The sequence below is a fragment of the Lutimonas sp. genome, from assembly GCF_051011215.1.
GTDB lineage: Bacteria > Bacteroidota > Bacteroidia > Flavobacteriales > Flavobacteriaceae > Lutimonas.
The window spans coordinates 1-57,671 of sequence record NZ_JBPCUJ010000014.1 but is presented as its reverse complement, the minus strand read 5'-3'; the positions used below and the strand labels follow the sequence as shown (position 1 = coordinate 57,671).

50 protein-coding genes and 1 tRNA gene (1 of these 51 running past the window's edge) are annotated in these 57,671 nt (G+C 37.6%); 37 read left to right on the top strand and 14 right to left on the bottom strand.

The features are described 5' to 3' along the window. From ACR2MV_RS01695 to ACR2MV_RS01605, 19 genes are all read left to right on the top strand, one after another. Window positions 1-498 carry the 3' portion of an NADH-quinone oxidoreductase subunit B gene (locus ACR2MV_RS01695; protein ID WP_434020143.1) on the top strand. Its footprint begins 84 nt before the window's first position, so 498 of the gene's 582 nt are visible here — the last part of the coding sequence; its start codon lies beyond the left edge, outside the window; it ends in the stop codon at window positions 496-498. 10 nt (window positions 499-508) lie between these two features. Next, on the top strand, window positions 509-970 hold the full coding sequence (locus tag ACR2MV_RS01690) for an NADH-quinone oxidoreductase subunit C (protein WP_434020141.1): 462 nt from the start codon (window positions 509-511) through the stop codon (window positions 968-970). Window positions 971-977: 7 nt separating this feature from the next. Beyond that, window positions 978-2,096: an NADH-quinone oxidoreductase subunit D gene (locus tag ACR2MV_RS01685; protein WP_434020140.1), complete on the top strand. Its 1,119-nt coding sequence runs from the start codon at window positions 978-980 to the stop codon at window positions 2,094-2,096. A 27-nt stretch (window positions 2,097-2,123) separates the two neighbouring features. Continuing rightward, entirely contained in the window at window positions 2,124-3,185 is a 1,062-nt protein-coding gene (nuoH, locus tag ACR2MV_RS01680) for an NADH-quinone oxidoreductase subunit NuoH (RefSeq protein WP_434020139.1), read from the top strand. A gap of 11 nt (window positions 3,186-3,196) precedes the next feature. Then, the gene (locus ACR2MV_RS01675; RefSeq protein ID WP_434020138.1) at window positions 3,197-3,673 is read left to right on the top strand and encodes a 4Fe-4S binding protein; all 477 of its coding nucleotides are present in this window, start codon (window positions 3,197-3,199) and stop codon (window positions 3,671-3,673) included. Window positions 3,674-3,677: 4 nt separating this feature from the next. Beyond that, window positions 3,678-4,184 carry an NADH-quinone oxidoreductase subunit J family protein gene (locus ACR2MV_RS01670; protein ID WP_434020137.1) on the top strand — a complete coding sequence of 169 codons (507 nt, stop codon included), beginning with the start codon at window positions 3,678-3,680 and terminating at the stop codon, window positions 4,182-4,184. A gap of 10 nt (window positions 4,185-4,194) precedes the next feature. Next, complete coding sequence (gene nuoK, locus ACR2MV_RS01665; protein ID WP_434020136.1) at window positions 4,195-4,512, top strand: NADH-quinone oxidoreductase subunit NuoK; 318 nt, start codon at window positions 4,195-4,197, stop codon at window positions 4,510-4,512. A 20-nt stretch (window positions 4,513-4,532) separates the two neighbouring features. Continuing rightward, a complete protein-coding gene (gene nuoL, locus ACR2MV_RS01660; protein ID WP_434020135.1) occupies window positions 4,533-6,452 on the top strand; it encodes an NADH-quinone oxidoreductase subunit L in 1,920 nt (639 codons plus the stop codon). A gap of 7 nt (window positions 6,453-6,459) precedes the next feature. Beyond that, window positions 6,460-7,947: a complex I subunit 4 family protein gene (locus ACR2MV_RS01655; protein WP_434020134.1), complete on the top strand. Its 1,488-nt coding sequence runs from the start codon at window positions 6,460-6,462 to the stop codon at window positions 7,945-7,947. A gap of 42 nt (window positions 7,948-7,989) precedes the next feature. Then, window positions 7,990-9,405 carry an NADH-quinone oxidoreductase subunit N gene (locus ACR2MV_RS01650; protein WP_434020133.1) on the top strand — a complete coding sequence of 472 codons (1,416 nt, stop codon included), beginning with the start codon at window positions 7,990-7,992 and terminating at the stop codon, window positions 9,403-9,405. A 4-nt stretch (window positions 9,406-9,409) separates the two neighbouring features. Further along, on the top strand, window positions 9,410-9,736 hold the full coding sequence (locus ACR2MV_RS01645; RefSeq protein WP_434020132.1) for a hypothetical protein: 327 nt from the start codon (window positions 9,410-9,412) through the stop codon (window positions 9,734-9,736). A 224-nt stretch (window positions 9,737-9,960) separates the two neighbouring features. Beyond that, window positions 9,961-10,764 (top strand): glycogen synthase, encoded by an 804-nt coding sequence (locus ACR2MV_RS01640; RefSeq protein ID WP_434020131.1) that lies wholly within the window; start codon window positions 9,961-9,963, stop codon window positions 10,762-10,764. Next, window positions 10,765-11,967, top strand: a complete 1,203-nt coding sequence (glgA, locus tag ACR2MV_RS01635; RefSeq protein WP_434020130.1) for a glycogen synthase — start codon at window positions 10,765-10,767, stop codon at window positions 11,965-11,967. It abuts the gene before it with no gap. Continuing rightward, window positions 11,967-12,620: a glycogen synthase gene (locus ACR2MV_RS01630; protein WP_434020129.1), complete on the top strand. Its 654-nt coding sequence runs from the start codon at window positions 11,967-11,969 to the stop codon at window positions 12,618-12,620. Before glgA ends, ACR2MV_RS01630 begins: the two co-directional genes overlap by 1 nt. Window positions 12,621-12,622: 2 nt before the next feature. Continuing rightward, window positions 12,623-13,888, top strand: coding sequence for a glucose-1-phosphate adenylyltransferase (locus ACR2MV_RS01625; protein ID WP_434020128.1), 1,266 nt, complete (start codon window positions 12,623-12,625; stop codon window positions 13,886-13,888). A 16-nt stretch (window positions 13,889-13,904) separates the two neighbouring features. Continuing rightward, window positions 13,905-15,842, top strand: coding sequence for an alpha-1,4-glucan--maltose-1-phosphate maltosyltransferase (locus ACR2MV_RS01620; protein ID WP_434020127.1), 1,938 nt, complete (start codon window positions 13,905-13,907; stop codon window positions 15,840-15,842). 3 nt (window positions 15,843-15,845) lie between these two features. Then, a complete protein-coding gene (locus ACR2MV_RS01615; protein WP_434020126.1) occupies window positions 15,846-17,474 on the top strand; it encodes a trehalose synthase in 1,629 nt (542 codons plus the stop codon). A gap of 4 nt (window positions 17,475-17,478) precedes the next feature. Then, the gene (gene glgB, locus ACR2MV_RS01610) at window positions 17,479-19,389 is read left to right on the top strand and encodes a 1,4-alpha-glucan branching protein GlgB (RefSeq protein WP_434020125.1); all 1,911 of its coding nucleotides are present in this window, start codon (window positions 17,479-17,481) and stop codon (window positions 19,387-19,389) included. 161 nt (window positions 19,390-19,550) lie between these two features. Further along, entirely contained in the window at window positions 19,551-21,956 is a 2,406-nt protein-coding gene (locus ACR2MV_RS01605) for a glycoside hydrolase family 31 protein (RefSeq protein ID WP_434020124.1), read from the top strand. A 209-nt stretch (window positions 21,957-22,165) separates the two neighbouring features. Here ACR2MV_RS01605 and ACR2MV_RS01600 read toward each other — a convergent pair whose 3' ends face one another. Then, the gene (locus ACR2MV_RS01600) at window positions 22,166-22,504 is read right to left on the bottom strand and encodes a DUF6249 domain-containing protein (protein WP_434020123.1); all 339 of its coding nucleotides are present in this window, start codon (window positions 22,502-22,504) and stop codon (window positions 22,166-22,168) included. Between the two features lie 135 nt (window positions 22,505-22,639). Between ACR2MV_RS01600 and ACR2MV_RS01595 the strand changes: the two genes are divergently transcribed. The 6 genes from ACR2MV_RS01595 (at window position 22,640) to ACR2MV_RS01570 (ending at window position 28,067) form a co-directional block, all read left to right on the top strand. Further along, entirely contained in the window at window positions 22,640-23,215 is a 576-nt protein-coding gene (locus tag ACR2MV_RS01595) for an RNA polymerase sigma factor (RefSeq protein ID WP_434020122.1), read from the top strand. Beyond that, window positions 23,212-23,703: a hypothetical protein gene (locus ACR2MV_RS01590; RefSeq protein WP_434020121.1), complete on the top strand. Its 492-nt coding sequence runs from the start codon at window positions 23,212-23,214 to the stop codon at window positions 23,701-23,703. Before ACR2MV_RS01595 ends, ACR2MV_RS01590 begins: the two co-directional genes overlap by 4 nt. A gap of 148 nt (window positions 23,704-23,851) precedes the next feature. Continuing rightward, window positions 23,852-23,925: transfer RNA gene (locus tag ACR2MV_RS01585), tRNA-Asn, on the top strand. A 509-nt stretch (window positions 23,926-24,434) separates the two neighbouring features. After that, window positions 24,435-25,886: an MBOAT family O-acyltransferase gene (locus tag ACR2MV_RS01580; protein ID WP_434020120.1), complete on the top strand. Its 1,452-nt coding sequence runs from the start codon at window positions 24,435-24,437 to the stop codon at window positions 25,884-25,886. Between the two features lie 3 nt (window positions 25,887-25,889). After that, a complete protein-coding gene (locus ACR2MV_RS01575; protein WP_434020119.1) occupies window positions 25,890-26,729 on the top strand; it encodes a hypothetical protein in 840 nt (279 codons plus the stop codon). A gap of 327 nt (window positions 26,730-27,056) precedes the next feature. Continuing rightward, window positions 27,057-28,067, top strand: coding sequence for a sugar phosphate isomerase/epimerase family protein (locus tag ACR2MV_RS01570; protein WP_434020118.1), 1,011 nt, complete (start codon window positions 27,057-27,059; stop codon window positions 28,065-28,067). 78 nt (window positions 28,068-28,145) lie between these two features. Here ACR2MV_RS01570 and ACR2MV_RS01565 read toward each other — a convergent pair whose 3' ends face one another. Together ACR2MV_RS01565 and katG are read right to left on the bottom strand one after the other, a co-directional pair. Then, on the bottom strand, window positions 28,146-28,610 hold the full coding sequence (locus tag ACR2MV_RS01565) for a hypothetical protein (RefSeq protein ID WP_434020117.1): 465 nt from the start codon (window positions 28,608-28,610) through the stop codon (window positions 28,146-28,148). A gap of 136 nt (window positions 28,611-28,746) precedes the next feature. Then, on the bottom strand, window positions 28,747-30,930 hold the full coding sequence (gene katG / locus ACR2MV_RS01560; RefSeq protein ID WP_434020116.1) for a catalase/peroxidase HPI: 2,184 nt from the start codon (window positions 30,928-30,930) through the stop codon (window positions 28,747-28,749). 201 nt (window positions 30,931-31,131) lie between these two features. Between katG and ACR2MV_RS01555 the strand changes: the two genes are divergently transcribed. The 3 genes from ACR2MV_RS01555 to ACR2MV_RS01545 are packed head-to-tail and all read left to right on the top strand — an operon-like array spanning window position 31,132 to window position 32,681. After that, on the top strand, window positions 31,132-31,569 hold the full coding sequence (locus ACR2MV_RS01555) for a DoxX family protein (protein ID WP_434020115.1): 438 nt from the start codon (window positions 31,132-31,134) through the stop codon (window positions 31,567-31,569). Then, window positions 31,562-32,023, top strand: a complete 462-nt coding sequence (locus ACR2MV_RS01550) for a MarR family winged helix-turn-helix transcriptional regulator (protein ID WP_434020114.1) — start codon at window positions 31,562-31,564, stop codon at window positions 32,021-32,023. Before ACR2MV_RS01555 ends, ACR2MV_RS01550 begins: the two co-directional genes overlap by 8 nt. Window positions 32,024-32,048: 25 nt before the next feature. After that, the gene (locus ACR2MV_RS01545) at window positions 32,049-32,681 is read left to right on the top strand and encodes a nitroreductase family protein (RefSeq protein ID WP_434020113.1); all 633 of its coding nucleotides are present in this window, start codon (window positions 32,049-32,051) and stop codon (window positions 32,679-32,681) included. A gap of 108 nt (window positions 32,682-32,789) precedes the next feature. Here ACR2MV_RS01545 and ACR2MV_RS01540 read toward each other — a convergent pair whose 3' ends face one another. From ACR2MV_RS01540 to ACR2MV_RS01530, 3 genes are read right to left on the bottom strand one after another with little or no spacing between them, the layout of a single operon-like run. Next, a complete protein-coding gene (locus ACR2MV_RS01540) occupies window positions 32,790-33,128 on the bottom strand; it encodes an STAS domain-containing protein (RefSeq protein ID WP_434020112.1) in 339 nt (112 codons plus the stop codon). 2 nt (window positions 33,129-33,130) lie between these two features. Further along, window positions 33,131-37,213, bottom strand: a complete 4,083-nt coding sequence (locus ACR2MV_RS01535) for a SpoIIE family protein phosphatase (protein ID WP_434020111.1) — start codon at window positions 37,211-37,213, stop codon at window positions 33,131-33,133. A gap of 28 nt (window positions 37,214-37,241) precedes the next feature. Beyond that, window positions 37,242-38,483, bottom strand: coding sequence for a hypothetical protein (locus ACR2MV_RS01530; RefSeq protein ID WP_434020110.1), 1,242 nt, complete (start codon window positions 38,481-38,483; stop codon window positions 37,242-37,244). A 512-nt stretch (window positions 38,484-38,995) separates the two neighbouring features. Between ACR2MV_RS01530 and ACR2MV_RS01525 the strand changes: the two genes are divergently transcribed. The 7 genes from ACR2MV_RS01525 (at window position 38,996) to ACR2MV_RS01495 (ending at window position 47,694) form a co-directional block, all read left to right on the top strand. Beyond that, window positions 38,996-41,731, top strand: a complete 2,736-nt coding sequence (locus ACR2MV_RS01525; RefSeq protein WP_434020109.1) for an OmpA family protein — start codon at window positions 38,996-38,998, stop codon at window positions 41,729-41,731. A gap of 42 nt (window positions 41,732-41,773) precedes the next feature. After that, window positions 41,774-42,919 carry an MFS transporter gene (locus ACR2MV_RS01520; RefSeq protein ID WP_434020108.1) on the top strand — a complete coding sequence of 382 codons (1,146 nt, stop codon included), beginning with the start codon at window positions 41,774-41,776 and terminating at the stop codon, window positions 42,917-42,919. A gap of 63 nt (window positions 42,920-42,982) precedes the next feature. After that, window positions 42,983-43,888, top strand: coding sequence for a dienelactone hydrolase family protein (locus ACR2MV_RS01515; RefSeq protein ID WP_434020107.1), 906 nt, complete (start codon window positions 42,983-42,985; stop codon window positions 43,886-43,888). A 15-nt stretch (window positions 43,889-43,903) separates the two neighbouring features. Continuing rightward, window positions 43,904-44,455, top strand: coding sequence for a gluconate 2-dehydrogenase subunit 3 family protein (locus ACR2MV_RS01510; RefSeq protein WP_434020106.1), 552 nt, complete (start codon window positions 43,904-43,906; stop codon window positions 44,453-44,455). Window positions 44,456-44,466: 11 nt separating this feature from the next. After that, a complete protein-coding gene (locus ACR2MV_RS01505; protein WP_434020105.1) occupies window positions 44,467-46,149 on the top strand; it encodes a GMC oxidoreductase in 1,683 nt (560 codons plus the stop codon). A 57-nt stretch (window positions 46,150-46,206) separates the two neighbouring features. Beyond that, window positions 46,207-47,001, top strand: a complete 795-nt coding sequence (locus ACR2MV_RS01500; protein WP_434020104.1) for a hypothetical protein — start codon at window positions 46,207-46,209, stop codon at window positions 46,999-47,001. Window positions 47,002-47,046: 45 nt separating this feature from the next. Beyond that, window positions 47,047-47,694, top strand: a complete 648-nt coding sequence (locus ACR2MV_RS01495) for a DinB family protein (RefSeq protein WP_434020103.1) — start codon at window positions 47,047-47,049, stop codon at window positions 47,692-47,694. Here ACR2MV_RS01495 and ACR2MV_RS01490 read toward each other — a convergent pair. From ACR2MV_RS01490 to ACR2MV_RS01455, 8 genes are read right to left on the bottom strand one after another with little or no spacing between them, the layout of a single operon-like run. Continuing rightward, the gene (locus tag ACR2MV_RS01490; protein WP_434020102.1) at window positions 47,691-48,590 is read right to left on the bottom strand and encodes a diacylglycerol/lipid kinase family protein; all 900 of its coding nucleotides are present in this window, start codon (window positions 48,588-48,590) and stop codon (window positions 47,691-47,693) included. The genes ACR2MV_RS01495 and ACR2MV_RS01490 overlap by 4 nt on opposite strands. Further along, complete coding sequence (locus ACR2MV_RS01485) at window positions 48,587-49,489, bottom strand: phosphatidate phosphatase App1 family protein (protein WP_434020101.1); 903 nt, start codon at window positions 49,487-49,489, stop codon at window positions 48,587-48,589. The genes ACR2MV_RS01490 and ACR2MV_RS01485 overlap by 4 nt, the downstream gene beginning before the upstream one ends. A gap of 3 nt (window positions 49,490-49,492) precedes the next feature. Then, window positions 49,493-50,854 (bottom strand): BatD family protein, encoded by a 1,362-nt coding sequence (locus ACR2MV_RS01480; protein ID WP_434020100.1) that lies wholly within the window; start codon window positions 50,852-50,854, stop codon window positions 49,493-49,495. Beyond that, complete coding sequence (locus ACR2MV_RS01475; protein WP_434020099.1) at window positions 50,848-52,569, bottom strand: VWA domain-containing protein; 1,722 nt, start codon at window positions 52,567-52,569, stop codon at window positions 50,848-50,850. The genes ACR2MV_RS01480 and ACR2MV_RS01475 overlap by 7 nt, the downstream gene beginning before the upstream one ends. Then, window positions 52,562-53,554: a VWA domain-containing protein gene (locus ACR2MV_RS01470; RefSeq protein ID WP_434020098.1), complete on the bottom strand. Its 993-nt coding sequence runs from the start codon at window positions 53,552-53,554 to the stop codon at window positions 52,562-52,564. Before ACR2MV_RS01470 ends, ACR2MV_RS01475 begins: the two co-directional genes overlap by 8 nt. Further along, window positions 53,547-54,077 carry a DUF4381 domain-containing protein gene (locus tag ACR2MV_RS01465; RefSeq protein ID WP_434020097.1) on the bottom strand — a complete coding sequence of 177 codons (531 nt, stop codon included), beginning with the start codon at window positions 54,075-54,077 and terminating at the stop codon, window positions 53,547-53,549. The genes ACR2MV_RS01470 and ACR2MV_RS01465 overlap by 8 nt, the downstream gene beginning before the upstream one ends. Beyond that, a complete protein-coding gene (locus ACR2MV_RS01460) occupies window positions 54,077-55,006 on the bottom strand; it encodes a DUF58 domain-containing protein (protein ID WP_434020096.1) in 930 nt (309 codons plus the stop codon). Before ACR2MV_RS01460 ends, ACR2MV_RS01465 begins: the two co-directional genes overlap by 1 nt. A gap of 4 nt (window positions 55,007-55,010) precedes the next feature. After that, a complete protein-coding gene (locus ACR2MV_RS01455) occupies window positions 55,011-55,934 on the bottom strand; it encodes an AAA family ATPase (RefSeq protein WP_434020095.1) in 924 nt (307 codons plus the stop codon). A gap of 228 nt (window positions 55,935-56,162) precedes the next feature. On the opposite strand from ACR2MV_RS01455, the gene ACR2MV_RS01450 reads away from it, so the two are divergent. Further along, complete coding sequence (locus ACR2MV_RS01450; RefSeq protein WP_290288952.1) at window positions 56,163-56,357, top strand: cold-shock protein; 195 nt, start codon at window positions 56,163-56,165, stop codon at window positions 56,355-56,357. Between the two features lie 108 nt (window positions 56,358-56,465). Then, window positions 56,466-57,623, top strand: a complete 1,158-nt coding sequence (locus ACR2MV_RS01445) for a glycoside hydrolase family 53 protein (protein WP_434020094.1) — start codon at window positions 56,466-56,468, stop codon at window positions 57,621-57,623. Window positions 57,624-57,671 lie beyond the last annotated feature (48 nt).

Genomic DNA, 57,671 nt, shown 5'->3' with positions numbered 1-57,671 from the left:
GGAGCGAATATAGTAATCACCTCTTTGGATAAAGTAATTAATTGGGGGCGTTCAAATTCTTTGTGGCCCTTGTATTTTGGAACAAGTTGCTGCGCGATTGAAATGATGCAGACCGGTGCTGCCAGACATGATTGGTCCCGGTTCGGATTTGAAGTCGCCAGACCCTCACCCAGACAGGCAGATCTTATTATAATTGCCGGAACTATTGTCAATAAAATGGCACCTGTGCTCAGACGATTATACGATCAAATGGCGGAACCTAAATATGTAATCGCCATGGGAGCCTGTGCTATCTCCGGCGGACCTTTTTATTATAATTCTTATTCGGTAGTAAAGGGCGCTGATCACGTGATACCTGTTGATGTTTATGTACCAGGATGTCCGCCCAGGCCGGAGGCTTTGCTGGATGGAATGTTTATCCTTCAGGATAAAATAAGAAAGGAGAATCGATTAGAAAAAACCAACCCTATAGAAGGGTTTGATGAAGGAAAGCTGTAATATGAGTATGATGACACATCAAGAAATACAAGAATTAGTTTCAAGCTGGAGTGAGCAATTGGAATTTACAGAAGAAGCCTCAGCGTTTTTAAATGTTACGGTTCCCAAAGAACTTTTATTTGAAATATGCACGAAACTAAGAGAAACGCCTGCATTGGATTTTGATTATTTGTTCTGTTTAACAGGCATTGATTACGGTGAAAAGTTAGGTGTAATTTACCACCTGGAGTCCATCGAAAATAAACATAGTATCGTGCTAAAGGTGAGCACCGAAGACAGAGAAACACCTGAATTGGATACAGTAAGCAGTATTTGGCGTACGGCAGAGTTTCATGAAATGGAAGTATATGATTTTTTAGGGATCACTTTTAAGAATCATCCAAATATGAAGCGCTTGTTTCTGCCTCCTGAATGGGATGGATTCCCGTTGAGGAAAGATTATATCGATGAGGCAAATATGGTGATCAAATAATATTGAAATGGAGCAAGTAGTGAACGACAGTTTCAAGACGCAGGAGTATTTTATAAATATGGGGCCTCAGCATCCTGCAACCCATGGTGTTTTACGTTTGATTTTAACGATAGATGGTGAAATCATTAAACATGTAGAACCTGATCTCGGATACATTCACAGGTCCATTGAAAAGATGTGTGAAAGAGATAGTTATCAGCAGATTGTTCACCTGACCGACAGGATGGATTATTTATCTTCTCATATCAATAATGAGGCAGTTTGCCTGACAGTGGAAAAAGCACTTGAATTAGAAGTCACCGAAAGGGTCAAAGTTGTAAGAACTATTTTAGGAGAGTTGACCAGAATGGCCTCTCATATGCTTTGGTGGGGTGTTATGGGAATGGATTTAGGAGCCCTGACCTCGTATTTTTATGCTTTCCGTGATCGTGAAATGATCAACGATATTTTTGAAGAAACCTGCGGTGCCAGACTTACCATGAATTATAATATTCCGGGTGGTCTGATGTTTGATATCCATCCGAATTTCGTAAAAAGAACCAAAGAATTTATTACCCATTTCAGAACCAAATTGCCTGAATACGATAAATTGCTTACGGGCAATGTAATCTTTCAGAAAAGAACAAAAGGAATCGGAGTACTGAGCAGGGAGAAGGCGATTTCTTATGGGGCTTCCGGACCGGTAGCAAGAGGTTCAGGATTTGCAAGTGATGTAAGAAAAAGACATCCCTACAGCGCCTATGACCGGGTCGATTTTCAGCAGTCTCTGGAAACAGCAGGAGACAATCTTGCCAGATATCAGGTGAGAATTAAGGAAATGTGGGAGTCCATGAATATCATTGAGCAATTGATCGATAATATTCCGGAAGGAGAATACCAAACCGCTACCAAGGCCGTCATTAAACTTCCAAAAGGGGAGTATTATCAACGTGTAGAAACTGCCCGAGGTGAATTAGGGGTGTATATTAATAGTACAGGTTTGAAAAATCCGTACAGGATGAAATTCAGGTCACCTGGTTTTTCCAATTTATCCTTATTAAACGATATCACCGTGGGAGGCAAAATAGGCGATCTGGTTGCAACGATGGCAACCATTGATATTGTTGTACCGGATATAGACAGATAAAACAAACTATGATCTTAAAAGATTGGCATGATTAAAACATTATCTCTGACAGGCGCAATTCACGAATGGCTTCAAAGTTCATTTTCGGCTGGTTGGGCAAACTTTATAGAATGGATCTTGATCGCTGTGGCTTACCTCACTTTTTTTGCCGTAGCCGGTTTGTTATTGGTGTGGATGGAAAGAAGGATCGCGGCATTTTTTCAGCTGAGACTTGGGCCCAACAGGGTAGGGCCATCGGGGTTGTTTCAAACCATTGCGGATGCACTTAAATTACTAACTAAAGAATTGACAGGAACCGAGAATGCGGATAAATTTCTTTACAACCTGGCTCCTTATTTTGTAATTGTTGCAGCCTTGGTTTCATTATCCGTATTACCATTTTCTGCAGAATTACAGGCTTTTGATATCAATATAGGCGTCTTTTTTATCATGGGAGTATCTTCTATTGGTGTGATTGGCGTATTGTTAGGTGGATGGGCGAGTAACAATAAATACTCACTGATTGGCGCTATGAGAAGCGGACTTCAGACGGTTAGTTATGAATTGTCTGTAGGACTTTCAATTTTGACAATGGTACTCTTATCCGGATCCTTGCGAATCTCAGAGATCGTTGAGATACAAAGAACAGGGGGCTGGTTTATTTTACAAGGGCATATTCCTGCCATCATCGCATTTATGATTTTTATGATCGCAGGTACGGCCGAAACCAATCGAGCACCCTTTGATATGGTAGAGGCAGAATCAGAACTGGGTGCAGGATTTCATACCGAGTATTCAGGGATGAAATTTGCCTACTTTTTTCTGGCAGAATTTATTAACATGTTTATCATCGCAGCGGTTGCGGTTACCATATTTTTCGGGGCCTACCTTTCTCCTTTTGGTATCACCGAATCATTGCCTTGGATGGGTGTTTTCTGGTTTATGATCAAGGTCCTGATCATAATATTTTTGATGATGTGGTTTAGATGGACATTTCCAAGACTTCGTGTAGATCAGTTGTTGACCTTGGAATGGAAGTATTTGTTGCCCCTTAATTTGATGAACATTGTTTTGATGGCAGTGGTCATTTGGTTAAACTGGACATTTTAAAAAAAAAAGAGATGAGTTATTTTTCAGATATATATCATGGAATAAAAACCTTGCTCAAAGGTATGAGTGTTACGGGTAAGTATTTCATTACAGCCAGAAAGGAGATAATTACCCAGCAATACCCCGATAATAGAGATACCTTAAAAATGTTCGACAGATTTCGCGGGGAGGTCGTTATGCCACATGATGAAAATAATGAGCACAGATGTACGGGCTGTCAAAAATGTGAAATTGCCTGTCCGAACGGTACCATTGAAATTGTATGGGATAGAGGTATCGATCCGCATACACAGAAAAAGAAAAAGAAAATAGACACCTTTGTTTACCATTTATCCATGTGTACCATGTGTGGTTTATGTATTGAAGCATGTCCTACAGATGCCATAAAATGGGCTCAGAACTTTGAAAACTCGGTGTACGACAGGTCTCAATTGACAAAAGTGTTAAACAAACCAGGATCTTTACTTAAAGCTGGCGTAGAAGATTAATAATATGGAAAGAATTGTTTTTTATCTCATCGCTGTAGTCATGATCGTTTTTGCAATCAAGGCAGTTACCAGTAGAAAAATGCTTCGAGCTGTAATTTACCTGTTGTTCGTATTAATGGGGGTTGCAGGCTTGTATTTTATGGTGGATTATACCTTTATGGCAGCGATTCAACTTGCCGTATACGCAGGAGGCGTGATCGTATTGATTATTTTTTCGGTGTTACTGGTGCATCATATTGAATTAAGGCTGGAAGTGTCGAAAATGTCTCAACGCATTATGGCGGCCTTACTGAGCCTTGCCGGTTTTACAGTAACGGTATACGCGCTATTTACCTATGATTTTAAGGTTGCAGAGAATTACAAGCCTATTGAAGTAAGTGATATTGGACATGGCATGCTGAGTTATAAGGCAGGCGGATTTATCCTGCCCTTTGAAGTAATCAGTGTTTTGTTGGTTGCAGTGATGATAGGCGCCATTGTTATTGCGAAAGGAAAAAGATTAGAACAATAAAGAACGTAAAATGATACAAGGAATAAGTATTTATGAAATTTTGACTATTACTTCCGCCATTTTTTTTATTGGCGTTTACGGCTTTCTTACCAGAAAGAACCTGATCACCATGTTGCTGTCCATCGAATTGATTTTAAATGCTGCAGCCGTCAACTTCGTTGTGATCAATACCTATTTGTATCCAGATAAGTTACAAGGCGTATTTTTTTCCGTTTTTATTGTTGCAGTGGCAGCAGCGGAAACGGCTTTAGCTGTGGCTATTGTCATTAATTTATACAAACAGATCGCTTCCGTGGAAGTTAAGGATACAGAAATAATGAAATATTGATCTCTTGAATTTAGATAATTATGGATTTTAGTTATACCATTTTAATTCCGCTGATTCCGCTGGCAGTATTTTTGTTATTAGGGATCAACTATAATAGGATCAAGCCTGCTGTTTCCGGTTGGATCGGATCTGCGGGGCTCTTAATTACCCTGATTTTATCATACTATACGGCATACCAGTATTTCTTTGAAGTTGGTAAGGTTGGAGAGACTTATCAGTCATTTGTCACTCAATGGCGTTGGATGAATTTTACAGATACCTTGTTTATTGATATGGGTGTATTGATAGATCAGATATCTGTGATGATGCTTGTTGTTGTATCAACGATTTCTTTTATGGTTCATTTGTATAGCAGAGGTTATATGAAAGGAGATCCGGGAACTACTAAGTTTTTCGCCTTTTTGTCGCTGTTTACTTTTTCGATGATGGGCTTGGTGCTGGCTGTGAATTTATTTCAGATTTATATTTTTTGGGAGTTGGTAGGTGTTTCTTCTTTTCTTCTCATCGGATATTACTATACAAAACCATCTGCCGTTGCGGCAGCAAAAAAAGCATTTATTGTAACCAGGTTTGCGGACCTTGGATTTCTCATTGGAATATTAATTATAGGTTATTATGGAGGTTCTTTTGACTTTGCAGTGTTGACAGATGTTGAGGGAAGCGTCATTGCCAACTGGGCATCAACTAGTTTTATGGGGCTCTCTGTGATCACCTGGGGTCTGATATTGATTTTTATGGGTGGTGCCGGAAAATCCGCCATGTTCCCCTTACATATTTGGCTTCCTGATGCGATGGAAGGGCCGACGCCTGTATCAGCCTTGATACACGCGGCAACTATGGTTGTGGCAGGTGTTTATCTCGTAGCTCGTCTCTTTCCCTTGTACTATTTTGTCGAAGAGGGATATGCCTTGAATATAGTGGCCTGGGTAGGTGCTTTTTCAGCCTTGTTTGCTGCCATCATTGCCTTGACACAGAATGATATTAAACGTGTCCTGGCCTTTTCGACCATGTCGCAAATAGGGTATATGATGCTGGCTTTGGGTGTTTCAGGATATTCTGGTCATGATGGATTGGGGTATATGGCATCTATGTTTCATTTGTTCACCCATGCCATGTTTAAAGGCTTGTTATTTTTAGGGGCAGGATCCATAATCCATGCGATTCACAGCAACAATCTTCAGGATATGGGAGGGTTGAGAAAATATATGCCTATCACCCACATAACCTTCCTTATCGCAGCCTTATCGATTGCGGGATTTCCAGGTTTTGCAGGATTCTTTAGCAAGGATGAGATTCTTGTAGCTGCCTTTGAACACAATAAATTACTCTATGGTATCGGTGTTCTTGTAGCAGGACTCACCGCATTTTATATGTTCAGATTGTATTTTGGAATATTTTGGGGCAAGGAAACGGCTTATAAAGAGCTGCCTCATGAGTCACCAGCATCTATGACACTTCCAATGATATTTCTGGCCTTTATGAGTGTTGTAGCCGGATATATACATTTTAGCGAATATGTTACTGCAGATCACGCTGCATTTGAGGTTCACTTAAATTATCCATTGGCCGCAGTAGCCGTGAGCGTTGGTTTGCTGGGAATTCTACTGGCCTATGTTTTTTATAAAAAACCCAGTGAGATGCCTGATAAGGTTTCCAATGGCTTTGGTGCATTCTACCAATGGGCCTATGATAAGTTTTATTTTGATGAATTATACCTCTTTGTTACCAAAGAAATTATTTTTAAAAGAATCGCTGCACCTTTTGCCTGGTTTGATAAAAAAATAGTGGATGGTACCATGGATCTGATAGGTGATTCAACCGTTTCAGGATCAGAAAAAATTAAGAAAATTCAATCGGGTCGTTTACAGGACTATGCCTTTGCTTTTATTGCAGGAGCAGTTGTGTTGGCCATGATTTTTATTTATAAATGGATTATTTAGTTACAGAATGGATATACTGAGTTTATTTATTGTCGTTCCTGTTATAACAATTGTAGCTTTGATTTTTGCCAAAGAATTAAAACAATCGAGACTTATAGCCGCTGTAGGTATGTTTTTGCAGTTTGCCATGTCATTGAATTTGATTTATGCCTATTTTCAGGAGAAACAGGTCAATGATGCTATCATGGTTTTTACCAAAGACTATACCTGGTTTGAGAGGTTTAATATACATTATGCGATAGGAGTCGACGGAATTTCGGTAGCCATGATTGTTTTGGCCTCTATTGTGGTTCTTGCCGGAGTTTTTGTCTCATGGAAGATGGAGGATTTACACAAGGAATTTTTTATTTCCCTAATTGTTCTGGCAACCGGCGTATTTGGCTTTTTTATTTCCCTCGATCTTTTTACTATGTTTTTGTTTTACGAGATCGCGGTAATTCCCATGTTTCTTTTGATAGGTATTTGGGGTTCAGGACCAAAGGAGTATTCTGCCATGAAACTGACACTTATGTTGATGGGTGCTTCTGCACTATTATTGGTAGGTATTTTGGGAATTTATTTCAATTCAAACCCTACAGGCGGGCCACTGACATATCATATTTTAGAAATAGCGCAGGTATCGATTCCAACCGCTGCGCAAAACTTGTTTTTCCCTTTGACTTTTATAGGATTTGCAGTTCTTGGAGCTTTGTTTCCTTTTCATACCTGGTCACCTGACGGACATGCCTCGGCACCTACTGCTGTCTCCATGCTGCATGCCGGAGTATTAATGAAACTGGGTGGATATGGTGTTTTCAGGGTAGCCATGTATCTGTTGCCGGAAGGAGCCATGACCTGGTCGAACTTCTTTATCGTACTATCAGTAATAGGAGTGTTTTATGGGGCATTGGCAGCGATCAAGCAAACCGATTTAAAATATATTAATGCCTATTCATCGGTAAGTCATTTGGGGATGGTATTATTCGCATTGTTAATGTTGAACAAAACAGCGTGGAACGGTGCTATTTTGCAATCCCTTTCTCACGGATTTATGACAGCTTTGTTCTTTGCCTTAATCGGAATGATCTATGGACGTACCCATACACGGGATGTTCGAAAAATGAGTGGTTTGCTCAAAGTGATTCCATTTATATCTGTGATGTATGTAATAGCAGGATTGGCCTCTCTTGGTTTGCCCGGCTTTAGTGGGTTTATGGCCGAAATGCAGATTTTTGTAGGTGCGTTTGAGCATCCGGATATGTTTCATAGGGTGGCCACCATTATTACAATTTCTGCCATAGTGGTGACTGCAGTATATATTCTGCGTGTGGTTGGAATGATGTTGATGGGTCCGATCCGAAATAATGAATTTATGGAGTTGGAGGAGGCTACCTGGTACGAAAGAGTTGGAGTGATTTTGTTGTTGATACCCATTGTTTTTATGGGTGTAACTCCCCTTTGGTTAAGCGATATGATCAGAGAGAGTCTGACACCTTTCATTGAACGAATGTTATAGGGTTGATAAAGAAATAGAGAAAGATTATTAAAATAAAATAACATGGATTTAGGCGGATTTTTACTAATGAGACAGGAGTTGTTCTTGCTGGCTGCAATATTGCTACTTGTTATTTTAGAAATTTTCATTGATAATAAGAAAAATCTGGTCAATTGGGCTCTGATTATATTTGCGATTCACACAGTTATCGGATTTATTCCTGTGGAAGAAGGCAGCTTATTTGGTGGCATGTTTCAGACAAGTTCATTGATTCATTTATTTAAAAATGTATTGAATGTGGGCGTTTTAATTATTTTGCTTCAATCGGCGGATTGGATTAAAAAAGAAATCGTCGCTCAGCATAAATCTACCGAATTCTTTATTTTGATGTTGTCCTCGTTATTAGGGATGTATTACATGATTTCATCCGGTGACTTCCTGATGTTTTACCTTGGGCTGGAATTATCGGCACTGCCTATTGCGGCCTTGGTTGCTTTTGATACAACGAAACGCGTTTCAGCGGAGGCTGGCATCAAATTTATCTTGTCTTCTGCACTTGCGTCAGGAACGTCCGTATTCGGTGTTTCTTTGCTCTATGCGAGTACTGGAAGTATTTATTTTGAAGAGGTTGCACAGGTATTGACCTATTCAAATTTAAGCCTGGTCGGTTTTGTATTTTTCTTTTCAGGACTTGCCTTTAAAATATCCTTGGTTCCCTTTCATTTTTGGACAGCGGATGTGTATCAAGGTGCACCCATCGGAGTAACATCCTATCTGTCGGTGATCTCAAAAGGTTCAGCAGTCATGATTTTACTGATCATATTGTTTACAGTGATGAAGCCCTTCGAGATTGTGACAAGCTATATGCTATACATGGTTTCAATTGCTACGATGTTTGTAGGGAACTTATTTGCCCTCAGACAACAAAATATGAAACGTTTTTTGGCCTTTTCTTCAATAGCACAGGCTGGATTTATTTTGTTAGGGGTATTGTCCAATGATCAATTAGGGGTATCTACTGTTGTTTACTTTGTATCGATCTATGTGTTTACAAATCTCGCTGCTTTTGGGGTTATACAATCGATATCAACACAGACAGGTAAAGAAAACATGGATGATTATAACGGTCTGTACAGAACCAATCCGAAATTGAGTCTGGTAATGATGCTGGCCTTGTTTTCATTGGCAGGTATTCCTCCTGTGGCAGGATTTTTCGGAAAATTCTTTCTTTTTACAGCTGCGGCGAGTCAAGGTCTGTATTTGCTTGTTTTTCTAGCTGTAGTAAATGTGACAATATCATTGTATTATTATTTGCTGGTAGTCAGGGCTATGTTTCTTCGTAAAAGTGATACTGCCATTCCTTATTTTAATAGCAGCGTCACTATGAAAATAGGCTTGATCATTGCGGTGCTGGGAGTGTTGATTATTGGAGTTTATAGCCCGATTTATGAATATATTTACCAATTAAGTAGTTTATAAGAATATGGGTTTACAAGGAAAACATATGTTTGGTGCCATAGGTGAGCAAAGGGTTACTTTTGTTGAGAAAAAGATAGGCAGTGACAGGATGGAGTTTTTAAAGAAATTACTCGAATGTAACGGCTTTGAGGTGATTGTTCAGGAGGAGAAACGAAAAAGTGAAGAGGAGCCTCAATTGTATACCGTGGGGGTCACAGATATGGTGTTTAATCCGACGGTCTACGTTTTTCAAAGAAGGTTAAAAACTATAGATGGCAAACACATCGTAAATCAGGAATACTGGAATCAAATATCTGAAGATTCTAAACCACAATATTGGAAGAATTCCTAGAATTTTTTCTCAGAATTATTGGTGAGATCTGTTTATGGATATCGGAATAATTAGGGCATATTAGGATGTGTTTGTTAAAAAATTATTTTGTTTTTTATGCGGAATTAATATTAATATTTAAATTTTTTCGAATAACATAATTATTTTATATATTAAAAAATTCAAATCGAAAATATTACACAACTGATTATCAGAGGTATGTGTTTTAATTGAAGGAAATAATCATGGAGATATTGAATGTCAGTGCAGAGTGTTTTCCGGTAGCAAAGGTAGGAGGATTGGCCGATGTGGTTGGTGCGCTGCCTAAATACCAAAAAGAACTGGGTGTTGATTCAAAGGTAATCATGCCCTTTTACGACAATGATTTCAAGAAAGAAAACAAGTTTAAAGTAGTAAATACCGGTAATCTGAAACTGGGAAGATTAAGGTATGAATACGAGATTTTAAGACCGATTGAACCTTTGGAATTTACGATCTTACTTGTTGATATACCGGGATTGTTTGATCGTTCTGATGTCTATTCGTATGAAGATGATGTTGAGCGATTTTTAGCTTTTCAACTGGCTGTGTTGGACTGGCTTTCCAGAAAGAATAAAAAGCCATCGATTGTACATTGTCATGACCATCAAACCGGTTTTATTCCCTTTTTAATGTCTCATGCCGATAAGTTCAGTAACCTAAAGGAATTACCGAGCGTTTTTACAATTCACAATGCCCAATACCAAGGGCAATTTGGATACGACAAACTGAAGTATTTTCCTGAATTTGATTTGAAGAAAATGGGTATGATAGATTGGGATGGGTCGATTAACCCATTGGCAACTGCTATCAAGACTTCGTGGAGAGTAACCACTGTGTCACCAGGGTACCTGGAAGAATTGAAAGAGAATGCCAATGGTTTAGAAACTCTTATTAATAAAGAGAGTGATAAGTTTTCCGGCATATTGAATGGAATAGATTCAAATGTCTGGAACCCGTCGACAGATAAACACTTAGTTAAAAATTATTCTAATAAAAGCGTTAATTAAATGAAAGCATTGTTTTATACCAGAGAATTTCCCCCTTATGTGTATGGTGGAGCAGGAGTTCATGTTGAATATTTGGCCGATGAGTTGTCTAAATTAATGGAGATAGATGTCAGATGCTTTGGCGATCAGGATGAGAAAAATGGAAATTTGTCCGTAAAAGGATTTCCATTTGATAATGCCGCATTTGATAATTCAAACGATAAATTAAAGGCTGTTTTTAAAACCTTAAGCACCTGTATTCAGATGAATGCGGATGAAGTGGATGCCGATGTGGTGCATTGCCATACCTGGTATGCTCAATTTGCAGGAATTGTTGCGAAGCTTTGTTATGGGATTCCATTGGTGATTACAACACATTCTCTTGAACCTTTAAGACCTTGGAAAAGAGAGCAATTGGGAAGAGGTTATGACGCTTCTTCATGGGTAGAGAAAACTGCTATTGAAATGGCTGATGCGATTATTGCCGTTTCAGAAGAAACAAAGGTAGATGTGATGAATAACTTCTCTGTAGAGGAGGATAAGGTAAAGGTGATTTATAACGGAATCAATCTACAGGAATATGTGGTGACCGATGAAGTTTCAACCTTAGAGAAATATGGTATTGATCAATCAAAACCTTTTGTGCTTTTTGTAGGTAGAATTACAAGGCAAAAAGGAATTATTCACCTGGTGAATGCTGTGAAATATATAGATCCGGATACCCAGATTGTATTATGTGCAGGAGCTCCGGATACCCCTGAAATTGCCAAGGAGATGGAAGACAGTGTTGCTGAGGTTAAGAAGGATCGAGACAATGTTATATGGATCGATGTTATGTTGGATAAGGAAGAGGTCATTCAGTTGTATTCTCATGCAGATGTGTTTTGCTGTCCATCGATATACGAACCATTTGGAATAATAAATATAGAAGCTATGGCCTGTGAAACAGCTGTAGTGGCAAGTGCGGTAGGAGGAATCAAAGAAGTGGTTGTTCATGGTGAGACCGGATTGTTGGTGCCACTTGAGCAACAGGATGAAGCTCCTTTTGAACCAAAAGATCCGGATCAGTTTTCGAGAGATCTTGCAGCTGGTGTGAATCAGCTGATTACTGACAAAGAATTAACAGGTCAGATGGCAAAAAAAGGAAGAAAACGCGTGGAAGAAACATTTGACTGGATTGCCATTGCAAAGCAGGTGGAAGATTTATATAAATCCCTGATTTGATGAAGCAAGAGTTATTGGATACAAGCTGTGAGATTGTTGATTTCACAACTGGAAAAAGTGCCAATAAGTCATTGTTATGTAAAAAGTTTGGTCTAAATGAAGCCTTGCCATTGTTTGTTTTCATTGGGAGATTGGTCAATGAAAAAGGGGCGGACCTCATGCCAGGAGTTCTTTATAAATCACTGTTGAAAAAGGATTGTTCTGTTTTTATTCTTGGAGAAGGAAAAGAATCCATAGAATCTGAGTTAAAAACATTGAGCATTCATTTTAGTAAAAATTATGCCTCAGTCATTGGTTTTGATGAAGCTTTAGCTCATTTATTATATGCTGCAGCTGATTTTTTATTAATGCCATCGAGAGTTGAGCCTTGTGGTTTAAATCAAATGTATGCTCTGAGGTACGGAGCCATTCCAATAGTGAGAAGGACCGGAGGCCTGAATGATACGATCATTGATATCGGTGATGACGGTTTTGGAATATGTCATGTGCAGGCAACTGTAAAAGATATTTCTGATTCGATGTTGAGAGCCAAGAAGTTATATGAGAATAAAACAGAATTAAAAAGAATCATAAAAAAATGCATGAGAATTGATCATTCATGGGCTAATTCAGCTCAAGAATATTTAACTTTATACAAATCTTTAACCCCATAAATATGTTCAGTAAAAAAGTATTAGGAATCATTCTAGGAGGAGGACAAGGGTCTCGATTATATCCCTTAACAGAAAGCAGGTCAAAACCGGCAGTACCGATAGCTGGTAAATATAGATTGGTTGATATTCCTATTTCCAATTGCATTAATTCCGAGATAAAAAGGATGTATGTTTTGACTCAGTTCAATTCTGCATCTCTGAACAGACACATAAAAAACACCTATCACTTCAGTTTTTTCAGTCAGGCTTTTGTAGACGTTTTGGCGGCTGAACAAACACCAATGAGTGATACCTGGTTTCAGGGTACTGCGGATGCAGTAAGACAGAGCATGCATCATTTTTTAAGACATGATTTTGAATATGCACTGATATTATCCGGAGATCAATTGTACCAGATGGATTACAATTTAATGGTTGAGCAACATGTAAAGACCGGTGCTAAAATTTCAATTGCCACTATTCCGGTAAATGCCAAGGATGCCACTAGTTTTGGGATCTTGAAGTCGGACGAAAAAAATGAAGTAACTTCTTTTATTGAAAAACCAGAGAAAAAATTATTACCAGACTGGTCGTCTGAAGTGAGTGATGATATGAAGGCTCAAGGCAGGAATTATCTGGCCTCAATGGGGATTTATATCTTTAACAGAGATCTCTTGATCGAATTGATGAAGAACCCTGACACCAATGATTTTGGGAAAGAAATTATACCACAGTCTTTAGGAAAACATAAGATTACAAGTTATCAATACGAGGGGTATTGGACAGATATTGGAAATATTGACTCTTTTTTCGAAGCCAATTTAGGTTTAACGGATGATATACCGGAATTCGATTTATACGACCGAAACAAACGAATTTATACAAGAGCAAGAATGTTACCTACTTCAAAGATATCGGGAACAACCTTGAACAGGAGTGTCATTGGAGAAGGATGTATAGTCCATGCGGCAAAAATTGATAAATCGGTTATTGGTATTCGCTCGAGAATAGGGGACGAATCTACCGTCATAAATACCTATATGATGGGGAATGATTCTTATGAAACCCTGGAGGAGATCGACAGGAATAAAACAAAAATATTAATGGGTATTGGAGAGCGTTGTTTTATTAAGAACGCCATTATCGATAAGAATTGTCGTATTGGGGATGATGTTAGAATCAATGGAGGTCCTCATTTAAAAGATAAAGAAACAGATACCTATTGTATCAAGGATGGAATTGTTGTTATTAAAAAAGGATCTACCATTCCAAAAGGGTACGTTATATAAGCTTAAAATTTAAAGCATGCAAAAGCAGCAGAGAGTGGTTATTGAGAACGTCTCACCACAGATTAACGGAGGAGCGTTATCAATTAAAAGGGTTGTCGGACAACTGGTACATATTTCAGCAGATATTTTGGCAGATGGTCACGATTTAATGGCAGCCTCGATATTGTTTAAAGCACAGAAAGATAAAAAATGGTCGGAAGTACGTATGTCTGCCGGGCAGAATGACGATTGGTTTGGGACTATTAAAGTTGAAAAACAAGGCGTCTATGAGTATAAAATTGAGGCCTGGGTTGATTATGCACTTAATTGGCAATATGGAATAGGCAGAAAGATTGCCGATGGACAGCGGGTGAACTCGGAATTGGCCGAAGGAGTTTTATATGTGAAAGCACTTCAGAAAAAAGCAAGCACTTCAGAAAAAGTCTATCTGAAAAAGCTATCGGAACTTTTTAAGAATGAAGATGCTTATGATGAAGCTGTAAACGAAGCTGTAAGCGATAAGCTAAAAGTTATTTTCGAAAAATATCCGGAAAAATTTCTGGCCAATACCTCAGAGCCCTTACCAATCTATGTGGATAGAAAAAAAGCACTGTTTAGTACCTGGTATGAATTTTTTCCAAGATCAGCTGCTTCAAAAGAAGGACAACACGGAACATTTAAGGACTGTATACCTTTGCTTAAAAGAGTTTCGGATATGGGGTTTGATACGCTTTATTTTCCACCGGTGCATCCTATTGGCGAAGTAAACAGAAAAGGAAAGAATAATACAACAACGGCCCTGGATGGAGATGTGGGCTCCTGTTGGGGGATAGGTTCCAAAAATGGAGGACACAAAGATATTCATCCGGAACTAGGTTCGTTAGATGATTTTAAAGAACTGGTAGCCAAGGCCAAGGAACAGGACATCGAAATTGCGATGGATTATGCCTTGCAGGCGGCACCGGATCATCCCTGGGTAAAAGACCATCCATCTTGGTTTAAATGGCGACCGGACGGGACAGTTCAATATGCTGAGAATCCGCCCAAAAAGTACCAGGATATTTTGCCAATTTATTTTGAATCTGAGGATTTCAAAGGGTTGTGGAAGGAGTGTCTGGATGTATTATTCTTTTGGATAGACTGTGGAATTAATATCTTTAGAGTTGATAATCCGCATACAAAACCATTTTACTTCTGGAACTGGATCATGAACGAAGTTAAAAAGAAACATCCTGATATTATTTTTTTAGCAGAAGCTTTTACCAGACCAAAGATCATGCAGCAGTTGGCGAAGCAGGGATATACCCAATCCTATACCTATTTTAGCTGGAGAGATAATAAACATGAATTAATCGGTTATGTGGAAGAGCTGACCAAGACAGAACAGTCAGAATATATGCGTCCGAATTTTTGGCCCAACACGCCGGACATCAACCCATTTCATTTACAAGGTGCTAATGAGTCTAAACATATTCAGCGCTATGTACTTGCTGCTACTTTGAGTTCTAATATTGGTATTTACGGACCTGTATTTGAGCAGATGCTGAGCGATGCCTTGCCTGGTAAAGAAGAATATTTGAACTCAGAAAAGTTTCAGATACAAAAGCATAATTGGGAAGCAGAAAACTGGCTGATCAAATTAATCTCAGGAATTAATAAGGCCAGAAAGGACCATGAGGCCTTGCAGCAGACCAATAACATTAAGTTTTGCCATATCGACAATGATCAGCTAATGGCTTTCTATAAGTGGAATGACGAGAAGACAAGTGAGGTTTTTGTCGTGATTAGTCTGGATCACCATCATGCACAACGCGGTACCGTTCAATTACCGATTCACGATCTGGGCATTGGTCCTAATGATCAATTAAAGATCAGAGATATATTACCTGATGTACATTATACATGGAATGGTGAATGGAATTTTGTAGAATTGCATCCGAATATGCCATTTCATATTTTTGAAATAATAAAATAATCTATGCCAGATAAGGCCACAAAAACGAAGTTACAGTCTACTTTTGAATTTGAAGGAGTTTGGGAAGAGCTGCTCGAGAACAAAGGATTTATCGAGGTGTTCTTATCAGAAGTACTCGAAGATTATATCATTAAACAAAGATGGTATGGAGGGAAAGCTTCTAAACTAAAGTATATAGAACTTAGCGAGTATTTCAGAATACAGCAACACGGTGAAGTATATTTTGGTCTGTTACTAGAAATAGATTTTGACGAAGCCTTTTTTCATCATTATTTTTTGCCGATCGCTTTTGTAACGGATGAGAGTTTTGCAAAGAGTGATAGAATTCTTCCCATTAAGATTCAAGAACAACAAGGATTTATCATTGATGCTATTAATTTAGAGGCATTTAGAAAATTGGTGTTTGAAAGAATTTTAGGCGCTGCTCCTTTTGACAGAACAAAAGTGCAATACCACAGAAGTGAGTCATTTAAGGATGTTGTATACGAGTCATCGAGGTTTATGGGGCTCGAACAAAGTAATACCTCTATTATCTATAACGATAAATATGTCTTGAAGTTTTTCAGGAGAATTTTTGCAGATAAAAACCCTGATTATGAAATGAGCAGATTTCTTACTGAGATAAAGAAATTTGACAACACACCTGCGTATCAAGGTAGTTTGAATATTATTGATTCGGACGATGTAAATGTAACGATTGCTTTGATGCAGAAGTTAGTTCCTAACGAAGGAGATGCCTGGGATTATATGCTGAATGAATTAAAAGAGGTATTCCATAATATTGACAGAAAACATATTAATATTTGGGATTTGCCCAAGGTTGATATGTTTGAACGACTTCAAATTAATGAAGTAAGGCCCGAAATTATTGATTGGGTGGGACTGAACTTGCTGGTGAAAATAAAACAATTGGCCGTTAGAACGGCCGAAATGCATATTGTGTTGGGTTCTGAATTTGAAGACACAGCCTTTACTCCAAACCACTTTAACGGTGATTATGAAGTGTGGCTTAAAAATCGACTTTTATATCAGTTCCAGAACAGACTCAATACCATCGAAAACAGAATGCATAAACTCGATGGAATGGCCTTGAGTTTGGCTAAGGAGTTTTTGGAGAAAAAAACACTGATCAGAAAAAGGATCACCAATTTTGACTGGACAAAACTAAAAGGTGAGCGCATCAGAGTTCATGGGGATTATCATTTGGGACAAATTCTGGTCACCAATGATGATTTTTATATACTGGATTTTGAAGGGGAACCTGAAAGTACGATACGTGACAGAAAAGTAAAGCAACCACCTATGAAGGATGTTGCAGGATTGTTCAGGTCCTTTCACTATGCTATCTATGCCACAATTTTTAACAATGCAGATGCATTCAACAAGTCACAAGAAGAGCTTTTTGAGGCTGCAGAAGTGCTGTATTGTTATTTGACAAGTGTGTTTTTAGGAACGTATACAGAACAAATACAAGATGCCAATTTAAACATTGGTTATAACCAGGAACGAATATTTATCTTAAAGTATTCGTTGCTTGAAAAGGCTGTTTATGAAGTTGGGTATGAGTTGAATTCTCGACCAAGATGGGCCTTGATTCCTTTAAAAGGGATCTCTAATATTATAAATCATTAAAGATATGGCAGAAGTAATAAATTATAGTCTTTTCAGCGAATTCGATATAGACCTTTTTAAATCGGGGAAACATTACCGTTTGTACGAGAAATTCGGATCTCATCCCATGACATTAGATGGGGTAGAAGGTACATATTTCGCTGTATGGGCACCCTCGGCAAAATCGGTATCTGTTATCGGAGATTTTAATTTTTGGAATGAAAAACAGCACAGATTGAATGTGCGTTGGGATTCATCCGGAATTTGGGAAGGATTTATTCCTGATGCGAAAGAAGGCATGCGCTATAAGTATAAGATTAAATCTAATAATAACGACATTGTCACTGAAAAAGCAGATCCTTATTCATTTTCATATGAAAATCCGCCAAATACGGCCTCGATAATATCTAACATAGACGGCTATGACTGGAAGGACAAGGCCTGGATGGGCTATAGAAAGGACAAGAATGATTTGGATAAGCCTTATGCTGTCTATGAGGTTCATTTAGGTTCTTGGATGCGAAATGCCGATGATGATACCTTCTTGAGCTATGAGCAGTTGGCTGATAAACTGGTAAAATACCTGAAACAGATGAATTTTACCCATGTAGAGTTTATGCCCGTGATGGAGTATCCTTATGATCCATCCTGGGGCTACCAGCTGGTAGGGTATTTTGCACCGACCTCAAGGTTTGGAACGGCACAGGGTTTTATGCATTTATGTGATAAATTACATCAGAATGACATTGGAGTGATACTTGACTGGGTACCTTCGCACTTTCCTTCGGATGATCATGGTTTAGGATTTTTTGACGGTACGCATTTATACGAACATCCTGATCCTCGAAAGGGATATCATCAAGATTGGAAAAGTCTGATCTTTAATTATGGAAGAAATGAGGTAAAGTCTTTTTTGATTAGTAATGCTTTTTACTGGTTTGATAAATACCATGTTGATGGATTACGGGTAGATGCGGTCGCATCGATGCTATATTTGGACTATTCTCGTGAAGATGGTGAATGGGAACCAAATGAATTTGGCGGTCGGGAAAATCTTGAAGCCATTGAATTTATAAAAGATTTTAACAGAGAAGTATATGCTAATTTTGATGGAATTCAGACTATAGCCGAAGAATCAACTGCATTTACAGGCGTTACGAATGATGTTGCTTTTGGTGGCCTTGGATTTGGTATGAAATGGATGATGGGCTGGATGCATGATACCCTGGAGTATTTTTCTAAAGATCCAATTTATAGAAAACACCATCAGAATGAGATTACCTTTAGTCTGGCCTATGCTTTTTCTGAAAAATTTATGCTTCCTCTGTCTCATGATGAGGTGGTGTATGGAAAGAATTCACTCTTGGGTAAAATGCCAGGTGATGAATGGCAGCGTTTTGCGAATTTAAGGTTGCTGTTTGCTTATATGTATACCCACCCAGGAACTAAATTGATATTTCAGGGAGGTGAGTTTGGTCAATCAGCAGAGTGGAATTTTTCACAAAGTTTAGATTGGCACCTGCTTGAATATAAACCCCATAAAGGATTACAGAGTTTCGTGAAAGATTTGAACTCTTTCTATAAAACGAGTCCAGCTTTGTATGAGAAAGGATTTAGCGGAGAAGGATTTGAATGGATTAATTATGGGGACCATGAAAACTCTGTAATATCATATATTCGAAAAGGACATGAAGAGGCCGACGAAGTGGTGGTTATTTGCAATTTTAACCCTGTAGTAAGAAAGAACTACGAAATTGGCTTACCAAGAAAAGGGAAGCTGAAACAAATTTTGAACAGTGACTTTAAAAAATACTTCGGAAGCGGCATCAGTAATTCAAAAGAAATAGCCATTCAAAAAGAAGCCAGAGATGGAAGACCTTATTCTGCGGCTGTTACTTTGCCTCCTTTAAGTTTGGTTGCCTTTAAGATAATATAGTACACAAATTATTTATTTATAATAAATACCTCTTTATTTTTTAAGTCTTCTTAAAAATGAAGGGGTATTTTTAGGATATCCATATGGCGTGAATTAATGAATTTCATTAGGTTTGTAAACTATGAAATTTACTGCCCCTGAGGGAGTTAAAATGAAGATTTATGATTTTAAATACCGAGCTGGAAAACAAAGGGAATTTATTTCCCTCTAAGATAATCTCTTACCGAAAAGATGTTGATACTTTCTATTTTACAAGTGAAAATTATGTAGTACTACAGGTCACTGTAAGACGTGACAGCGTGTTAAGATTTAGATATAGCACCAAGACGATTTTTGACAATGATTTCTCCTATGCGATTACCAAATATGCAAGCCAGGGCTACAATCATTTGGAGCTGACTGAAAATGAAACACATTATATAATAACAACCTCAAAGTTGATCTGTAAGATTGCAAAAGAAGATATGCGTAAGTCTATTTTCGATGCAAAAGACGGTAAATTAATTTGTGAGGATGAGATTGGTTTTCACTGGGAAGAGAGTTATGAATTTGGTGGGGACATCGTTAAGATGTCGAAGATTTCACAAGATAGTGAGGCTTACTACGGACTTGGAGATAAGCCCGTTCACATTAATTTGAAGGGAAAAAGATTCGAAAATTGGGTGACTGATTCATATGCCTATGGCAGGGATACAGATCCAATTTATAAATCAATTCCGTTTTATATCGGTTTACATCATTCCAAAGCCTATGGGATATTTTTTGACAATACATTCAGGTCATTTTTTGATTTTTGTGCAGAGCGAAGAAATATAACAAGCTATTGGGCAGAAGGAGGTGAAATGAATTATTATTTCATTTACGGGCCGGATATGACCGATGTGGTGGCTTCTTATACAGATCTTACCGGGAAGCCTCATGAATTACCACCTTTGTGGGCTTTGGGTTATCATCAATGTAAATGGAGTTATTATCCGGAAGCCAATGTAAGAGCGGTTACGGATAAGTTCAGAGAATTAAAAATACCATGTGATGCCATTTATTTGGACATCGATTATATGGATGGTTTTCGTTGTTTTACCTGGAATAAGGAATATTTCCCAAATCCGAAAAAAATGGTACAAGAACTGGAAGAAGATGGCTTTAAGACCATCGCAATTATAGATCCAGGTATTAAAATAGATATGGAGTATGACATTTTTAAGGAAGCCCTTGAAAAAGATTATTTCTGTAAAAGAGCTGATGGTCCTTATATGAAAGGGAAAGTATGGCCGGGAGAGTGTTTCTTTCCTGATTTTACGGACCCTCAGGTTCGTGAATGGTGGTCCGGACTATACAAAGAATTGATCGAAGAAATTGGAGTGAAGGGTGTATGGAACGATATGAACGAGCCTGCTGTAATGGACGTTCCCGGAAAAACATTTCCGAATGATGTAAGACATAACTATGATGGGAACAGGTGCAGCCATAGAAAGGCGCATAACATATATGGTATGCAAATGGCGAGAGCAACTTACCAAGGTTTGAAAAAGTTTTCTTATCCAAAGCGTCCTTTTGTTATTACACGAGCGGCCTATGCCGGTACCCAAAGATATACTTCTACCTGGACTGGTGACAATGTGGCTACCTGGGATCATTTGAACATTGCCAACATTCAGGCCCAGCGTCTGAGCATGTCTGGCTTCTCGTTTGTTGGTTCAGATATAGGTGGATTTGCAGAGCAGCCAAATGGGGAATTATATGCGCGCTGGATTCAGTTGGGCATGTTTCACCCGTTTTTCAGAACGCACTCCTCCGGAGATCACGGAGATCAGGAGCCATGGGCTTTTGGTTCAAACATAACAGATATTGTAAGAAAGTTTATCGAGATCAGGTATGAACTATTACCGTATATGTATACGGCATTTTGGAGATACGCGGAAGAAGGAATTCCTATTTTAAAATCTCTTGTACTATTCGATCAGGAAGACCCGCATACGCATTATAGGAATGATGAATTCATTTGTGGAGAAAAGATATTGGCCTGCCCGATTGCGGAGCCAAATGCCAAAGGAAGGCGTATGTTTATTCCAAATGGTAAATGGTACAATTTCTGGGATGATGAAATCATGGAGGGTGGTGAAGAAGTATGGGTAGATGCCGATTTGGATTCTATGCCTATATTCATAAAAGCTGGATCTATAATTCCGAAGTACCCGATACAACAATTTGTCGGTGAAAAAACGATTGATCAGCTGATACTCGATGTTTACTTCAAAGAAGGAAAAGAGAAATCACAGGTATACGAAGATGCACATGATGGTTATGATTATAAAAAAGGAAGGTTTAGTTTAAGAGATTTTAAATTAATAGGAAAGAAAAAGTCGTTGACGATACAACAGTTTAAGTCAGGGAAGTATATTACACCGTATGATACGTTTCAGGTAAATATAAAAGGCCTGCCATTTAAAATAACTAAAATTGAAATTGACAATGAAGTATTGGATCTTAAAAAACTAAAGATCAATGGAGATAATTCATTTGTCGTTACCAAAGAATTTAACAGATTGCATATAACGGCAAAATAGGATCATACCAATTCAATTAAAAAAAAGCTGTCAAAATTGACAGCTTTTTTTATGGGTAACATCGTGGTTTTGGAATTTGTATGTTGGTTGATGACGGTGAGCTCTTCACTTCAAGTGAAGAGCTCATGAATGTCCGCTAAACTAAAAAGTAAACATTGTTTTGTAAAAAATTGATTGATCAGTTGATGGCAAATTTTGATCAATACAGTTTATTCTTTTTCAATTTTATCTTTTTTTTCGATCATTGCATTTGCCACTAAGAACAAACCACCGAATAAAAAGATCATTGAAGGATAGGCTACCTCTTCATCTAAAACGGTATAGCTTTCGAGAATAGAGGCAATTAATATACCGGTTCCTATACCAATTGCCAGCATTCCAAATTTTAATGTAAGATTAGAACGGTGGGTTTTCTTGGTAGCGAAAAGGGAGGCATCAGCACCTTTTTCGATTAATGACAATCTTTCTTTGTTTCGTGTATTCAGAAATACATAAAAGATTCCGAAGATTGAAGAAAAGACTATTAAGGGGATTAAAATGGCTTCCATAATTTGTTATTTAAGTTATACGTTTTGCTTTCCAAGTATGACGGAGCATTTAAAAATCAGGTTACAATTTTTTTTAATTATTTTTTTTGAGTTAACTTGTAACCTCACGATCAGTTTAAGTGTCTTATATGATAGATGGATAATAATTCAGATCAGAAATATATTGACAGGGTGTTGCAAGGCGACACAAATGCATTTGCTTATTTAATTAATAAGTATAAAGACATGAGCTATACCCTGGCCATCAAAATTGTGAAAAGTCATGAGGATGCGGAAGAGGTGGCTCAGGACAGTTTTTTAAAGGCTTATGAGAAATTAAATACATTTAAAGGAAATGCAAAGTTCTCTACCTGGCTGTATACTATTGTCTATAGAAATGCCATATCTAAAATCAGAAAGAAAAAAGTGACTACTTCAGATATCGATGACTATGTGATAGACAATCATCATGAAGGAGCGGATTTTCCTCAACTGGAATCTCTTAAAAATGAAGAACAACAAAAGTACGTGCGTGAAGCGGTAAATATGTTGCCAGAAAAAGATGCCTTGTTGATCACCTTGTTTTATATGAATGATAATTCCATAGAAGAGATTGAAGAAATTACTGGTTTGAGCCAATCTAATATAAAGGTAAAGCTGTTTAGAGCAAGAAAGAAATTGAATCAATCCTTGTCGGGATTGTTAAAGGAAGAATTAAAAACGATATTATGATGGAAGAAGGAAATATGGATAAATTGATTCGAGATAGTTTGAAGGCAGCACAGCCTTCTAAAGGTTTTACAAATAATATCATGGATCAAATTGGCGCATTGGAGTCGAAAGAAGAAAAAGCACTGGGAAAAGTGATTAAAAGATCGCTGCTTGAAAGTCCTTCGATCAATTTTACGCATCGGGTGATGGAAAAGATCGAAACATCATCGAAGGCTTTGGTAAACCAACCGATTATTGGTAAAAAAGCCTGGATTTTCATCTTGATATGTTTGATGTCCGTTGTTGCCTATGTATTTGCTGTGCCCAGCGAGGAAACTGCCACGTCACAGTACATTGATGATGCGATGACCAAATTTGACGGAGCGTTTTCATTTGACCTTCCTTCTTTACTAATTTCTCCATTATTTGCCATTAGTGTATTTGCACTTAGTTCCCTTTTATTCCTTGATTATTTTTTAAGAAACAGGACTCTATCGCTGAAAATCTGATCCCAAGTCAGAATAATTATATGCCCTCTCATCATCTACAGGCAATGTTTAGATTCGAGAGGGTATTTTTTTTAAAATATTTTTTAAAAAACACTTGCTGAAATTGTAAAAACATTTATATTTGCACACCTCAAAAAGGAAACAACATTCCTCCTTAGCTCAGTTGGTTAGAGCATCTGACTGTTAATCAGAGGGTCCTTGGTTCGAGCCCAAGAGGAGGAGCGAAAAGCACTTACGAAAGTAGGTGCTTTTTTATTGTGCTACACCAAGTGCAGCACCCCCTTGATGTTCCAAATGAAAATCAATTTTTGGGTTATTCTTTAGCTGAAACAAAAATAACTTGGATTTTAATTTGGGATTTCAAAACCCTTTTATTTGTACACCTCTTGATCAACCATCGATCGTAAAACTACAAAGTATTAAGAATTAAATACTGACCTGATTTATGGTTATACCTGCCATGTTTGCTGATTTATAGATTCCTAAATAGTGAATGGTATGGTATGGAACATTTCAATTGTATCATTCTTGTTTCTGTTTTCAAAAAAGTACTATTAAACTTTAGGTTCATAATAAATTTCTCCAACCCTAAAAATAGTGTGAACTGAGTTGTTAAAATTAGTACAACCACAGCACAGCAGGACAGTGTTTTGTCTTTGTGATAATTTCACAAGTAGTTTATATAAATATGATTTGTTGGTTTATATTAGCTAAAAATATGAAATTTAAGAATGTTATTTAACTCCATAGACTTTGCAATATTTCTGCCAATTGTTTTTGTTCTATATTGGTTTGTTGCACAGAGGAATTTAAAACTTCAAAATGCTTTAATAGTTGTAGCAAGTTATGTCTTCTATGGTTGGTGGGATTGGAGATTTTTATCACTCATCATATTTAGCACAGTTGTCGATTATTTAGTTGGACAGAAACTCAGAACTGAACAAGAATCATCCAAAAGAAAAATATTACTATGGACAAGCATATTCGTAAACCTTGGGTTTTTAGGATTCTTTAAATATTATAACTTCTTCTTAGAAAACTTTGTTGATGCCTTTAGTCTATTTGGAATACAGATTAATTCTAGGAGCCTTAATATTATTCTTCCTGTAGGTATTAGTTTTTACACCTTTCAAACCTTGAGTTATACTATTGATGTATACAAAAAGAAATTAGAGCCTACACAAGACTTTATGGCCTTTTCTGCTTTTGTCTGTTTTTTTCCTCAGTTAGTGGCTGGTCCCATTGAGAGGGCAACAAATTTATTACCTCAATTTTATAAGAAAAGAACTTTTATATACGATAAAGCGGTTGATGGAATGCGCCAAATATTGTGGGGATTGTTTAAAAAAGTAGTCATAGCGGATAATTGTGGGGAGTTTGCAAATCAGATTTTTAACAACTCAGCTGATATGAATGGAAGTACTTTAGTTCTTGGCGCTATTTTCTTTACATTTCAGATATATGGAGACTTTTCTGGTTATTCTGATATAGCTATAGGCACATCAAGGCTTTTTGGTTTTGATTTAAAACAAAACTTTGCTACTCCGTATTTTTCAAGAGATATAGCAGAGTTTTGGAGAAGGTGGCATATCTCATTAAGTACTTGGTTTAGAGATTATCTTTACATTCCTCTTGGAGGAAGTAAAGGTGGTACTTGGATGAAAGTAAGAAATACTTTTGCAATATTTTTAGTTAGTGGTTTTTGGCATGGAGCTAATTGGACGTTTATAATTTGGGGAGCTTTAAATGCTCTATATTTTTTGCCTTTATTATTAACTAATAATAACAGAAAAAACTTAGGAGTTGTAGCAGAGGGAAAATTATTTCCGTCAGTTAAGGAGTTATTTGCTATACTTTCTACTTTTGCCCTAACTGTATTTGCTTGGATATTCTTTAGGGCTGAAAATGTGGGACAGGCATTTGGTTATATTCGCGGGATATTTTCTGAAACATTATTTGAATATCCTTTTTTTAATAATAGATCAAACTCAATTAATATAATAATTTTAATCTGTTTTTTACTTTGTGTTGAATGGCTTGGAAGAACAAATCAATTTGCTATTGAGAATTTAAAGAATAAACCAAAACTAATTAGGAGAATTTTCTATTTTCTTATTTTATTCATTCTATTGATTTATGGGAATTATAAAGGAGAAGTAGAGTTTATTTATTTTCAATTTTAAATTATGGAAAAGTTCATAAAAAAAACGCTGTTGTGGTGTTTCCTGTTTTTAAGTTTGATGGTAACAATTACGTTAGTAGTCATAAACCATTACAAAGATTATTATGGTTTGGTTAAAAAAGCAAAGCATACTACTTTTTTACTGGCTGATTCTCATGGTTTACGGATTAATCTTGAAAATATAGGGGTCGATAATTTGTCATATGGAAGTAATAGCTATGTTGATATTAAAAATCAGTTATCCTGGCTAGTAAAAAACAAAGATTTTGACAGGGTTATATTAACTTATGATGAACAGATGTTTAGTTCTTACAGAGACAATCTTAACAACAATCATCTTTCATATTTTTTAAATCCAATACCTATTTCTGCTTTCCGAGCTAATTTTATTGTGAAATATTGCGCCGTATTTAAGAAGTTAATTTCAAGTGGAACTATAAAGTTAGTATTTCAATCTAGAGGTAATTTTAAAAGTTCGAAAAAAGAATCTGTTGATACTCTTGAAGAAGGAGATAGGATTAATAAGGCTAAAAACAGAATTGAATTGCAATTTAAAGAGAAATCTTTGGTTCAAGAAAATGCATTTAATGATATATTAGGAATTTGCAAAAAGAATAATATTGAAGTTATTTTGATAAAATTTCCTTTAAGCCAGACATACATCAATGAAAGGGCTAAAAATAAAAATTATAAGGCTCTGAAAGAAATAATTAATCCTCTACTAAATTTAGACCTTTCAATTTCCATATCTGACGATAGATTTTATCGAGATGAAGATCACTTAAATGAAGATGGTATTAGCATTTTAGAAAAATTAATTTCTGATTCTATAGATAAACCATAGTTAATCTTCTTCTTTCAATTCGGCTATTTCTAATCAATGTAATTTGGTTAAACTAAGATTAACGAATTGAACTTTCATAACTTTTTGTAACTTGTTTGTTGAACCTCTGCACCTAAAGATTCATATAGTTCCTTAGCCTAATTCGCTCGATTCCCAGAATTATATCATTCCTGGTTGTTTGTCTCGTACTCCTTTTTCTTCATAAATGAACACTTGTAATCATTCAATTTTTAATTCCTGTTTCACGGAGGTTTTTATATCTTTATCTGCGATTTCGCAAAAGGAAGTCGATATGAAAGAATAAAAAAATTATAAATCAAAAGTAAAATGAAGCTAGTAAAAGTTTTTATGTTGGCTATGGTATCAGTATTGTTCTTAAACTGTAATTCAGGCCAAAAATCATCAGATCAAAAGAAAGCAACAAATGAGTCTGCGGACACAACTGTAGAAAAAGAACCTGATTTTAAAATCTCTTTGGCCCAATGGTCATTGCATAACACGTATTTTGGAGAGCCAATTACAGATTGGGGTGAATTTGCACGAATGGTAAAAGAAGTACCTGATTCCATTTTGAAGGGTGACATAGACCCAATTGATTTTCCTGAGTTGGCCGCGAGTTATGGTATTTATTCTATAGAATTGGTGAACACTTTTTATTTCTCGAAAGTAGATGATATGGAGTATTGGAAAACCTTCAAGAAAAAATGTGATGATGCCGGTGTGTCGGTAGGATTGATTATGATTGATTTGGTTGGTAATCTGGCAGATGCAGACGAAGCTGTTCGATTAAAAGCTGTAGAAGATCACCATAAATGGGTTGATGTTGCCAGTTTTCTGGGAGCTAGAAGTATTCGTGTTAATGCTGGTGGACAAGGGACTGCTGAAGAAGTAGCTGCCAATGCGGTTGATGGACTGTCAAAATTAGGAGCTTATGGAGCATCAAAAGATGTAAATATTTTAGTTGAAAATCATGGAGGTTATTCATCAGATGGTTCTTGGTTATCAGGAGTTATGAAAGAGGTGAATATGGAAAACGTTGGGACCCTTCCAGATTTTGGAAACTTCTGTATGGAATACGGTAAGGATGGATGTGAAAAAGAATATGACAAGTACAAGGGTATTGCAGAATTAATGCCTTATGCTAAAGGGGTCAGCGCCAAATCAAATGCTTTTGATGAAAACGGAAATGAAACCAAGTCGGACTATTTGAAAATTATGAAAATTGTAAAGGAGTCTGGTTTTAAAGGCTATGTTGGTATAGAATATGAAGGAGACAATGAAGATGCCGGCATAAAGGCGACAAAAGCCTTACTTGAAAAGGTATTTAAAGAAATCTAATTGAATATAATTATGATAGAGCATCAGCGAAAGCTGGTGCTTTTTTTATGGCTATTGATAAGGAATATGATATTCTCATCACAGTAAATCGTTCAGAGAGTCTAATGAAACACGTTTTCTTAAGATCTTCATTTTCCGCTTAAAATATCTTTTCTGTACCCGGTTGCCATTATTCCTTATAGCAGCTTTGAAGTTTTGGAATACAATGATATTATCAGGTTCTGACTTTGCACCATATGGATCGGCCTGAATTAAAAAACTACTGATAAAACGTTTCCACGCAAAAGCGGATATTTCTCCCGACTGCAGCACTTCTTTTGTAACCGATCTAAAAAAATCCTGACTTAAACTGGTGTCAAAAATTCTAATGTTGCTCAAATCAGACTCGGAGAAAACCTGAATTAAGATGTCCTCAATGTCGTTAAATGATTCATTTTTTTTTGTAAAAATGTACATTCCACGAGAGGAATTGAAAATAAAAGGTTTGTATTTTAAATAAAAGGCAATACGATTATTGATCAATAATTGTTTCTGTCGATTCAAAAACAAAGATTGACTGTTGATTTTTGGTTTTAAAACAACAGAGCAAACCATTTTTCATTTTGATTTAAATGTATTGTAATATATAAAAAAGCATACTGATATAATTTTCAGTATGCTTTTTCTAATGTAAGATTAATTATGTAAGATCGAAACGATCCAGATTCATCACTTTATCCCATGCTGCCACAAAATCAGTCATAAATTTTTCTTGCGAATCGTTACAGCCATAAACTTCTGCCAAGGCTCGAAGTTCTGAATTAGACCCGAAAATAAGATCAACTCGAGTTCCGGTCCATTTAATGGTTCCGGTTTTTCGATCGCGACCTTCAAAAACATCTTGAGAATCAGAATTTGCATTCCATGTAATTCCCATGTCTAGTAAATTGATAAAAAAGTCATTAGACAAGGCTTCTGAGCGTTCAGTAAATACGCCATGCAGGGAATTGTCAAAGTTGGTATTCAAAACGCGCATTCCACCAATCAAAACTGTCATTTCAGGAGGTGTTAAGGTCAGAAGTTGCGCTCTGTCAACTAACATTTCTTCGGCTGAAGCCGAATGCTTTACTTTGAAATAGTTTCTAAAACCATCTGCTGTTGGTTCTAAAGCTGCAAAAGAGTCAATATCAGTTTGCTCTATAGATGCGTCCGATCTTCCCGGAGTGAATGGCACCGTGATAGAATGACCAGCATTCTTAGCGGCTTGTTCGATAGCAGCACAACCTCCTAAAACGATCAGGTCAGCCATCGAAACTTCTTTAGAATATTCATTTTTAATTGTCTCCAGAGAGGCCAAAACTTTATTCAATTGTGAAGGGTTGTTCACCTCCCAATCATTTTGAGGTGCTAATCGCAACCTTCCTCCGTTCGCACCACCTCTTTTATCAGATCCTCTGAAGGTAGAAGCGGAAGCCCAGGCAGCCGATACTAACTGAGAAACGCTTAGACCAGAATCAAGAATAATTTTTTTCAGTTTGCTCACCTCTTTATCCGAAATTGTGGAATGTGTGGCTGCAGGTATAGGGTCTTGCCAAATTAACACTTCGCTAGGTACTTCAGGGCCTAAGTAAAGTGAAATTGGTCCCATATCGCGATGCGTTAATTTGAACCAGGCTCTGGCAAAGGCATCTGCGAAGTCATCAGGATTTTCGTGAAAACGTCTTGATATTTTTTCATAATCAGGATCGAACCTTAAAGCAAGGTCTGTAGTCAGCATTTTTGGGGCGTGACGTTTTGATTTATCATGTGCATCTGGAACACTATTTGCTCCAGCACCTCCTTTGGGCTTCCATTGATGCGCTCCTGCAGGGCTTTTTTCAAGCTCCCAGTCATAGCCAAACAAATTCCAGAAAAAGTTGTTGCTCCATTTCGTTGGGGTTGTGGTCCAGATAACTTCAAGCCCGCTGGTGATGGTGTCATTGCCACTTCCGGTACCGAAAGAATTTTTCCATCCAAGACCTTGTTCTTCAATACCTGCCGCTGCAGGTTCTCTGCCTACGTATTTGTCAGGGTCTGCTGCACCATGTGTTTTTCCAAATGTATGACCACCAGCAATCAGTGCCACAGTCTCTTCATCGTTCATGGCCATTCTTCCAAAAGTTTCTCTAATATCTTTAGCTGCAGCCAAAGGGTCAGGGTTGCCATTCGGCCCTTCTGGGTTTACATATATGAGTCCCATTTGAACTGCTCCTAAGGGGTTTTCTAAATTTCTGTCTCCTGTATATCTTTTGTCACCTAACCATTCCGTTTCGGTTCCCCAATATATGTCTTGTTCAGGTTCCCATATATCCTCTCGTCCGCCTCCAAATCCGAAGGTCTTAAAGCCCATTGATTCAAGAGCGACATTCCCTGCGAGTATCATCAAATCGGCCCAAGAAATCTTTTTTCCATATTTCTGCTTTATAGGCCAGAGTAACAAACGTGCTTTGTCTAAATTTCCATTGTCAGGCCAACTGTTAAGAGGTGCAAATCTTTGGCTTCCAGATCCACCACCACCTCGACCATCTTGAATACGATACGTACCGGCACTGTGCCAGGCCATCCTGATAAAGAATGGTCCATAATGCCCAAAATCTGCTGGCCACCAGTCTTGAGAATTTGTCATCAGTTCAACTAAATCCTTTTTAATTTCTTTTAAATCAAGGCTTTTAAATTCTTTTGCATAGTCAAAATCTGCATCCATGGGATTGGCTTCTGATGATTGTTGACGGAGAATGTTAAGGTTCAACATGTTTGGCCACCAATCGCGGTTAGAGGTGCCTCGTCCTGCTGTGTTTTTCACTGACCCACCGTGAAATGGGCACTTGCTTTCGTTGTTATCCATCTTAGTTTTTATTTGAAGTTTTTAAACCCTTAAGTTACTGAACTTCATACAGAATCTGAAGTATTTACATTAGTTTTTACTTATGAGCTTATAAGAATTTCTTATGAAGGATTTTTGATAGAAAATCTAAATAAAAAATGACAATGTAGTTACTTTTTCATATATTTGCATCGTGCACGATATAATCGATAGCGATAAAAAATGAAAGAAGAACAAAAAACGACGATGGTACAAGGTATATTAAGAATACTACTTGCATTTTTTATGGTGTTTGCCGGTTTTAGTCATTTGACTTTTAATAGGGTTGAGTTTTACGCTCAGGTGCCGGATTGGGTTCCTTTGAGTAAAGATTTTGTGGTAATCGCATCAGGAGTTATAGAGATTGGTTTAGGTCTGGGCCTTGCATTTTGGAAAAAAGAACGGATCCGGTTTGGCTGGGCATTGGCGTTATTCTTCATTTTAGTATTCCCTGGAAATATTTCTCAATACCTGGAAGGTAAGGATGCGTTTGGGCTTTTAAATTCAGATGGAGCACGTTTAAGGCGCTTGTTTTTTCAACCTGTTCTGATAGTGTGGGCACTCTGGTCTTCAGGAGCCTGGCAACAATGGAGGAACATTAACAATAATTCGAATGAATGAGAACCAACTATTATTGAGCAGTCAGATCTGTTTTCCTGTTTATTCGGTGTCACGCCTTATAACAAAAGCATATACGCCACATTTAAATAAACTAGGGATCACCTATCCTCAGTATCTGGTGATGCTGGTCCTTTGGGAACAAGAAGGAGTATCGATTGGTCAAATAAAGAACAAACTGTACCTGGATACAAATACCTTATCTCCATTACTGAAGCGTATGGAAAAAATGGGTTTTATAATTAGAACCCGTTCTAAGAAAGATGAAAGAAGTGTGATGATTGAATTGACCAAGAAGGGGAAAGATCTAAAGTCTGTAGCTGCATCAATTCCGGATCAACTTTTTGAGGAAATCGTGGCAGATAAGATTGAGATAGACGATATGCTTGACTTAAAAAAAACACTTTGTGAACTGATTACTGTCTTAACTGATAAAGACAAAAAAGCGAAAGAATAATAATTTAAAAATAAGATTTTAAACAATGGAATTAATAGATAAATTAAACTGGAGATATGCGGCAAAAGCCATGAATGGTAATAAGATTCCGCAAGAAAAAATTGATACTATAATTGAAGCTATTTCTTTGGCGCCCACTTCCAGCGGCCTGCAACCCTTTGAAATAATTGTGATCACAAATCAGGAGTTAAAAGAGAAAATCAGACCAATTTCATGGAATCAGTCTGTGATAACTGATTGTTCTCACTTGATTGTTTTTGCCGCCTGGGATACTTATACCGCAGAAAGAATCAATAAAATGTTTGATTTGACAAACAAAGTGAGAGGTTTTAAAAACGAAGGCTGGGAAAATTACCGCCAGATGTTATTAGGTAGCTATCCTCAAAAAGATGCCGAGGTTAATTTTAACCATGCCGCGAAACAAGCGTATATTGCTTTTTCTCAGGCCATAGCGGCCGCAGCTTTTGAAGGTGTAGACAGTACTCCATTGGAAGGGTTTGATCCGGATGCTCTCGATAAGATTCTGGGTTTAAAAGAAAAAGGACTAAGAAGTTGTGTGATGCTTCCTTTAGGCTATCGCGATGCTGAAAATGATTGGCTGGTGAACCTTAAAAAAGTGAGAAAAGAAAAAGAAGATTTAGTAACCATGATGGAATAGCTTACCCTAAATACCGGGAACAAGAATAAAAAGAGTCGGCCAAGTGCCGCTCTTTTTTTTATATAGTCAAACATTTATAGCGTCATAAAAATGAGTTTCTGATTTGAATTAAATTGCTTTGAGTGCTTCATCTACAGTTGGTTTCACCTCAATAATAGTGCTGAACCCCGAAACATCCAGAATCTCTTTTACAATGTCATTGGGATGACATAGCATCAGCATACCAGACTGAGCCATGGTTTTTTTAGCAGTGGCCAAAAATACTCTTAAACCTGCGCTACTCACGTATCTGGTGTGTTCAAGATCAATGAGGATCTTAGCCTCGCCTTTTTCCAGATGTTTGTTAATTTCATCCTCTGCCTCAGGCGAGGTGTTGGTATCCAGGTTGCCTTGCAGCCCAATAACAATCTTATCATTTATTTCTTTGGTTCTTATCTCTAAACTCATCGCTATTGAATATTAATGTTATACTTAACCAGGTTTATTACGTTTTTATTAGCCTGCCTGATATAGGCGTATTCATCTACTAAATTTTTGACTATATGCACGCCTAGTCCTCCCAGTTTTCTCTCACTGATGGCTAATTTGATGTCTGGGGATTCATTCCTAAATGGATTGAAAGGAATCCCGTCGTCCTCTATGGTGATGATCAGACGCAAATACTTGAGTTGAAATTTAACCTCAATTTCATGTTCCTTCGGATCATTAAACCCATAAGAAATAATGTTATTCAACAGTTCGTCCAATACAATATTGAATTTCTGAGTTGCTTCCGTTGTCATGTCATTTCTGGCGGCAAACTCTTCAAAAAACTCAATTACCTTGGGCATTTCTTCAATCTTATTATTGATCCATACCGAAGTTTGTTCACCAGAATGTTTATCGCTATCCTTGAGATATTGCAAGGTCAGCACAGTAATATCATCAAATTGCTCAGTACCTTCTTCAAATTCGTTTACACTTTTTATAATTAAATCAGTTAACGATTTGGTCGAGTCGTAATTTCTATTTTCTATTAAATTTACTAATCTTTTCGTAGAATAAAACTCTTCTTTGGTATTTTGAGCCTCTGTTACTCCATCCGTATAAGACAAAATGATATCATCCTTATCTATAAATACTTCTGATTCCTTATAAGTCATTCCTTCCATGGCACCAATTACGGGACCGTGAAGATCATCCAGAATTGCAATATTGTCATGTGCCCCGATTACATAGGACGGATTATGACCCGCATTTGAATAGACCAGTTTGCCGGTTTCAATATCTAAGATACCTATAAAAACCGTTATAAACATATAAGCATCATTGTCTTTGGCTATTTCATTATTCACCTGGGTCAGAATACTTGCTGTTGAATGATCCGTGGCGGCACGAGATTTTAACAAGGTTTTAGCGACTGCCATTTCTAAAGCAGCGGGAACACCTTTTCCGGAAACATCGCCAACCGCGAAATAGAGGTGGTTTTCATCGAGAAAATGAAAATCATAGAAATCACCACCGACTTCCCTGGCCGGGATTAAGTCTGCATAAATATCAATTTCTTTTCTTTCAGGAAATGCTGGAAAGGTAAGTGGTAACATACTCATTTGAATATCTTTCCCAACATTCAATTCACCTTCCATACGCTTATTAGCTTTGAGCAGGATGGCTTCATTTTTTTTTCGTTTTGTAATATCTCGTATGATGCCACTAAAATTCATGTCATCAATACCTTCCCACATAGAAAGAGCCATACTTACGGGAAATATTGATTTATCCTTCCGTTGTCCTTCCATTTCCACAATCTGACCAATGGCCCTTTTTTCTCCTCCTTTCAAAACCCGATCCATACCTGCATGATGATGCTTATGGTATTTTTTAGGGATAATAAGATCTAAATTCTGACCAATTGCTTCTTCATCTGTATAACCAAATATTTTAGTTGCGGCCGGGTTCCATGATTCGATGATACCATTTTTGTCAGCGGAAATAATAGCATCTATGGCACTGCTGGTTATAGATCGGAATCGGTTTTCAGAGGCTTTGATTTTTTCTTTTGCATCCTTGTGATAGGTAATGTCTCTTCCGATACCTATCAATCCAGCTAAATTACCTTCTGCCGAGAAATAAGGCGTTTTTAAGGTTTCCATCACAATGCGTCTCCCATCAGGTTTAAGGCTTATTGATTCGAATAATTCAGATGAAGCCGAGGATAGAATTAATTCATCGGATCTTTGATGTTTACTTGCCCTTTCAGCGGGTATGATTTCCATATCTGTTTTGCCAATAAAGTCTTTCACCTTCATTCCAATATGATTTTCAAAGGCTCGGTTGGCACCCAAATACTTTTTATCAGTGTCTTTGTAGAATATAATATCCGGTATGGAGTTGATTAAAATTTTTAGAAAGGCTTTTTCTTCTTTCAATTGCTTGGTTCTTAATTGAACTCTTTCTTCCAGCTCATCCTTCGCCTTGGTTAATGCCAGATTTGCTTTTTCTCCAAGTTCAAGAGAAAACAGGATGGCAAGTATCATCAGAATGACTACACCTGCAAAAATTCCAAATACAGTTGTTTGCATGGTGATATAGGTTGAATTCCCTTCTTTCACGTCAATTTCAGAAGCCATCCCAATATCTAATTCTGAATCCCATAACCATGATCCATAAACAGGAACACCTCTGTAATCGCGATAACCATTCATGTTTGTGCTGGAATTTCCTTTGATAGCATCGGCAGCCATTAAGGTCAATTTCTGTTCATGCCGGGGTATCGGAGTTTTGAAACCGGTGATCATGTTGCCACCTGGATCTCTTATTTCAAGTTGCAGTATGTCATCTTGATTGTAGGATAACAGGCCAATATTTCTGAGATCAGCTTTAAAACGGCTCTCTGATAAGAGTCGACCTTTATTGTTAAAAACATAGCTTTCTCCGCTTTTCCCAACCCTGCTTAGTTGCATGACCCTTGAAAAGCCCAGGGAAGGATTGATTCTGATAGCGAGTGCCGCGATTATTTCTCCGTCGGCATTTTCAACCGGAGTTACAAAAAAGATAGATGGTGGTTTGGTGAGATTCCCATTTTCTTCATTTGCATTGAGATGGACATCCGATTCTATGGGAGGTACAAATACGGACTCGCCGTTGAATACCTGTAACATGAGATCAGGGCGCTTGAGGTGAATAATATTTTCTGTGCTGATATTTTCATTCCTGTAAGATGCCAGATTCCTGTTCTGCTTGTCTATGATGAAAAACCCCTCACTCTGAAGGGAATTGTGATGCTTTTCATAGAAAGCTCTTAATTTACTCAGTGCTTCGGATTTCAATAAAGCATTTTTGTCCTTCGGTATCTTTAAAATTTCATTTGTAGCTGCTACTAATACTGGATCTCTTCCAAACTCCTTTACAATTAACTTGTGTTGTTCCACCCATAATTGCAGCCTTTCATGTGTGTTTTCCAAGGTGGTTTCCAGGTTTATCTCCAGGTCACTGAGAATTTTTTTCTTGTTCTGTTCCATGGCCATCCACCCTAAGAATGAAATTGCAATAAGTATTAATAACGTACCTAAAAGGGTAATTATTCTGAATCTCTTAGAACCAATTTCAAGAACAATTTCCTCTCTTACTACTTTTTTAAAGAAGTATTTAATAGCGTAATGGCCAATAATGAATAAGATGATAATTGCTGCAATACTTTTAAAGATTAAATAAGAAAAATTAATAGCTTCAGTATCTTCCACTGTTTGTACACTGATCCATTTGGACCTGATATCGTTCATTTCTTCATTGGAGATACTTTTTAGGCCTTTGTCAAGAATATTTTTAAGAATGACATTGTTTTTATGAACGGCGATATGCAATGGAGGTGATTCCATTTTATCGAGTTGCACATCAGTAGAGATTTTTAAATTGGGAATGAAGCTGTTTTCTATATAGTAGGTAACAACTCCTATGCTTTCAATAAATCCATCCAGTTCTCGGGTAGAAACTTTCATCAATCCCTCTGGGACAGTCTCAACAGGGACCAAGATTATATCAGGGTAGTTCCTTGCCAATTCGGCTGTGATGGAAAAATCATTTATGACGGCAATTTCTTTCTTCGAAAGGTCATGTATCGTATTAATACTGTCATACTTGTTGGTCACCAGAATGCTTGGTTGAATATAGTAGCTGGAGGTAAATTCCATATAAGTAGCCCTGTCATCATCCTTATAAACAGCAGGTAAAATTTGAATTTTATCCTCCTTAAATTGTGTAAGTATTTCGCCCCAGGAAAGACCGTTGACAAACCGAATATTAATACCCGATTTTTCTGCGATGAGTTTGATCAAATCAATTGAAAAACCTGCTGGTTCATCCTGGTCATTCATAAAATCAAAGGGAGGCCAGTCTTTTTCATTGGCAACAACCAATGTTTCATGGGTAGAAATATAATCTAATTCTTCTGGGGAAAAATCAATTGCATTCTTTTGCGCTATTAAATGGTGCCCGCATATAAAGATCAAAAGGAAGGGTAAAAACAGATGTTTTACGGAATAAGTTGTCTTCATAGTTAAGGATTTTAGAAATTAACTCGTTTTAAAAATAATACCCAAAATTGATGTTTAATCTGGAATTCCAGGTCCTGTCTTCCGGATGCGTTAAGCCCACGCCAGGCCCGCCTGAAAACCACATGTTTTGACCAAATATATAGTCGAAATAAGCGTAGAGTCCTCTTTTAATTAAGGTAGTACCAATCACAATCTGCTTGGAATCAGAACCGTACCCTTCTTTAGGACTTACCTGACTATAATTAAAATACAGCTTCATTCTATCCAGGTATTTCCCATCAATATGTAGCATATTTGAAACATTAAAAGTGTAAACATTTGCTTTTGTACTTACCTCAAACGGAAACATAAAGGCCCCAAATTGTATTGTTTTATCGCTCACATTATCAGGATTTCGCGGTCGATATTCATAGTCTATCCATTGGAAGTGCAGGTTCCAGTTTTTGTAGAATAAATTGTTATGTAAGGCAAAGGCATACCTGTCGCCTTTTTCTTTAGTTGTTTTATTGTAAATTTTTCCAGCCTCTGCAGAACCGCCCAGTTTCATCAATAAATTGTCGTTTAATTTCCATTTATAGATTGTTCTCAGGTTCAACTGATTGATTTCCTGATTGGTTTGAATGTCATCGGTTACTAAGTCAAAAGAATAGCGTCCATAACGCTCAGAATCAATGTATTCAGGGTTTTTATAAAAAGCGGCTTGAATATTCCAGGATGAGGTGTCGTATATATATTTGATGCCAGTATCGTAATCATCCTCAAAACCTATGTAATAGGTAGCGTTAAACCAAAAACTATCAGAGGAATAGGGAAGGATTCCAAAAGGGACTTGATGAATACCAATTTGAATTGATGAACGATCAGTCAGGTGATATCCAAAATACCCATGATGAATTGCATTGAAATTACCATACCATCTGTATTCAACTGAAAAGAAGATATCCTTATAGTCAATGTCTGCATTCAAACGAAATAATTCAAAACCAAAGTCACCAAGGCGATCCATGTTTTCCTGATCATAATTTTTATAAGAATAATTTAATCGTAAAGCTCCGCCAATTCTGATTTTTGGAAGAGGATGTATACTATCCGTTTTTGCGCGTTCCTCTGAATTTAAGATATCGCTCAGAAAGTTTGACCTCACTTTTTTAGTGCTGTCCGATGCTTTCTGTTCGGCTGGTTTTTCGATGTTTTGACCGTAATTTAAGTCAATAACTGACACCAGCAGTAGAAGGAATATACCTGTATTTCGGTGTCGTAATATGTTCATCGATTCAAGGATGTTTAACGCAGCTTATCAGATATGAGTTTGATTCAAATAAAAGCAGAATACCAACTTTATACAACCATCCGGTCATATGGTTCTAATCAAAGGTGTCGTTCATTATTTCAATGCCTGAAGAATTTGTTTGGTAGTTGATTCTGAGCATTGAATAACGATTTTCATTATTTTGGGAAAAGTCTCACTCCTAAAGATAGTGAATTTAATTAACTATCTGCGTGTCAATCATTCATGCCTTTTTTGATGTAAAAGTCAGGCAAGGTAAAACGCAGGTGAAATCATTCTTGAATTAAACTCCATAAGAGCTTGTGCCCATCGCAACTTTGGAATTAAGATGAATTTTTCAAATTCTATATGTAGTCTATAGGAAATTCAATTTTTCGTTAATAAATGTTTTAATAACTAATTGTCAGGTCTATAGCATATGTCCTAATAAGTTGGTAGTATGTAGTCTTATTAACATAACCTTATTCCAGGATTTTATTCTAACTAATAGATCGATGAAAAAGCATATACTATTTTTATTCTTCTTTGTTTCATTTTGCATGTCTGCACAGGATTCACCGGGAGTTTATACCATTGAAAATGTCAAAATTAATACTTCTCATTCTGATTTTGGGACAGCTTTTTTGGGTAATGACAAGGTGGTTTTTGCCGCACCAAGATCTGGATTCACCATGAATCGAGAAGAACATAACGGGCAACCTTTTTTGGATTTGCATGTGGCTGAAGTATCTGAAGACGGAAAATTGATCAGAAAACAGAAGCTTCCCGGTGACGTAAACACCAAGTATCACGAAGGAATGGTCACATTTTCGAAGGATATGAAAACTGTGTTTTTTAGTGCAAATGGAAAGATAAAAAGAACAAAAAGGAAAAAGAATAAAGAAGCTGAAATTAAGACAAAGGGAACGGCAAATATTCATCTTTTTAAAGCCAGTATTAATGAGCATGGAGAATGGGGAGATCTGGAAATGCTGCCGTTTAATGATGATGGTTATTCAACAGGGCATCCCGTGCTAAACAGGGATGACACCAAATTGTATTTTGTCTCAGATGGACCTGAATCACTTGGAAAAACTGATATTTTTGTTGTAGACCTGCATGAAGATGGAACCTATGGGAAACCTGTTAATTTAGGGCCTAAAATTAATTCTGCTGAACGCGAAATGTTTCCATTTATTGGAAAGGATAATGTTTTGTATTTTTCTTCTGACGGTTTCGATGGGATGGGAGAATTAGATGTTTATGCCAGTAAAATATTTGACAACACCGTATCTGACCCCATCAATCTGGAAGCTCCGGTAAATAGCATCTCAGATGACTTCGCATATATAATTGATGATCACAAACACAAGGGTTATTTCTCATCAAATCGAGAAGGGGGACGCGGAGATGATGATATTTATTCTTTTACGGCATCTCCGCCTATTTATATTGAATGCCAGCAGGAAATTACAGGCGTTGTTAAGAATATAGATACGCAGGAATTGATACCGAATATGACAATTGTGCTGTTTGATGAAGCTGGTGAGAAATTAGAATCGTTTATTTCGAATGAGCAGGATGCCCGTTTTTCGTTTGATCAGGCATGCAATGCCAACTATAAAATTCAAGGGTTTTTGGAAGGTCATTTGGTCGGAGAAATGGATATTAGAACAGTGAATGATCTGAATGCTGAACCATTGGAAATTGTATTTAATGTCTCAGTAGAAACAGCACCGATTACTGATGTGATAGCAGCCGGTAATTCGGAAGAAATTTTAAAGGAAGAAAGTTCTGAAAATGATGAGATTGGCGAAATGGCAGCCAGGAATACGAAGGAAGAAATGAAGTCAGCATCAATGGTCGCTGCCGAAGCTGTGGATGATAAAGGTGAGGATAAGCAGGAGCAGGTTGCCATGAATGAGGGTTCTTCAGCGTCAGCGTTAAATAATGAGAGCAGGCCTCGGTCTGCTGACGAGGTGGCATCTACAAAAGAAAGATCGTCAAATGTTACGGGGTCTGATACCCCTTCTTCTCAAAACAAAGCTTTGGCAACATCCGCTGCTGTGGTCGCTGCGGGTTCTGATACCGACAAACAGCATCAGAATAATTCCGGTAGTGATAAGGAGGATCCTTCTGTTGCAGAGAATCCAGAAACGTCCGTATCGAATATCGCTGAAACGTCAAATAAAGAATCGGAGTCCAATAGCTATGCAGATGTTAATAAGGCTGTATCTGATGATTCAATCGATGAAGTTGTAGCTGCTACGATTATTGAACCAAGTGAGGGTTCAGAAAGCACAGAAGCGTCAGTAACATCAATTGAAAGTCAGCAGGCAGCGTCTGAAGCAATTGCAAATGTCGATCCTGAAAAAGCAAGAGTTGCAGAAAGTCAGGAAACGGCCTCTCTCAACAGCAATGAGAGGATGGGAACCAACAGTGAATCGGGCAGTGAAGTGAGCGAAAAAAATGAAGGTCAGGCAATGGTATCGAAGAGCAGGTCTATATCTGATACAGACCTCGCAGTAAACCACGAACCGACCAAAGTCAATTTAGAAAACTTAAAGATAAACACGATCTATTTTGATTTCGATAAACATACTATTCGTTATGATGCTAAATTGGAATTAGACAAGTTGGTGAAAGTAATGATGGATTATCCTGATATGAAAATCGAAGTGAATGCGCATACAGATATTAGAGGTAAGAAAAAGTATAATGAAGGTCTTTCGAACAAAAGAGCCGATGCGACTTCGAAATACCTGATAGATCATGGAGTTGATTCCAAGCGGATTTCATCCTATTGGTTTGGTGAATTACGTCCAGCAGAAAAGTGCACGAAAGAATCTCCTTGTTCCGGATTTCAACATCAGTTAAACAGAAGATCAGAGTTTTCAATTATAGACAAATCATCTGACCAGATCATAGTGCAGTCGGAGAATAGAAAAAACTCCATGGTTCAGGAAAAGAATACTTATACTTCTAATTCAGGATTGTTCATGAATTATAATTTCTATGAAGATAAAGAGGTATACACGGTTCAGGTAGGGGCCTTTAAAGGAAAGGTACAAACAGACAAGTACAGCAAATTAACAGATCTTTTCAATCACCGTTATGACGACGGTCTAAACAGGTATTATTCCGGTATTTTTGAAACTTCTGCTGAAGCAAGAAATCATATGAAATCAATGAGAAAGAATGGTTATTCAGGTGCTTTTGTTGTTGGGTTGAAAGGGGAGGCCAGGTTCTAGAAGGTCTTGTTTTTAAGTTTTAGTTCTTGATGTGTTAGCTGTATGGGCCAGATCAAAATTCAAAGAATATCTTTAAGCGTTTATTTTTTTCTACTCGGGTTTGGTTTTGCTACCTGGGCGTCGAGGATACCCTCCATTAAGTCAAATTTTCACTTTAATGAAGCTGAACTGGGGAATTTATTATTGGTGATGCCCATCAGCTCTTTGATTGGGTTACCCATTTCAGGCTGGTTAGTCTCCAAGTATAACAGTCGTATTCCATTGATCGTTTCATTTATTTGTATCGTATTATCCTTATACGGTATTGGAGTAGCTCAAACTTTAACGGAACTGGTATTGGGCGTTGCTATTTTTGCTTTTTGCACTAGAATAGCAAATATTGCAGTTAATACCATGTCATTGGCGCTTCAAAAAAAACAGGAAAAAAAAATCATTGGTTCTTTTCATGGCTTATGGAGCTTGGGAGGGCTTTTTGGAGCCTTATTTTCTACAATAATGGTAAGTAATTCAGTAACGATGAAGGATCATTTCCTGTATATCAGTATATTCAGTCTGGTGGTTGGTTTGATTGCATTTCCTTTTTTGATGAAAAATGATAAAACACAGGCAGGTAACAAATTAATCATAGGTAAGCCCGATAAGTATATCTTGTACCTGGGATTAATGGTGTTCTTTGGGGCCTTATGCGAGGGAGGAATGTTTGACTGGAGCGGTGTTTATTTTAAAGAGGTAGTCGGTGAGGAGGTTTTTACGCTGGGCTACCTGATTTTTATGACCTTTATGGCTATTTCTCGTTTCTTTTCTGATAAAATAGCGGAAGAAATAGGGATGAAAAAAACCTATTTAATTGGAGCCGGAATCGTAGCATTCGGAATGTTGCTGGTTATCGTTTTCCCCAGTTATTGGCCGGTGTTAATAGGGTTTTCATTGGTTGGTATTGGGGTAGCAGCAGTTTTTCCCATGACTTTTTCTTTGGCAGGTAATTCGAAAAAATATTCTCCGGGAATGGCTATTTCGATCATTTCAACCTATGGGATCATCGGTATGTTGATCGGACCTCCCTTGGTGGGATACCTGGCTCATTTAATAGGATTGAAATACGCTTTTATTCTCTTTATCTTCTGTGGATTGATGCTGATTCCGCTTTCAAGAAGTTTTTTTAACCTTGTAGAAAAAGATTCGTCCTAATTAACAACATATGTTTTGATATTAAAACTTCATTTTGATATATTTGAAAAGAAGACTTAGCGTATGGTGCGATTTTTTGGAATATTAATGTGCATTATTTTCATGTCTTGTGGTGGTGAAGAGGAACAAGTACAAATTATTCCAGTCAATCAATCGCCTGTTCCAGATCCAACAGAAGAAGAACCAGAACAAGCTTTTTCGGTGACGATTGATGAGAGTGATTTAGCCATACTTCCGGAAGATTCGGGAGGAGAACATATTGCAGTAGCACTGAAGGATACAGAAAGTCCATTTGGTTATTATATATACAAGCCTGAAGGATATTCAGCGGAAGGTCCTGAGTATCCACTATTGATTTTTTTACATGGCTGGAGTCCAAACCTGGGAAATGAACCTTTAGAAAATGTATTGAATGGAGGGCCTCCACGACTGATTGAAAGCAACAGCTGGAATCCAAAATTCCCTTTTCTGGTTGTTTCACCCCAATTGAAAACAAGGTATTGGCCCCCAGCAAGAATGCATTCTTTTATTGGGTATTTAAAAGAAAAATATCAGGTAAATTCAAACCGAATTTATTTGACAGGTTTGAGTTTAGGTGGCGGAGGTTGTTGGTATTATGCCGGTGAAGTTGAAGATAATTATGTCGCGGCAATGGTGCCTATCAGTGCTTCGGGAGCTCCTCATTTGGTGGAGAATCTGAGAAGAATCCCGATCTGGGCTTTTCATGGAGGCCTTGATAATACTGTTAATGCCTATGAAAACTTTGGGTCCGTTCCTTTAGTGGAAGCCATAAATTTAACCGAACCCAAGGTAAGAGCCAGGTTGACAGTTTATGCAAATGTTGGGCATAATGCCTGGTTTATGACCTATGATGGTACGGGAACAAATTATTCCAGTCAAACCTATGACGCTTTTGACATGGATATTTATGACTGGTTATTAGCCTATAAAAAAAGTGATCAAGAATAAGAAAGTACATGAATTATGAATAGAAGAGAATTAGTAAAAAAATCATTTGTAGTCTCTATGGGGCTTTCACTTTCACCAGGCATTCTGTTATCATTGGAAAGTTGCGCTGAACAAAGACCCACTAGCGATGTTCCTGTTTATTTGGATCAAGAACAGTTTGATCATATCTGGCAGATTGCGGAATTAGTGTTGCCTAAAACTGATTCTCCGGGAGCGAATGATGCCAAAGTGACGCCGTTTATCGATCAGTTATTCGGATTGTTTTTTGAAGATGAAGAGAAGACAGCCTATATGGATGGATTGAATTCTTTTATGCTCGGCTGTCAGGATGTTATGGGTGCCTCTTTTTTAAAATTGGATAATAATAAACAAGTAGAGTATCTGGAAATAGCGGATGATGACACAGCTGAAAACAGCTTTTTTAAATCGATAAAATGGATCATACTTTGGGCCTATTTTACGTCAGAACCTGGCATGAAAAGCATGAATTATGTACCCGTTCCCGGGCGGTTCAACGGCTGTATTAAAATTGATGGAAATGAAAAAAACCTGGTAGGAAACCGATAATTTGTCTTGAAATGAAAGAAAATAGTTTTGATGTTATAGTAATAGGATCGGGCATGTCGGGAGGATGGGCTGCCAAAGAATTCACTGAAAAAGGTATGAAAACCTTGGTGTTGGAAAGAGGACGAATGGTTGAACATATAAAGGATTATCCTACAACAAATATGGCGCCATGGGAATTTCCATTCAGGAAGCAACTGAGTAAGGAAACCAAAGAGGAATATCCCATTCAGAAAAATGTATATGCTTTTAACGAGTCAACAAAGGATTTTTGGGCCAGCGACAAAAAGCACCCCTATACCTATCCTGAAGATAAACCATTCAGATGGTTGAAAGGATTTCAAACCGGTGGGAAAAGCCTGCTTTGGTATCGACAGTCTTACCGATTGAGTGAAGTTGATTTTGAAGCTCATAAACAGGACGGACATGGTATTGACTGGCCGTTGAACTACAAAGATATAGAACCATGGTATGAATATGTTGAAGATTATATTGGTATCAGCGGAAAAAATGAAGGTTTAAGACAACTGCCGGACAGTAAATTTTTACCTCCCATGCAAATGAACTGTGTAGAGGAGGACTTAAGAGATTCAATCAAGGAAAACTTCGATGGTCGCGTTATGACCATTGGCAGGACAGCCCATTTAACGGTTCGTCACAATGAAAGAGGTCCTTGTCAGTATAGAAATATGTGTGAAACAGGCTGTCCTTTTAGTGGCTATTTTAGTAGTGTAAGTGTTACCTTACCTGCTGCGAAGGCTACTGGAAATATGACATTTAAGCCTAATTCGGTGGTGCATTCTATTATTTATGATGCAGAGCGCGGAATAGCATCAGGTGTAAAGGTAATCGATGCAGAAACAAAAGAGATTACGGAATATTATGCGAGGGTTGTTTTTTTATGTGCCTCAACCTTACCAAGTACTCAGATCATGCTCAATAGCAAATCTGAACATTTTCCAAACGGTATCGCCAATTCAAGTGGTATGCTTGGGCATCATCTTATGGATCATTTTATGGTTGGATTTAGTGCTAGAGTAGAGGGGTTTGAAGATGGATATTACGATGGTCATCGACCCAATGGAATTTATATTCCCAGATACCAGAATTTAGATAGGAAAGAAGAAGAATTTGCCCGGGGATTTGGTTTTCAAGGAGGAGCGAGCAGGCAAGGCTGGTCGAGAGGTAAAAATCAGAAAGGCTTCGGAGCTGATTTTAAAGAGTCACTCTCAAAGCCGGGTCCATGGTATATTCATTTAGGAGGATATGGTGAGTGCTTACCCTATTTTGATAATATGGTTGAATTACATCCTGAATTAAAAGATGAATGGGGAATGCCTATTTTACATATCAGCTGTGAATTGAAAGAGAATGAGCATAAAATCATGAAGACAATGGTCAAACATGGAAAAGAAATGCTCGAACAGGCCGGTTATAAAGATGTGAATAATGAACCTACTGACACCTATGTTTTTGGAGAAGGTATCCATGAAATGGGCACTGCCCGCATGGGAAAAGACCCTAAAACATCGGTTTTAAATGAGTGGAATGCCTGTCATGATGTACCTAATTTATTTGTGACAGATGGTTCTTTTATGACCTCAGCTGGTTGTCAGAATCCATCACTAACCTATATGGCATTTACTGCCAGAGCAGCCAATTACGCTGTTGAACAAATGGAGAAAGGGATTTTATAAAAGAATTTAGAATATTTTTTTGCGTATATTTAGGAAACTAAACATTCAAATTCCCCCATGCGTTTTACATTGATTCTAATCGCTTTGCTTTTTTCCGGACCGATATTGTTCGGACAGGCTTCTGAAGAAGCCATGAAAAAAGCCAATAATCCATTGGCCGACATGACGGCTTTAAATTTTCATAATTATTATGTTCCGAAACTTACAGATGCCCCTGACGATGCCTATATGAACAATGCATGGATTCGATTTGCGAAGCCTTTTTCTGATGGGAAACTCTTATTAAGGATATCTGCTCCAATTAACACTATTGGTTTACCCGATGCTACGGGGACGGTTAATTCCACAAATGGTTTGGGGGATATCAATGCTTTTTTATCCTATAATTTTGTTTCAGAACCCACAAAAACAATGGGTATAGGTCCGTTGCTTGTGGCACCAACCGCAACAGAAACCGAATTGGGATCTGGTAAATGGCAAGGAGGATTCGCCTTTGTGGCTTTTATTGCGAATTCCCCAACGTTTCAGTTTGGAGGCCTTATTACCTGGCAAGCTTCGTTTGCAGGAGATAGTGATCGAGAAGACACAAGTTTGGCAGCTGTTCAACCTTTTTATTTTTGGCAACTCGGCAAAGGTGTGTATCTAAGAGGTGCGCCAATATGGGTGTTTGATTTAAAAAACAATACGTTTCAAGTACCTTTTGCCCTGGGTATCGGAAAGGTGGTGAAGGTGAATAATACTGTTTTTAATCTTTTTGTAGAGCCGCAATATGCATTGCTTCATAAAGGAACACAGCCACAGGTACAGATATTTACCGGTATCAATTTGCAGTTTATGAAACCTGCTGAATAATGGCGGTAGATTCGGCCCCTTTTTAAATTAAAATACGTATCGAATATGAAAACCAAATCCACAAAATCAAGACGAAATTTTTTAAAGAAAACAAGCCTCATAGGTACTGGGATAGGGATGTTGCCACTGATGAGCTATGCTAACAATCCAGCGGTATTACCTCCGGATAATATGTATTTAATAGGACCCAGAGAAGGATATTCACCCCAGGTTGGTACCCTGTTATCTACGATGACCATGATGCGTGCCTGGCTCGTTCGTTCTGTAAAAGATTTGAGCATAGAAGAACTGGATTTTCAAATTGATGATAAATCGAACTCAATAGGAGCCATGCTACTGCACCTGGCTGCAACCGAAAGGTATTATCAATTGAATACGTTTAACGATATGAAATGGGGTAGCTGGAGTGATGAGATCAAAAAGGAATGGGATGTTCCAATGAATTTGGGAGAGAAAGGAAGGCAAGAGATCCAAGGGAACAGTATTGACTATTATCTGAATAAGTTGGCTGAGGTCAGGGCTGAAACAGAAAAGGAGTTTGCCAAAAGAGATGATGAATGGGTCATGAAATCAGAACCATTTTTTGGGGACCTTCCTACCAATAATTACTGTAAATGGTTCCATGTTTGTGAGCATGAATCAAACCACCGAGGACAGATAAAATTCATCATGAAACGGATGCCTGCAGCTTAATTTTTATAGTACAGGTTTTCGGTTGTCGTTATAAATTTAACAGCGCCTTTTAACAATTCTATATCTAAACGATCGTATTTTTGAATTACTTCCCCATCCAGTTGAAGCAATCTTGGTTCTTCAAAGGTGATGACTGCTTTGTCTGTTTGAATCACGGAACTGGTTTGAGAATCGTGGAATTCTTCATGAAGTACTGCCAAGCCAGCGGCAAGTAGTGAGGATGTGTCTACTTTTTCAATGAGTACAATTTCGAAAAGACCATCCATGGGATTCCCAATGATATTTAAGGGCACTCCGGTCCCATATTTCCTGGCATTGCATATGGCTGTCATCAAAACCATGGATTTTTTGGACTCACCATTTGCCTCCACGGTTACGTTGAAATGTTTTAGGCGTGTCATTTCTTCTAAAAAATACTTCGCATATGTGATCATTCCCCTGTTTTTATCCTTTTCATAGGAGTCAACGATACTGGCATTAATACCAACATCTCCAATATGCAGTGTATAATGTTCTCCATTGATCAAAATCATATCCAGACCTCCTACAATATCTGATAGTATAATATCCTTTAAAGCCTCAATTGGTTTCAAATTAACATACAATTCAGTTGCCATTCCATTTGCAGATCCTAATGGGATAATTCCCATAGGATAATCAGTTCCCAATAATAAGGTAGCAACAAATAAAGTGGTGCCATCACCACCAACCGAGGCAATTTTATCAGGCTTGATCTTGTCAATGACTTTAAGAGCCTCTTCTTTGTCATTTTTTCCAGTCGTTTTAAAAACCGTATAAGATATTCCATATTTGTCGCAAAGCAATTTGGCTTCTTTTAAAAATGGTTCTTTGTTTACTCCTCCTGAAATTGGGTTAACGATAAAAAGAAGTTTCATAATTGTTGTTTTGTGGTTAGAATTTCGTCATGTTTATAATAGTATGCAGTTACTCCGGTCGCTTCAATTCGCTTCCATTGATCTAATTGCTTTTTCGATCGCTTTGTTTTTGTTTGTCGAATATACACTTTTTCAATCCTGTCTTTGTATACCTTGATAATGTCGTAATAGATATCCATGTCAGATTGGGTATCATCACCAATTAAAATGACTTTTTTATTGCTGGAATGATCTAAGATATTACATATATTATCAAATTTAAAACTTGCATTCTTTTTTTCAAAGAGCAGCTGTGATGCATTTAAAAATGGGGTGAGAAATAAAGGACCCAATGGTAATTCATTATGTAGAAGAAAACCAGAAATTAAATAGAATAAGTTATTCTCACTTTTTGAGACGTAAAAAAAATCGGCATTCTCTCCAAAACTTTCATATAACTGCTGGGTGTATGAAATCACCTGCCTTTTAGCGGCCGTTTTGAAAAGTGTGGTAATTAGTCTTTTTATTTTTGTCTTGGTAAAGGACCTCATGATCGTATCATCAATATCAGAAATGACCAAGGGACCAGATTGCTTCTGTTCAAAAACAACAGGGTACTCCTGATACTTTTGAATTTCATGATCCTTATCATCAAATAATTGAATTTTTGAAGTGTCATTTACTTCAGTGCTGATACTGAAGTCACCGTATTTATTCGTTTTACTATTGATTTTTTTGTTGTTGATCCTGATGATCACGTCTCTGTTAGCATAGGTCTTCTTAAAATAGCTTTCTGGAATTGAGGTTTTATTTTTGATGCTAAAACCTTTCTTTTCGATTCCTTTCATCGAAAGAATCACCCCAGAAATAAGTATGAATCTGGAGTTCTTAATCACCGATAAATGCCATAGTAGCGTCATTGTTTAAGAAAATGATGAAGGGTTTATCCAGTTCGGACTCGTATTCTGATCCGGACTGTTTCTTTGTTTCAAGTAGTTTTGACGCGCCTCTTTGATGTGATGAAGTTGATCGATCACTTTAAAATCGCCACTTTTTTCAATGTTATCCAGATCAGCTAGAAAATTTTTGCTGCCATAATTTCTGGCTAAATTATCTATTGTAGGTTCTGAAAGTTCTAAGTGATCTATCCATTCATAAAGAGCGGTCAGGCTTACGGCGTTGTTTTTATCTGATACTTTTGAAAGGAATAGCTTAAAAAAATAGGTTTCCGATATCAGATAGGCAGCTTTTTTTCTTCTCCATTGATTGAGCAGCCCTTTTTTGAACAAAAGCCATCGTAGGAATTTATAGATACTTAGGAGAAGAATCAAGGCTATAAAAAGGTAGGTCAAAAATTGTTTAAGAGACAGTCCAAAAATAGTTTGAGCAACTTTTTCACTGTCATTTTCCTGACTGCTTGTTTGTGCAATCTGAAGAGAGTCCCGAACAGATTCGAGCATACCAAGATCCGGATTTGGAAGTACATCAATTGTTCGTGCTGCCAAGGTCCTTTTAAAAAGCTTGTTTTGCCTTGGATTCCACCAGGTGATCGCAATTTCAGGAAGCGTGACCGGGCCTTCTTTTTCGAATAAATACCTGACACCTTCCGATCTGGAGGCGCTGATGGAAGTTTTAGTCTTTTCACTTTTTATTTCCGCACGTGTAGGGTATAAGCTGATATTTTCAATACTGTCCCAGTGTATAGGTGGAATCAATTCAGAAACTGTTCGATAGGCGTTTCGATAGATACGCCTTTGAATCACATCCCCTACTTTTACGTTGTTTAAGTCACCTTGCCATGATTCCTGCACCGTTACTCCTGTTGAAACCAACCATTGGTCACTTTTATAATTGTTAGGGACAGGTTTTACAGTTATTTTTCTGGGGTTTGTTTTAATGGTCCTCCGAACCCCCTTACTATCTCCTTCATTTGGAGTTTCTACATTGAGTTCTAAAGAAGGAAACTCAAGGTCCTGATTGTCGTAAGGAAAAACATTATAAATGGCCACTACGCCCGAATAATTTTTCCCATTTACTCTCTTACTGCTGGCCACAGATCTGAAATAGACAGAAAAGGCACCATTTACTTTTATATTTCCAAAGTTAACACCCTTTGTAAACCAGGTTGAGGTATAAATACCAATGCTCACTTCAACAGGTTCACCCACATATACCTTACTTCGATCAAACGTAACTTCACTATACAGATGACCCTGACCAAAACCATTGGCCGTAGATACCAATAAGAGTAAACAAATAATGATATTCCGGTGTATTTTTACCATGTTGTACTTTGCGGATTTGCCTTGATGTTTTTTTGTTTGACCTGATGCTTAAACTTTCTTTTCAAAAATAGAGAAGGGTCATCATCTACTTTACGCATTAAAACTTTTTGAGAGCTTTCGCTTTTTCCTGATTCAAAATCTGGAGGAACTTCTTCCATTTCTTTCCCAGTCCGAGTATCTGTTCCAACAGTTTCTTCTTTTCTTTCCTGTTGCATGTCTTCTTTTGTTGCTTCCTGTCCACCACCACCTAAATCTTCCTGATCCTTGTTTTGTATATTTTTAGCAGTTTGTTCTTTCGGAGCCTCCGTTGCTTCTTCAGCCTTGGCCGGACTAGTGCCTTCAAGAACTTGTTGAACTAATTCCTGATTATTTTTTGCTGCTTTAAAATCAGGATCAATTGCTGTAGCCTTACCAAATGCCATTGCCGCTGCTGCCAAATCCCCATTCTTATAATAGGCCAATCCCAAATTATAGGCCCCTTGGGCCGTTGTGTCTTGTTCAAATGCATGAATAGCTTTGGCATAATCACCAGCCTTATACCAAGCAACTCCCTGATGCATCGGATCGGAGAAAAGAGTACCTGCCTGTTCATACTCCTCTTTATCAAAATGCTTTTGAGCCTGATAGTCTTTGGTTTCCCAGAGATCGATAAATTTGGACTTTTCGCTGCAAGAACTCAATGTCATCATGATAAACAAGCTGTAAATGACCCATCCTTTTCTGAACCAAACTAAAACTATAAGCGCAAAAGGGATGATCAGCCAAAAACCATCATCTTTCCAATTGTCTTCTTTTTCTTCAGCATCCTCTTTAAATTCTAAACTATCGGATATGTTATTTGCAAGTAATTCAACATCACTTTTATCCAAGGTCAAGGGTGAAATAGTCACTTTTTCCAAGGAAGCCAGTTTTGTTAAGATGTCCTGATTTAAGGAGGATTTTATGTTTTCACCGTTCTTGTTTTTTAGGAATTGATTTTTTCTTTTACCAGGAATATTGGCACCTGCCAGGGTATTCATTGGCACAATCGTCATCTGATTATTTGTGTTGATCACAAAATTTTGAATCTGGACAAAAGAATCTTCAGAAAAATCATCAGATATTAATAAGACATTCCCTGGTGCGTTGGTGCTGCTTGTTAGGGTATCTGCAAGAATAAGGGCACTTTCTAAATTGCTGCCTGGGAACGGTATCACATTTGGAGATAAGGTCTTGATATGACTTTTGATGATGGTATAATCTCTTGTTAGCGGCACAATGGTATGTGAGCTACCAGCGAACCCTATCAAAGCAGTCAGTGCTCCAGGATTCGCATCCAGTAAATCTTCAATTTTAAATTTTGCCCTTTCCAATCTCGTCGGTTGAATATCTGTAGCCATCATACTTTGAGATAGATCTAACAAAATAACAAGGGGAGTTTCCAGTATTTTTTCAGGTTCCTGAATTTTTCGCCAACTGGGTCCGGCAAGTCCGATAATTGCAATTGAAATACAGGTAAAAAATGCCAAATGCATCCATTTCTTTCTATTTTCACTGCCTTTTTTAATCATGAACTGTCTTAAATGTGGAGCTATCACATCTTGCCACCTGACATTCTCACGGAGTCCTGTTAAAGCTATCATTATAACCAGCAGGGCAGGAGCTAAGAACCAAAGTAAATGGGGTCGGAGGAAATGAAAATCCTGCCAATTGATATGTAGCCAGGCGTCATCCATTGTTTCGATAATTGAATAATGAGTAAATCCCTCGGATGAGCGACAGCAGCAGGACCAGTGCTATTGCCATCCCTAAAGGATAATAATATAACAGCGTTGTCGGCTTAAATGTTTCCTCTTCGTATTCGATAGGTTCCAGACTATCTAGTTCATCATAAATTTCACCCAGCTGATCAGAATCAATCGCTCTGAAATAACGCGCATCAGTTACTTCTGAAATGGTTTTTAGCGTCTCTTCATCAAGATCAGAACCTCCGTTTTCCGGGTCGCCGATACCAATAGTATAAATATGGACACTGTCTTTTTTAGCTAAATCTGCGGCGTCAAGGGGTAGGATTTCAGTACCTGAATCAACTCCGTCAGTCAGAACAAGCATGACCTTTGTCTTAATCGTGTCCTGATCGAACATGTGGATCCCTTTAACAATTGCCTTGCCAATATTGGTCATCTGTCCGGCCATGCCCACATCAGCTTCGTCTAAAAGTTGTTCGACTGTTTTAAGATCGGAGGTGAAAGGGGCCTGAATATAAGCACTGGACCCAAAAAAGATCAAGCCCATTCTGTCACCGGTACGTTTTTCAATAAAATCATGCATGACATTTTTAACCGCCTCCCATCGAGTGGCACGTTTGCCATCAATCAGCCAATCTGAATTCGCCATACTAAAAGATATGTCGGCCACGATCAGGAAATTTCGGGAAGTTTTTATTTTAAGTTCAGGCTCTCCTACCAATCTTGGTGAAGAAAGGGCCATCAGCAACAGTACCCATATGATGAACATCAAAAAAGAAACGAACCTGTTTTTTTTGTTGATCATGGCGGCATTTCTGGGTTTTACGCCAGTGATCGATGTTGCTCGTTGCAGATTTGGTACCTGAAGTGATGCACTTTTGATTCTAAATGGAGGTGCCAGCCAATAGATGAATAAAGGTAAGAGGACCAGAAGGAAAACCCATGGATACGCTATTTCAAAATTATCAGGCATGTTTTTGTATCCAGTTTTTTGAGACTATATGAAAAGAGGCCAGATCGACTTCTGTTGCCTGAGCACCTTTATAAATAGAATTATTGATTGTCATTTCAAAAGGAGCGAATGAATTGCCTTTTATTTTTGAATCAAGAAACAGGAGCCATTCCTTACCGTATAAATTGGCAACAGCCTGTCTTCCATAAGTTTGTATGGCTACTATTTTTAATATGGCTAAAACGCCGCTAAGTTGCTGATGTTCGTTGGCTTCATTCAGTCCATTCTTTAACTGATTCAATTTTTTTAAAGCCTCCCTTCTGTAGGTGTTTGCCCTGTATTTTTTAATCTGTCGAACTGCAAAAAACAAAACAGAAACTAGCATGAAGGCTCCTAAAATATACCAGCCAGGAGTGTTAAAAGAAAACTTGACGGGGTCGGCTTCCATAATAGGACCAAGCTGCTTCATCTCCTCAGCAAGTTCCTGTGCCTGTACGTCTTGGTGCCCTTTTAAAAAATTAATGATATGTAAACGAACAAGCATCAAACCCTTTTAAACAACTGTTTTAATTGAACATCTGTTTCATTGATAGTGTCGACAGACAATACGGGTATACCGTGTTTCTTCATTTCTTCTTTGAACTTTTCAAATTGATCATCAAATTCAGTTTTAAAATCCTGTCTTATTTTTTGGTCGTGACCATCAATTGATAATTGCTTTCCCTGAGCCCCGGCAATAAATTTCTTGTCAGGAATATTCTGTTCCATAGGATCAAATACTTTGGCCAAGATCACATCGTTATGTTGGGAAATTCTTGTAATAAATTTGACAACTTCAGGTCTGTATCTGTGAAAGTCACTGATTAAAACGATCAAAAAATCATGAGTCACAATATTTTTAATCTTGTTCAGGGTTTCTGACAGAGCACTTTCAAATTCAACGGGTGTCGACTCTTTTAATTCTCTGTTTCTTGTTACAATTTTTTCAAGAAAACGCAGAATGTTCTTTCTGTCTCTTTTAGGGTAAATGATATCAATTCCATTATCGGCAAAAACGATACCGCCCACACGGTCGCCTTCTTTTAAAACCTTAAATGCAGCCAAGGCGGCGAGTTCTGCTGCAACAACAGATTTGGTTTTGTTTTTTGACCCGAAAAACATCGACTTTGATTGGTCAACTACAATTAAGGCCGGTTTTTCTTTTTCTTCACTGAAAACCCTTGAATGGGTTTTTTGGGTCCTCGCCGTTACTTTCCAGTCAATATTGCGTATATCATCTCCGGGTACATAGTTTCTAACTTCCTCAAAATCCAGTCCTCTTCCTCTTAGTTTGGAAGCATGTTTACCTCCAAGAATGCTTCTTACTTTTTGTTTACTGGCCAAAAAACTGAAACCTCGGGAAAGATGCTCCATTTTTAATAGTTCGTTGAGAGAAATAAAAATTTTCTTTGGATATTTATCGGAATCACTCATCTGCTTAGGCGATTACAGCTACTTGTTGTAAAATTTCATCAATTACCTGATCGGCCGTAATTCCATCTGCATTGGCTTCATAGCTCAATATCAACCTGTGTCGAAGGCAATCATGAACTACCGCTCGGATATTATCTGGGCTCACGAAATCTTTGCCATTCATCCAGGCATGTGTTCTGCAGGATCTGTCAATTGCAATACTACCTCTTGGGCTGGCGCCAAAATCGATCCAGCCATCAATTTTTTCACTGTATTTTTCTGGATAACGTGTGGCAGAAATAATATCAACAATGTATTTTTCCATATCCTCTGAGATATGAATCTTGTCTATTTCTTCTCTGGCTTCAAATATTATTTTTGGAGATAATTTGCTCTCATCTGCTGATTTCTTCGTTTGCTCTATTCTGTTGAGACGTAGTATTTTTAATTCTGATTCATCATCAGGATAGTCGATGTTTACATGCATTAGAAAGCGATCCATTTGCGCTTCCGGCAGGGGGTAGGTTCCTTCTTGCTCTACTGGGTTCTGAGTAGCCATTACCATAAATAGAGGATCCATTTTGTAGGTTTTTCCGGCAACTGAAACTTGTCGCTCTTCCATGGCTTCTAAAAGCGCCGATTGCACTTTTGCGGGAGATCTGTTAATTTCATCAGCAAGAATAAGGTTGCTGAATATGGGGCCTTTCTGAAATATAAATTTTTCCTTGGACTCGGGTTGATATATTTCCGTTCCTGTAATGTCTGATGGCAAAAGATCCGGTGTAAACTGAATTCTGCTCAAACCGCAATCCAGTTCCTTTGCGAGGGACTTAATTGCCCTGGTCTTGGCCAAACCGGGAAGACCTTCCAGTAGCATATTTCCATTGGCCAAAAGCACAAGTATGAGTCTTTCAATTAAATTGCTTTGTCCAATAATTGAAAGTGACATTCTTTTTTTTAAATGTAAAATTGATTCATGTGGGGTCATAAATAACGACTTTGTTAGAAAAATAATGATTGTTGATTAACTAGATTTAAAGATACGGAAATCACCAGCGAAATTGAATTGATTTTTTAGCCATCTATATAATTTTAAGAAAAAAAATAAAAAACTCTTAAAAAAAGCTATTTGACATTAAATATAGTATCTTTGCATCAAATTTATAAATTATTTACAATGAATACAGGTAGAGTAAAATTCTTCAATGACGCTAAAGGATTCGGTTTCATAAGCGAGGAAGGAACAGGTAAAGAACATTTTGTACACGTTTCAGGACTTGTAGACGAAATTCGTGAAAATGACGAAGTAGAGTTTGAACTAGAACAAGGTAAAAAAGGATTAAATGCAGTTAACGTAAGAGTTATCTCATAATACAACAACTTTTTGAACTTTAAAGGCCCGTCTAGTTGACGGGCCTTTTTTTATGCGTTATAGTTTGTATCTAATTTTGGTTTGTCTTAATTTGTACCTTCTTTAAGTATGAAAAAGGAACGAATGTTATTTTATCCGCTGTTTTTTATCTTTTTTGGAATTTCCTGCATGAGCGATGATGTGGAGATGAATTCAGGAGATGATAAGGAGCCTCCTATGATTGAAATTCCTGAGAAGGATCCACTTTTTTATTATGGTGCTGATTTGTCTTATGTAAATGAAATGCTCGCTTGCGGAGCCAGCTATAAAAATGCAGATAACATTTCTAAAGATCCGTATACAATCTTCAGTGAAGCTGGGAGTAATTTAGTTCGTGTGCGATTATGGCATGATCCGGACTGGACTGAATATTCGAATCTTGCAGATGTCAAGAAAACAATTCTCAGGGCAAAAGAAGAAGGCATGCAGGTGTTGTTGGATTTTCACTATTCTGACACCTGGACCGATCCTTCTAAACAAAAAATTCCCGCAGCCTGGGAAGCCTATGTGAATGATCAGGAGAAGCTGGGCTCATTGCTTTATGAGTATACCTATGATACCTTACTTGAACTTGAAAATGAGGATCTTTTACCTCATATCGTGCAGGTGGGAAATGAAATAAACCCCATGATACTTCAAGGAGAAGAATTGGTTTGGCCAATCGATTGGCAAAGGAATTCGTTTTTATTGAATAAAGGAATCAAGGCAGTTAGAGATATTTCAAAAGAACTGGATCAAGAAATTGGGATCATGTTGCATATCGCTCAGCCAGAGAATGCTTTGTGGTGGTTTAAAGAAGCCACAGCAAATGATGTAACAGATTTTGATTGGATAGGACTGTCTTATTATCCGAATTGGTCAAGCTATGACCTGGAAAATGTAGGAGATCCAATGAAAGTCTTAATTGAAACCTATAAAAAACGTTTGATGATCGTTGAAACAGCCTATCCGTTTACGATGGATAATGCTGATGGAGCGAATAATATATTGGGGCAAGAAGCATTAGTTGAAGGCTTTTCAGCCAGCCAACAAGGACAATTGGATTATCTGAACCGGCTTAAAGAAATAATTGTGGAAGCAGGTGGAGAGGGATTGGTTTATTGGGAGCCGGCATGGGTATCTACAGGTTGCAAAACCTTGTGGGGACGGGGCTCGCATTGGGACAATGCCACATTGTTTGACCATCAGAACAGAGCCACCTTAGGAATGGATTTTTTCAAACATTGAATTCATGAAATAGCTGTATATTAACCTTATAAAATACAGCTTATGAGA

Coding starts and splice junctions, on each gene's coding strand:
- ACR2MV_RS01690 (WP_434020141.1), top strand. CDS start 509: ATGACACATCAAGAAATACAAGAATTAGTTTCAAGCTGGAGTGAGCAA.
- ACR2MV_RS01685 (WP_434020140.1), top strand. CDS start 978: ATGGAGCAAGTAGTGAACGACAGTTTCAAGACGCAGGAGTATTTTATA.
- nuoH (WP_434020139.1), top strand. CDS start 2,124: ATGATTAAAACATTATCTCTGACAGGCGCAATTCACGAATGGCTTCAA.
- ACR2MV_RS01675 (WP_434020138.1), top strand. CDS start 3,197: ATGAGTTATTTTTCAGATATATATCATGGAATAAAAACCTTGCTCAAA.
- ACR2MV_RS01670 (WP_434020137.1), top strand. CDS start 3,678: ATGGAAAGAATTGTTTTTTATCTCATCGCTGTAGTCATGATCGTTTTT.
- nuoK (WP_434020136.1), top strand. CDS start 4,195: ATGATACAAGGAATAAGTATTTATGAAATTTTGACTATTACTTCCGCC.
- nuoL (WP_434020135.1), top strand. CDS start 4,533: ATGGATTTTAGTTATACCATTTTAATTCCGCTGATTCCGCTGGCAGTA.
- ACR2MV_RS01655 (WP_434020134.1), top strand. CDS start 6,460: ATGGATATACTGAGTTTATTTATTGTCGTTCCTGTTATAACAATTGTA.
- ACR2MV_RS01650 (WP_434020133.1), top strand. CDS start 7,990: ATGGATTTAGGCGGATTTTTACTAATGAGACAGGAGTTGTTCTTGCTG.
- ACR2MV_RS01645 (WP_434020132.1), top strand. CDS start 9,410: ATGGGTTTACAAGGAAAACATATGTTTGGTGCCATAGGTGAGCAAAGG.
- ACR2MV_RS01640 (WP_434020131.1), top strand. CDS start 9,961: ATGGAGATATTGAATGTCAGTGCAGAGTGTTTTCCGGTAGCAAAGGTA.
- glgA (WP_434020130.1), top strand. CDS start 10,765: ATGAAAGCATTGTTTTATACCAGAGAATTTCCCCCTTATGTGTATGGT.
- ACR2MV_RS01630 (WP_434020129.1), top strand. CDS start 11,967: ATGAAGCAAGAGTTATTGGATACAAGCTGTGAGATTGTTGATTTCACA.
- ACR2MV_RS01625 (WP_434020128.1), top strand. CDS start 12,623: ATGTTCAGTAAAAAAGTATTAGGAATCATTCTAGGAGGAGGACAAGGG.
- ACR2MV_RS01620 (WP_434020127.1), top strand. CDS start 13,905: ATGCAAAAGCAGCAGAGAGTGGTTATTGAGAACGTCTCACCACAGATT.
- ACR2MV_RS01615 (WP_434020126.1), top strand. CDS start 15,846: ATGCCAGATAAGGCCACAAAAACGAAGTTACAGTCTACTTTTGAATTT.
- glgB (WP_434020125.1), top strand. CDS start 17,479: ATGGCAGAAGTAATAAATTATAGTCTTTTCAGCGAATTCGATATAGAC.
- ACR2MV_RS01605 (WP_434020124.1), top strand. CDS start 19,551: ATGATTTTAAATACCGAGCTGGAAAACAAAGGGAATTTATTTCCCTCT.
- ACR2MV_RS01600 (WP_434020123.1), bottom strand. CDS start 22,504: ATGGAAGCCATTTTAATCCCCTTAATAGTCTTTTCTTCAATCTTCGGA.
- ACR2MV_RS01595 (WP_434020122.1), top strand. CDS start 22,640: ATGGATAATAATTCAGATCAGAAATATATTGACAGGGTGTTGCAAGGC.
- ACR2MV_RS01590 (WP_434020121.1), top strand. CDS start 23,212: ATGATGGAAGAAGGAAATATGGATAAATTGATTCGAGATAGTTTGAAG.
- ACR2MV_RS01580 (WP_434020120.1), top strand. CDS start 24,435: ATGTTATTTAACTCCATAGACTTTGCAATATTTCTGCCAATTGTTTTT.
- ACR2MV_RS01575 (WP_434020119.1), top strand. CDS start 25,890: ATGGAAAAGTTCATAAAAAAAACGCTGTTGTGGTGTTTCCTGTTTTTA.
- ACR2MV_RS01570 (WP_434020118.1), top strand. CDS start 27,057: ATGAAGCTAGTAAAAGTTTTTATGTTGGCTATGGTATCAGTATTGTTC.
- katG (WP_434020116.1), bottom strand. CDS start 30,930: ATGGATAACAACGAAAGCAAGTGCCCATTTCACGGTGGGTCAGTGAAA.
- ACR2MV_RS01555 (WP_434020115.1), top strand. CDS start 31,132: ATGAAAGAAGAACAAAAAACGACGATGGTACAAGGTATATTAAGAATA.
- ACR2MV_RS01550 (WP_434020114.1), top strand. CDS start 31,562: ATGAATGAGAACCAACTATTATTGAGCAGTCAGATCTGTTTTCCTGTT.
- ACR2MV_RS01545 (WP_434020113.1), top strand. CDS start 32,049: ATGGAATTAATAGATAAATTAAACTGGAGATATGCGGCAAAAGCCATG.
- ACR2MV_RS01540 (WP_434020112.1), bottom strand. CDS start 33,128: ATGAGTTTAGAGATAAGAACCAAAGAAATAAATGATAAGATTGTTATT.
- ACR2MV_RS01535 (WP_434020111.1), bottom strand. CDS start 37,213: ATGAAGACAACTTATTCCGTAAAACATCTGTTTTTACCCTTCCTTTTG.
- ACR2MV_RS01530 (WP_434020110.1), bottom strand. CDS start 38,483: ATGAACATATTACGACACCGAAATACAGGTATATTCCTTCTACTGCTG.
- ACR2MV_RS01525 (WP_434020109.1), top strand. CDS start 38,996: ATGAAAAAGCATATACTATTTTTATTCTTCTTTGTTTCATTTTGCATG.
- ACR2MV_RS01520 (WP_434020108.1), top strand. CDS start 41,774: ATGGGCCAGATCAAAATTCAAAGAATATCTTTAAGCGTTTATTTTTTT.
- ACR2MV_RS01515 (WP_434020107.1), top strand. CDS start 42,983: ATGGTGCGATTTTTTGGAATATTAATGTGCATTATTTTCATGTCTTGT.
- ACR2MV_RS01510 (WP_434020106.1), top strand. CDS start 43,904: ATGAATAGAAGAGAATTAGTAAAAAAATCATTTGTAGTCTCTATGGGG.
- ACR2MV_RS01505 (WP_434020105.1), top strand. CDS start 44,467: ATGAAAGAAAATAGTTTTGATGTTATAGTAATAGGATCGGGCATGTCG.
- ACR2MV_RS01500 (WP_434020104.1), top strand. CDS start 46,207: ATGCGTTTTACATTGATTCTAATCGCTTTGCTTTTTTCCGGACCGATA.
- ACR2MV_RS01495 (WP_434020103.1), top strand. CDS start 47,047: ATGAAAACCAAATCCACAAAATCAAGACGAAATTTTTTAAAGAAAACA.
- ACR2MV_RS01490 (WP_434020102.1), bottom strand. CDS start 48,590: ATGAAACTTCTTTTTATCGTTAACCCAATTTCAGGAGGAGTAAACAAA.
- ACR2MV_RS01485 (WP_434020101.1), bottom strand. CDS start 49,489: ATGACGCTACTATGGCATTTATCGGTGATTAAGAACTCCAGATTCATA.
- ACR2MV_RS01480 (WP_434020100.1), bottom strand. CDS start 50,854: ATGGTAAAAATACACCGGAATATCATTATTTGTTTACTCTTATTGGTA.
- ACR2MV_RS01475 (WP_434020099.1), bottom strand. CDS start 52,569: ATGGATGACGCCTGGCTACATATCAATTGGCAGGATTTTCATTTCCTC.
- ACR2MV_RS01470 (WP_434020098.1), bottom strand. CDS start 53,554: ATGCCTGATAATTTTGAAATAGCGTATCCATGGGTTTTCCTTCTGGTC.
- ACR2MV_RS01465 (WP_434020097.1), bottom strand. CDS start 54,077: ATGCTTGTTCGTTTACATATCATTAATTTTTTAAAAGGGCACCAAGAC.
- ACR2MV_RS01460 (WP_434020096.1), bottom strand. CDS start 55,006: ATGAGTGATTCCGATAAATATCCAAAGAAAATTTTTATTTCTCTCAAC.
- ACR2MV_RS01455 (WP_434020095.1), bottom strand. CDS start 55,934: ATGTCACTTTCAATTATTGGACAAAGCAATTTAATTGAAAGACTCATA.
- ACR2MV_RS01450 (WP_290288952.1), top strand. CDS start 56,163: ATGAATACAGGTAGAGTAAAATTCTTCAATGACGCTAAAGGATTCGGT.
- ACR2MV_RS01445 (WP_434020094.1), top strand. CDS start 56,466: ATGAAAAAGGAACGAATGTTATTTTATCCGCTGTTTTTTATCTTTTTT.